The organism is Streptomyces sp. NPDC048255, assembly GCF_040652415.1.
Classification (GTDB): domain Bacteria; phylum Actinomycetota; class Actinomycetes; order Streptomycetales; family Streptomycetaceae; genus Streptomyces.
Map to the genome: position 1 here is coordinate 57,305 of NZ_JBEZMA010000010.1, position 40,694 is coordinate 97,998.

The following is a 40,694-nucleotide window of genomic DNA, read 5'->3' on the forward strand; positions in this document are numbered from 1 at the left end:
GCCCGCCGCGCAGCTCGACGCGCACACCGAGCTCCGCGATGTCCTCGCGCGCCAGCCGCTCGCGCAAATGCTCCATGCGGTACTCCACGATCTCGCCGTACTTCATGGTGTGTCCTGCGCTTTCGTCGGATCGGGGCTCCGGTCCCCGATCACGTGGAGCCGCTCGAGGAGGTGCAGGAACGCGTCCGCGAGGGGGGATTCCCGGTGGTCCCGGTCCAGTCGCTCCCAGTCGATCTGCTCCCGCAGCATGCGCGCCATCGGCAGCAGGTCGCCGAAGTCGCAGTAGTGCTCGCAGAGCGCGGCGAGTCGGCTGTCCATGAGGTCGGTCGGCGCGAGGACCGGCATCCATACGGAGTCCACCGCCTTCACGTGCGCGCGTTCCAGGAGCTCGGTGCTGACCGGCCGCCGGGCCAGCTCGAAGATCAGGTCGATCTCCTCCCCGCCCGAACGGCCCTTGACCAGCCAGTCCTCCGGGGCGCGGCGCATCTGGATGCCGCCCTCCTCCAGGGCTTGGACGACCACGTCGGCGTCCTCGGCCCGTACGCAGAAGTCGGTGTCGTGCTGGAACCGGGCCGGCAGCCCGTGCGCGAAGGCGGCCACGCTCCCGGCGAGGGCGAAGGGCCGCCCGGACCGTTTGAGCAGGGCGGCCACCTGTTTGGTGGTCTCCAGGATCGCCTGGGTGTGGTCCCGTGGCAGTACTCCGGGGGGCGGCTCCGGCGGGCTCAGCCCTTCCGGTATCGGGACGGGTTCGGGACGGCGGTTCACGGCGCACCTCGGCGGGTTCACTCGGCGGCTTCGCCCGGTGGTTCCCACGCCCCGGGCCCGTTGCGGGCGAACGGGCTGTGGGCGAGGTGGGCCAGCAGGTCCGCGGGGTCGTGGTGGACGGCGGCGGCGCCCGCGTCCTCCAGATCGCCCCGCGGGATGCCGCCGCACAGCAGGCCGACGCAGGTGACGCCGGCGCGGGTGGCGGCCTTCATGTCCCACACGGTGTCGCCGACGAACACCGCGCGCTCCGGCGGTACTCCAACCAGTTCGAGGGCGTGGAGGACGGGGTCGGGTGCGGGTTTGCCCTCCTCCACGTCGTCGGAGGTCGCGGTGTCCGTGATGGCCTCGTCGGCGTCGATGGCCCGGCGCAGGGCCTTGAGTTCGTTGTCCTTCGCGGAGGTGACGAGCAGGACCTTCCAGCCCGTGCCCGCCAGCTCCCGCAGCAGGTCGGCGGCCGAGTCCAGGGCGGGTAGCCGGTCGAACCAGGTGGCGTAGAGGGTGTCGTGGGCGGCGCTCAGCCGGTCGTCCTCGGAGTGGTCGCGGTCCTCGCCCAGAAGGTGGTCCAGGAGGTCGCCGCCCGGCAGGCCGACGGCGCGGTGGATGGCGTGCATGGGCACCTGGTGGCCGGCCTGCCGCAGGGCTTCCCACCAGGCCGTCACGTGCAGGTGGTTGGTGTCGGTCAGGGTGCCGTCGACGTCGAAGAGCGCTGCTCGGGGCTCGGCCTGCGGCGTGGGGCTGGTCATGGCGGTGTCCTCACAACTGCCGCAGCGCGGGCAGCAGTTCGCTCTCGGCCCAGTGCAGGAAGGGCTCCTGCCGGTCGCCTCCGACCTGGATCAGGGCGACCTCGGTGAAACCGGCTTCCGCGTAGGGACGCACGGCGTCGACGAACACCTCCACGTCGTCTCCGCAGGGGACGGCCTCGGCCACGTCCTCGGGGCGGGTGTGCTGTGCGGCCTGGGTGAAGCCGGCCGGGCCGGGAAGCTCGGCGTTGACCCCCCAGCCCCCTAGGGCCCAGCGGAACTGGTCGTGCGCCCGGGTGACGGCGGCGTCGCGGTCGGGGTCGTAGCAGACGGGGAGCTGGCCGACCCGCGGCTTGCCCGCGCCGCCGTACTCGTCGAACTGCCTCAGCAGCTCCGGCTTCGCCTCGGTGGCGATCACCAGGTCGGCGTGGAGCCCGGCGACCTGGCAGGACCGGGGTCCGGACACGGCCACGCCGATCGGGGGCGGATGCTCGGGCAGGTCCCAGAGCTTGGCGTCCTCCACGTCGAAGTGGGTGCCGTGGTGGCTGACGTAGCCGCCGGCGAAGAGGCTACGGATGATCCCTACGGCTTCCTCCAGCATCTCCAGGCGGACGTGGGCGGTGGGCCAGCCCGCCCCGACGACGTGTTCGTTGAGGTTCTCCCCCGATCCCAGTCCGAGCCGGAACCTGCCCCCGGAAAGGATCTGCATCGTGGCCGCCTTCTGGGCGACCACCGCGGGGTGGTAGCGCAGCGTCGGGCAGGTCACGAAGGTCATCAGCGGGATCTCGCGGGTGGCCTGCGCGGCCGCGCCCAGCACGCTCCACGCGTAGGGGGCGTGCCCCTGTGCGTCGAGCCAGGGGAAGAAGTGGTCCGAGATGACGGAGAAGTCGAATCCCGCCCGCTCCGCGCCCACCAGGTGGTCCACCAGCTCACGCGGGCCGGCCTGCTCGGTCATCATTGTGTATCCGATGCGCACCATACGCCGCGCCTTGCCGCCCGCAGGGGGTCCGAAACCTCCCGTAGCGAACCATCCGCAGAGCTCCGGACCGATCCGTACGCATCTCGCGCAGGCCGTCAGTCGCGGTGGCGGGCCCGGCCGGCGCCGGATCCGGCGAGCGGGGCGGTGTCCAGGCCGGCGCCGTGCCGGAGCCCGTCCAGGAAGGCCGCGACGGCGTCGGTGGCCGTGCGGGCGGGTTCCCAGCCGAGTTCGGCGCGGGCCCGGCCCGCGTCGAGCAGCGGCAGCCGCAGCACCGCGTCCAGCAGGCCGGGGGCGGCCGGCACCAGGTGCATCCGCCAGCCGGCGGCCAGCACCGCCCGCGCCGTCCTCGTCGGCACCTGCACCGTACGGGCGCGCAGCAGCCCCGCCACGGCGGCCGTGTCCAGCACCGGGTCGGCCACGAGGTTGAACGGGCCCCGGACCGGCCGCAGAACGGCGGCCAGGTACGCCCGGGCCGCGTCGTCGGTGTGCAATGCCTGGAACCGCAGCCCGGTGACCTCGGGCACGACGGGGATCAGGCCGGGCCGGATCAGCCACCACGGCAGCAGCGGGCCCGCGAAGATCCGCCGCTGCTCGGAGGCCGACGTCGCCTTGAACAGGAAGGCGGGGCGCATGCGGACGACCCGCATCTGCGGATGGGTGAGCTCGTAGCCGTCCAGGTAGCGCTCTAGGTAGGCCTTCTCCCGGGTGTACGCGGCGCCCGGCCATCCGTGGGTGGGCCAGGACTCGTCGACCGGGCGGTCCGAGGCAGGGCCGGGTGAATAGGCCCCCACGGAGGAGGCGTGCACCAGGACGCCTACGCCTGCCTGCGCGCACGCCTCGAACACGCGGATGCTGCCGAGGACGTTGGTGCCCCAGGTCTCGACCGGGTCGTGGGTGGGCTGGAACCTCCAGGCCAGGTGCACCACGGCGTCCGCGCCCTCGAAGAGCGCGCCGAGGTCCGCGCCCTGCGGGCCTACGTCCGCGGCGGCCCACCGCACTCCGGCCTGCCAGGCGCCGGCCGGCCCCGGGAGGCGGCGCGCGACGCCGAGTACGTCGCTGACGGACGGGTCGTCCGCCAGGGCGCGCACGACGCTCGTCCCGGCATTGCCCGTCGCTCCGGTCACTACGACACGCATGACGCTGACGCCGCCTCTCGGTACGGGCCCCGGCGGGAGCGGCCCCGGATGTGTGCGTACCGGCCCTGGATGTGTGCGTACCGGCGTTCACGCCTGGGAGTGGAACCGCGAGGCATGGTGACTCCTTGGCTGGTGGGCGGTCTCGATGACGAATCCGCTGCGGGGCCGGGTCGGGATCCGGCTCAGCGGGATGGAGAGGTCCTGCTGCGGTACGGCGAAACGCAGCTCGGCGAGGGCGGGCGCGAGGACGCTGAGCAGGGAGACCGTGATGTCCTCACCCGGGCAGCGATGGCCGGTCCGGGCATCGCCGCCGCCCTGGGGAATCAGTTCGTCGCCGGGTTCGCGGCCGAGGAAGCGCCCCGGGTCGAAGTGGTACGGCGCCTGCCACAGGTCCGGGTCGTGGTGATGGCCGTAGACGTCGAGCAGGAGGAGGGTCCCGGCCGGCACCCCGGAGCCGGCGAAGGTGAGGTCGCGGGCGGCCGCGGCTCCGAGGAGGGGCACGAACGGGTAGAAGCGTCTGACCTCGTGGACGAACGCGCGCGCCTGCGCGGGGCCCCCGGTGAGCAGTTCTTCGCCCCGTACGGGATGGCGGTGCAGGGCGTGTGCGGCGAAGACGGCGAACCAGGCGATGGCGACGGTCGGCCGGATGATGTTGAGGAGTTCGACGGCCGCGGTGCGCGGATCGAGCAGGGCTCCGTCGGGGCCGCGGTGCGCGGCGACCGCCTCCAGGGGGGATCCGGCCAGTGCGGCGTGCCGGGACGGGGCGAAGGGGCCGTCGGGGTGGGGGCCGTGCCCGCGTACGTCTTCCACGGCGCGGGCGAGGGCGTCCTCCTGGCGTTCCCGGGCGTGACGGGCCCGCCGGTGCCGGGGGCCCGCGGCGGCGAAGCCGTCGACCATGGCCACGCAGTCCTCGGCGATCTCCGGGGCGGCGTCGTCCGGGACGGGCAGACCCACCCAGTCGCAGACCGCCCGGGCGAGCACGGCGGCCACCTCGTCGAAGAGCACCACCCTGCGGTCCTCCCAGGTGGGCACGGCGTCCTGCCAGCACCGCTCGACGCGGTCGGTCAGGCCGCTGATGCCGTCCGGCGTCATGAGCAGGGAGGTGAACATCCGCTTGCGCACCCGGTGCGGTATGCCGTCCAGGGTGTGCACCGCTCCCCTGCCGAAGAGGGTGTCGAGTACGGGCACCGGGACGGCCCCGTGGCGCTGGACGCGGTCCTCGTCGTAGAAGAGGGCGACGGCTTCGCGGCCGTGCAGCAGGGCGGCGGGGCGGCCCATCAGGCGGGTGCGGACCAGGTCCGCACCGTCGTGGTGCCTGCGCAGCGCCGGGGCCCAGGCGTAACCGTGGGCCAGCAGGGAGAAAGTGCTGTCGGTCAGTGGAACGGACATGGGCTGCGCCTACCCGTCCGCCTCGGGCCCATGCCGGTTCCTGCGCGCCACGGGCCCGTGCGGTCTCCTGCGTGCCGCAGGAGGCGGCGGCGGTGGTCAGGAGGGAGAGCGGCGCCGGGTCTGTTCCTCGCGGCCCACACCCGGGCGCTGGCGCTTGGCGGAGTGCCCTCCGCCGTCATCTGCCCCGGTGTCCCCGAGCCGGCCCTTGACGGCCTCGTCGGCCGCCCGCCGGGCCTCTTGGTCACCGCTCTCGCCGACCGCCTGCGACGGCGGGGTGGGTGCGCGGCGCCGCGGCGCCCGCTTTTCCTCGCTCATGTCGAACTCCTCGCTGCTCCGGGACGGCCGCACGCGCGGCCCGGGCTACGTGTGCGGCTGGCTGGCTACATGTGCGGCTGGTTGTAGTAGCGGGCGAACTGCTCCAAGTAGCTGGGCTCACCCTTGTGCTCGGCCTCGACGAACTCGGGGGCGTCCTTGATCTGGTCCTTGCTCCGGTTCACGTACACCTTCTTCTCGGCCGTGTCGATCCGCTCGATGGTGCCCGCGGGCAGCAGCACGTGCTTGCCGAAGATCCAGACGCCGGTGTCGACGACGAGGTAGGACGCGCCGACTTCCTCGGAGTGCTTGTCGATCTTCCCGATGCCGCCGTCGGTGGCTTCGACCTTGTACCCGATCAGGTCGAGGCCCTCCTGGTGGCCCGCGTTCTGGCCGTAGCCCCAGATGCCTTCCTCACTCATGGCTGATGCCTTCCCTGAGGGGCCCCTCCCGGGGGGCCGGGCCCGGGTACCCCCTGCGTGGCGGCTGCCCGGCCCCTGGCGGCCGAAACCCGGCCGGAAGCGCCCGCCCCCGGCCAGGGCCTACGCGCAGGAGGGGCACAGCCCCCGGTAGGTCACCTCGACCCCGGACACCGTGAAGCCGAACCGCTCCTCCGCCGGGAGACCGGCCAGCGGGTCGCCGGTCGCGTGGACGTCGCGGATCAGGCCGCAGCCGGAGCACACCAGGTGCTGGTGCGGGCGGTGGGCGTTGGGGTCGTAGCGCTTGGCGCGGCCGTCGGTGGAGACCTCGGCGACCTCGCCCAGGGAGACCAGCTCGCCCAGGGCGTTGTAGACGGTCGCCCGCGAGATCTCGGGCAGCCGCTGCGCCGCGCGGGCGTGCACCTCGTCGGCCGTGAGGTGCACGTGGTCACCGTCGAGGACCTCCGCGACCACCCGCCGCTGGGACGTCAGACGCCAGCCCCGCCCTCGCAGTCGCTCCAGCAGGTCACTCATATCGGCTCACCTTTTCAGGCTCGGCGGGATACCGAAACCCCCTGGCGGCCGTCCGTTGGCAGACGTCCTGTATCCGACGGGATATCGGCTTGGTGTCCTTCTTGACTTGGATTCTGTCCATCGTAGGATCAGATGAGTTGATAGCCAAGGGACAGGAAGACTCCAAAGCGGCAGGAGACCGGCCCGGAGCCGACGTACGGCACCCCGAGCCGACGTGCCCACCCCGCACCCCGCCGCCCCCGTGCCCGATCGTTCTCCCCCGCATGCAGTTCTGAGCACCGTGATCCGCCTGGTCCGGAAGGATTCCCATGTCTGAGAACCATGACGCCATCGTCACCGAAGCGAAGACCGACAGCAGCAACGGCTGTCCGGTCGCGCACGAGCGCGCCCCGCACCCGACCCAGGGCGGCGGGAACCGCCAGTGGTGGCCGGAACGGCTCAACCTGAAGATCCTCGCCAAGAACCCCGCCGTGTCCAACCCGCTCGGCGAGGACTTCGACTACGCCGCGGCGTTCGAGACCCTCGACCTCCCCGCGGTGAAGCAGGACATCGCCGAGGTCCTGACGACCTCGCAGGACTGGTGGCCCGCCGACTTCGGCCACTACGGCCCGTTCATGATCCGGATGGCCTGGCACAGCGCCGGCACCTACCGGATCAGCGACGGCCGCGGCGGCGCCGGAGCCGGCCAGCAGCGCTTCGCCCCGCTCAACAGCTGGCCGGACAACGGCAACCTCGACAAGGCCCGCCGCCTGCTGTGGCCGGTGAAGAAGAAGTACGGCCAGAGCCTCTCCTGGGCCGACCTCATGATCCTCACCGGGAACGTCGCCCTGGAGCAGATGGGCTTCGAGACCTTCGGTTTCGGCGGCGGCCGCGCGGACGTCTGGGAGCCCGACGAGGACGTGTACTGGGGCCCCGAGACCACCTGGCTCGACGACGAGCGCTACACCGGCGACCGTGAGCTGGAGAGCCCCCTCGGCGCGGTCCAGATGGGCCTCATCTACGTCAACCCGGAAGGCCCGAACGGCAACCCGGACCCGATCGCCGCGGCCCGCGACATACGCGAGACCTTCCGCCGGATGGCGATGAACGACGAGGAGACGGTCGCCCTGATCGCGGGCGGCCACACCTTCGGCAAGACGCACGGCGCGGGCCCCGCGGAGAACGTCGGCGACGACCCCGAGGCCGCGTCCATCGAGCAGCAGGGCCTCGGCTGGAAGAACTCCTACGGCACCGGCAAGGGCGCCGACGCGATCACCAGTGGTCTCGAGGGCATCTGGACGAACACCCCGATCACCTGGGACAACAGCTTCTTCGAGATCCTGTTCGGCTACGAGTGGGAACTGTTCAAGAGCCCGGCCGGAGCGCACCAGTGGCGGCCGAAGGAGGGCGCCGGGGCCGGTACGGTGCCCGACGCCCACGACGCGTCGAAGAGCCACGCCCCGACCATGCTGACGACCGACCTCTCGCTGCGCTTCGACCCCGCCTACGAGCAGATCTCGCGGCGCTTCCTGGAGAACCCCGCCGAGTTCGCGGACGCCTTCGCCCGGGCCTGGTTCAAGCTGACCCACCGCGACATGGGCCCGGTCGTGCGCTACCTCGGCCCCGAGGTGCCGTCCGAGACCCTGCTGTGGCAGGACCCGCTCCCGGCGGTGACGCACGAGCTCGTCGGCGCCGAGGACGTCGCCGCCCTCAAGCAGCAGGTCCTCGCCTCGGACCTGACGGTCTCCCAGCTGGTGTCCACGGCGTGGGCGGCGGCCTCGTCCTTCCGCGGCAGCGACAAGCGCGGCGGGGCCAACGGTGCGCGCATCCGGCTCCAGCCGCAGAGCGGCTGGGAGGTCAACGAGCCCGACCAGGTGGCCACGGTGCTGCGCACCCTGACGGGGATCCAGGAGTCCTTCAACGCCGCCCAGAGCGGCGGCAAGCGGATCTCGCTCGCCGACCTGATCGTGCTGGCCGGTGCCGCCGCCGTCGAGCAGGCCGCCAGGGACGCCGGCTCCGACGTCCAGGTGCCCTTCACCCCGGGCCGTGCGGACGCCTCGCAGGAGCAGACGGACGTGGAGTCGTTCGCCGCGCTCGAACCGGTCGCCGACGGGTTCCGCAACTACCTCGGCAAGGGCAGCCGGCTGCCGGCCGAGTACCTGCTGATCGACCGGGCGAACCTGCTGAACCTGAGCGCCCCCGAGATGACGGCCCTCGTCGGTGGCCTGCGCGTGCTGGGCGCGAACCACCAGCAGTCGCGGCACGGCGTCCTCACCAGCACCCCCGGGACGCTGACCAACGACTTCTTCGTCAACCTGCTCGACCTTGGCACGACGTGGCAGGCGACGTCCGGGGACCAGAACCACTTCGAGGGGCGCGACGCCGCCACCGGCGAGGTCAAGTGGACCGGCACCCGTGCCGACCTGGTCTTCGGTTCGAACTCCGAGCTGCGCGCGCTCGCGGAGGTCTACGCGAGCGATGACGCCAAGGAGAAGTTCGTGAAGGACTTCGTCGCGGCGTGGGACAAGGTCATGAACCTGGACCGGTTCGACCTCGTCTGATCCTCCCGTCCGGGCCGGCCGGTACCGGTCGGCCCGGACGGCGTACCCGGCCGCAACACCCCTCGCCTTGCCCCTCACAGCCCCCGCGAGCTGATGAAATGCCTTCCACGGCAGGTCGGCTGCGGCCTGCCGCCGGCAGCTCGCCGACGGCGGCGGGCGGGCGAGGGAGGCACGTGTCGGAACAGGACAGGCTGGAGGCGCGGCTGCGCTCCATGGAGGAGGCGCTCGAACGGATCGGAACCTCCTCCGACGAGCGGGAGACCTGCCGGGAGCTGGCCGGATTCCTCTTCCGTACGCTGTGCGACGCCGCGGCGGTACACCTGTCCGGCCGCGGCGCACGAACCGAACGCGTGGCGGTGGCCGGCCCGGCGGCCCTGCTGGACGAGCCCGCCGCCGAGGGCGCGCCGGTGGTCCGGGCCCGGGACCAGGGCCGTCCCCTGGAGACGTGGTCCGGACAGGTCGCGGGCGCCCGCACCTACCTCGTCGCGGTGCCCCTGGCCGGCCCGGGCGGGGTCTACGGCAAGATCGTCGCCGTCCGCACCCGCGGGGACTTCAGCGACCACGAGATGGCCACCCTGCATTTCGCGGCGCGGCTGGCCGGTATCCACATCGGTCACGCGCGGCGTCTCGCGGCGACCGAGAAGACCGCGCTCGACCTGCAACGTGCGCTGGTGGCGGAACCCGGCCGGCCGCACCCGAACCTGGAGGTCGCCAGCCGCTACCTGCCCGTCGGACCGCGCGCCCTGGTCGGCGGCGACTGGTTCGAGACGGTGCGCCTGCACTTCGGCCGCACCCTGCTGGCGGTCGGGGACGTGATGGGCCACGGCCTGGAGGCCGCCGTCGACATGAACGCGTACCGCTCCGTCCTGCGCGAGGTGGCCTCCACCGATCTCGCCCCGCACCGGGTGCTGCGCCAGCTGGACGCCATGTCCGCGTCCGACGAGGGCCGCAGGCCCGCGACCTGTCTGCTCGTGCGGGTCGATCCGGCCCGCGGCACGGCCGTCTACGCCAGTGCCGGGCACCTGCCGCCCGCCGTCTTCACCCGGGACGGCTCGGGCGGGCTCCTCGACGTCCCCGTCGGTCCGCCGCTGGGCACGGGCGCGGGAGGCTACGAGGCCCTCGCCCGGCCGCTCACCGCGGACCAGACGCTGCTGCTCTACACCGACGGGCTCGTGGAACGCCGCAGCGAGGACATCGACACCTCGCTGGCCAGGCTCGCCGCCCTGCGGGTGGGGGCCCGGGCGAGCCTCGAGGCGGTGGTGGACGCGGTCTGCGACGGACTCGACGCACAGCACGCCGAGGACGACGTGGCCGTCCTCGCCGCCCGGCTGCGCCCCCGGCCGCCCCACCCCGCCGGGGGCGACGCGACGGACGCCGCGCACTTCGCGACGCCGGGCGCCCCGGGACGGCCGGTTCAGCCGCCGGTCGCCGAGAAGTGCTGGTAATCGGGGTTGGACCAGCGGCCGCCCCAGTACCAGCCCACTTCCCCGAAGGCCCGGGTGACGACGTCGCCGCCGCGGATCATGCCGGGCACGGGACGGTCGCGCCGCAGGTGGGAGCGGCCGGCGGGAGGCCGGACGGTGCCCCGGCGGTCCACGTACGGGTTCTCCACGGGGCCGATGTCCACGGCGTCCCCGTAGGCGTGCCGGGAGCGGCGGCCGGGGTCGCCGGTGACCTGCCGGCAGTTGAAGGCGGAGGTGTTGTCGTCGGCCATCGACCGCGCGTCGTCACCGCCGTACGCCGCCACCGGCCGCATGCGCCGAATGGGGAACTTCGCTTCGAAGATCCTGCCGAAGACCTGGAGGAGGGGCTGGACGGCCCGCTCGTGGACGACGAGCTCGCCCCGGTGGACCCTGCCGTCGAAGCCCCAGTGGTTCATCCGGATCAGCCGCAGCTGTTCGGGGCCGACCGGACAGCCAGGCCGGTACGTGGCGCCCAGCGCGGCCGGAGACACCGGCTCCACCTCGGCGGCCAGCCGGACGCGCGAGGCCTGCAGAAGGGCTGCGGACGGGCGTGGCGGCGATGGCTGGGCGCCGCTCGTACAGGCGGGCGTGGCAGTGCACAGCACGACGACCGCGGCGACGGCACTGAGGGCAGGGCGCACCGCATCACCGTAAGCGGGCCCGCCCCTGGACGCATGGCGGAGCGGAATCGGGTAAGACGCCCGGTACGGACGCCTGAGGAGGACCCATGCCTCGTCTGTCGGTGGAAGGCTCCGAGATCGTCGTCCGGCTCTCCTTGCGGGAGCGGATGGCCGTACGCCGGAGCGGGTTCCGCGTGCCCGTGTCGGCCTTGCGGCAGGTCGGCGTGGAGTCCAGCTGGTGGCGGGTGCTGCGCGGGGCGCCCGGCCGGGGCAGCTGGCACCCGGGGCGCTGCGTCGGGTTCCGGCGGCTGCCGGAGGGCGGCGCGGACTTCGTCGCCGTGAGGGCCGACCATCCGGCGCTCCTCCTGGAACTGGACCCGGACGCGGCGCTGCGCCGGATCGCGGTGTCCGTGGCGGACGTCGAGGGGACCCGGCGCGCGCTGCTGGCGGTGATGCCTGGGGCGAAGGCGCCGGACGCCGGGCCCGGGGAGCCCCCGGACGAGGTCCCGCCGGCTGTACCCCGGCCCGCGCTCCAGCACGAGGGCGGCGTGGCGGACGATCACGGACGGCCGCCGGGCAGCCCGTCACGGACCGGGACGGGGTCGGCGGAGCCCCCGGCCGACCCGGAGCGGGTCCGCGCGGCCGGCGAGCGCGCGAAGCGGGCAGGGCGCGAGGGTACGGCCCCCACCTGAGCCCTGACGGCTGACCCGCACCCCGGCACGGGCGCGGGTCAGCGGCTGGATGACCCACTCATCTGGGGCCCGGGGGGCGGGTGGTACCGGGACGGCAGATGACGGTCGGGTTGAACGTCTCGAACGCGCCCGTGGGGTTGGCCTTCCAGAGCCACAGGTGGAGTGCGTAGTGCACCGGCTGGCCGGGGAAGTTTCCGCGCTGCGGGCCCTTGAAGGGCCTGCCGAAGAGGCTGGGGCGGTCGTCGTCCGTCGCGGTGTTCTGGTCGCGGTCGTAGACCAGCCACTGCACGCCGACGAGTCGTTTGCCGCCGCGCCCGTCGTCCTCGTAGTACAGCGCGGCGGGCACCGCCGGGTCGACGGAGTTGTCGTGGGTGTGGTTGAAGTGCGGGTAGCCCAGCGCGCCCTTGCCGCCCACCCGGTCGACGACGCAGTACTTGTCCGGCACGTAGCCGGCCTTCACCGCGTTGGAGTGCAGCGTGTACGGGGCGGTCGCCCGGTAGGTGACGGCCCGGTCGGCGTGGGCCAGGCCGGGCGCGTCCGGGCCGGCCGCCGAGGCGGCCGACGCGTGGGTGACGGCCAGGGCCGCCGCCAGGACGAGGGAGGCGGCGGCCGTGGCGACCGGGGGGAGGCTTCGGGCCATGGGAACTCCTGGTCAGACGGTGGCCAGTTGGGGGATGAGGCGCAGCGCGTTGTCGTGGTAGATCCCCTGGAGCTGCTCCGGGGTGAAGGCCGGGTCCGCGTCGAGGGCGGGGAGCGCGAAGTCCGTGACGGTGTCGGCCGGGGCGGCGGGCCAGTCCGTGCCGAAGAGGAGGCGGTCGGCGGGGACCTGGGTCAGCAGGGTCGCTGCCGGAGCCATGGGGCCCGCCGTGTCGTAGTAGAAGCGCTGGAGGTGGTCGCGGACGGCACCGGGGTCGACGGGCGGGTCGCAGAACCGTCCGAGGGCCTGCATCCGGGTCGCGATGGACGGGAGGAAGCCGCCGGCGTGCGGCAGGATCACCGAGATGTCGGGGAAGCGGTCCAGCGTCCGCCTGCTGATCATGTTGGCCGCGGCCCGGGTGGTGTCCAGGAGGAAGTCGCACATGAAGTTGGGGATGCCCGGGACCGTCATGGCGCCGGGCGGGCAGCCGGGGAGGTTGTGCGGATGGGTGTCCACGACGGCGTGGTGGTCGTTCAGTTCGTGGAACACCCGGTCGTAGGCGGGGTCCCCGAGGTAGACGCCGCCGTAGTTGGCGGTCACGTTCACGCCGACGGCGCCGAGCTGTCCGAGGCCTCGGCGCACGGCCCACGAGGAGGCGTCGGGGTCGTCGAGGAAGAGGGGGACGTAGAAGGCGAAGCGCCCGGGATGCGAGTTCGCGACCTCGATCATCGACTGGAGCGTGATGTTGATGGCCTCGCGCAGCTGCGCCGACGAGGGGTAGCGGGCGGGCAGCATGGGCTTCAGTACGGCTGTCGCCACTCCCGCACGGTCCATGAAGCCGATCGCGGCGTCGGTGTCGAGCTGCGCCCACGGCGGCAGTTGTTCCCGCTTGACCAGCCCGTGGTGCTCCGCCCATTCGCGCCACTGCGGCGCGCAGTAGTGATGATGCATGTCGATCTTCGCCTGGTGCCCGTGCGTCTCGACCGGGCCCAGGGCGGCGACGTCGTGCGCGGCGGAGGTCGGCCGCTCTTCCACCTCCGTTCCGAGGAGACTCAGTCCGGAGGTACTCGAAGATTCGGGCATCGCCCGTCCACCACCTGTCGTTTCGGTTTGCGTGCGAGGGGGGCTGCGTTCGAGGGGGCTGCTGGGGAGAGGGCTACGTCCGGGGGGTCACGGAGGCCAGCGCCGGGGCCGCGCCGGGCGCCGGCCGCTGGTTCCCGGCCGGCCGTGACGGGTCCAGGACGAGCGGGAGCCGCTCCAGCCCCCGGAAGGCGGCCACCGGCCCCTTGAGCCACGCCGCCTCGCTCGCCCGCGGGTCCGCCAGCCGCATGTCCGGGAAGTCCCGCAGCAGGCAGGAGAGCGCGACTTCGAGTTCGAGCCGCGCCAGCGGCGCGCCCAGGCAGTAGTGCGTTCCGTGGCCGAAGCCCAGGTGTGTCCCCTGGAGTCCCTCGCGCGTCACGTCGAGGACGTCCGGGGAGTCGAACTTCGCGGGGTCCCGGTTCGCGGAGGCGATGGCGATCTGGACGAGGGAGCCCTTGGGAATCACCGTGCCCCGGAGTTCGACGTCCTCGACCGCGTACCGGAAGGTGGAGGTCTCCACCGAGCCCTCGAAGCGGACGATCTCCTCCATGGCGCCGGGGATCAGCGCCGGGTCCGCGCGCAGCCGCTCCAGCTGGTCGGGCCGCAGCAGCAGGTGGAGGACCGAGTTGCCGATCTGGAAGGCCGTGGTCTTGTGGCCGGCGAAGAAGATGACCCACAGCGAGGAGATCAGGTCCGCGTCGTCCAGGGCCTCCTCCGCCCGGATCAGGTCGCTGAGGAAGCTGTCGGAGGGGTGGGCGCGGGTGTGGGCGATCAGCTGTCCCAGCCGGTTCTGCAGCCACTCCTCGGCGGCGTGCAGCTCCGCGCTCTTGGAGGGGTCGAACCGGGAGCGCGTCACCACGGCGAAGTGCCCCAGGATCTCCGGCCGGTCGCCCGGCGGGATGCCCATCAGGTCGCACAGGACGGCGATCGGGAGCGGGAACGCGAAGGCCGGCATCAGGTCGACCTCGTTGGCCTCGGCGCATTCCCTGAGCAGGTTCTCGGCGATCTCGGTGATGCGGGGTCTCATCTCCTCGACGCGCCGCGGGGAGAAGGCGCCGCGGAGGGAGCGGCGCAGCCGGGTGTGCCGGGGCGGGTCCGAGAAGAGCACGTTGTCGTCGAGGGCGTCGAAGAAGCTGCCGTACACCGCGTGGTAGGTGTCGAGCGCCCCGCGCATGTTCTTGCTGAACCGCGGGTCCGACAGTGCGTCGCGGGCGTCTTCGTAGCGGGTGATGAGGTAGGTGCCGATGCCGTGCGGAGGCGTCAGGGGACATACGGGGGCCTGCTCGCGCAGCGCCGCGTAGGCGGGGTGGGGGCAGCTCCGGAACTCGGGCGCACCTCTGGACACGGCCGAGACGATGTCCCGCAGCCCGCCGGCGTCGTTCGGTGCCGCGTTCTCCTGCGCCATGCTCCACACCCTTCGTCAGACTCCCGCTTCCGCGCAGACACCGGTTCCCTGCGGAGGCGGACGGCGAAACGGTCGTTGGCTCGTTCGAGTGAGCGCGCCGGCGGGAGGAGAGGATCTTCACGGGCGGAGGGCGCTACTGGTCAGCGCCGGGGTGCGACCGCACGATGCGTCTGCCCGGGCCGATGCCCGGGCGACAACTGAATGGCCGTGTGGCGTGGGGGAAGCCGATGGGAATCCGGCGCTGACCTGCAACCGTGTGGGGCGTCCGCGCCCCGAGTCGGGAAGCCCAGCACCCGCCGACGCCGGTCGGCGCCAGTTCGAGCTGAACGCGGGCGACCAGGTGGCCTTCACCTGGACCTCCTTCTAGCGGACCGTCCGGCCCGACACCGCGTCAGGCGCCCGACATCGCGGTCAGTCGGTGGCGCCCGCCTCGGTGCGGACCGTGTGGGCCGCTTCCACCAGGTGTTCCAGGGAGGTCCGGGTCTCGGTCCAGCCGCGGGTCTTCAGGCCGCAGTCGGGGTTGACCCACAGCCGCTCGGCCGGGATGGCCTCCAGCCCCTTGCGCAGCAGCGCGGCCGCCTCGGCGGCGGAGGGGACGCGCGGGGAGTGGATGTCCCACACGCCGGGGCCGACCTCGCGGGGGTAGCGGGCGGCGGCCAGCTCGTCGGCGACCCGCATGTGGGAGCGGGCGGCCTCCAGGCTGATGACATCGGCGTCGAGGTCGTCGATGGCCTGGAGGATGTCTCCGAACTCGGCGTAGCACATGTGGGTGTGGATCTGGGTGTCCGGGCGGACTCCGCTGGTGGTGAGGCGGAAGGACTCGGTGGCCCAGGCGAGGTAGTCGGCGTGGCCGTCGGCCCGCAGCGGCAGGGTTTCGCGCAGCGCGGGTTCGTCTACCTGGATGACGGAGGTCCCGGCCGCTTCGAGGTCGACGACCTCGTCGCGCAGGGCGAGCCCGACCTGCCGGGCGGTCTCCCCGAGGGGCTGGTCGTCGCGTACGAAGGACCAGGCGAGCATGGTGACCGGGCCGGTCAGCATGCCCTTGACCGGCTTGGCGGTCTGCTCCTGGGCGTACGCCGTCCAGCGCACGGTCATCGGCTCGGGGCGGGAGATGTCCCCGGCGAGGACCGGCGGGCGGACGTAGCGGGTGCCGTAGGACTGGACCCAGCCGTGCTGGGTGGCGAGGTAGCCGGTGAGCTGTTCGGCGAAGTACTGGACCATGTCGTTGCGTTCGGGCTCGCCGTGCACGAGGACGTCGACACCGGTCTGCTCCTGGAAGGCGATGACCTCGCGGATCTCGGTCTTGATGCGCTCCTCGTACCCGGCGGTGTCGATGCGGCCTGCGCGTAGGTCTGCACGGGCCACCCGCAGTTCGTCCGTCTGCGGGAAGGAGCCGATGGTGGTGGTGGGCAGCAGCGGCAGGCGCAGGTGGGCGCGCTGGGCGGCGGAACGCTCGGTGTAGGGCCGGGAGCGGCGGCCGTCGGCCTCGGTGATCGCGGCGGTGCGGGCCCGTACGGCCGGGTCGTGGGTGATCGGGGAGGTGGCGCGGGAGGCGAGGTCCGCCTGGTTGGCGGCGAGTTCGGCGGCGATCGCCCCGGTGCCCTGGGCCAGGCCGCGGGCCAGGGTGGTGATCTCGGTGGTCTTCTGGCGGGCGAAGGCGAGCCAGCGGCGGATCTGCGGGTCGATGTCCCGTTCGGCGGTGGCGTCCAGCGGGACGTGCAGGAGGGAGCAGGAGGCGGCGACGTCGACGCGGTCGGCGAGGCCGAGGAGGGTGCCGAGGGTGGTCAGGGACTTCTGGTGGTCGTTGATCCAGATGTTGCGGCCGTTGACCACGCCCGCGACCAGGCGCTTGCCCGGCAGTCCGCCGACCGCCGCGAGGTCGCGGAGGTTGGCGGCCGCGGCGTCGGTGAAGTCGAGGGCGAGGCCTTCCACGGGTGCCTTCGCCAGGACGGGCAAGGCCTCGCCGAGCCGGTCGAAGTAGGAGGCGACCAGCAGCCTGGGCCGGTCGGTGAGGCCGCCGAGGTCGCGGTAGGCCCGGGCGGCGGCGCCCAGTTCGGCCGGGGTGCGGTCCTGTACGAGGGCGGGCTCGTCGAGCTGGACCCAGTCGGCGCCGGCGGCGCGCAGCTCGGCGAGCACCTGTGCGTAGACGGGCAGCAGCCGGTCGAGCAGGGTCAGCGGGACGAAGTCCTCGGCGACGCCGGGGGCGGGCTTGGCGAGCAGCAGGTAGGTGACCGGTCCGACCAGGACGGGGCGGGGTGTGTGGCCGAGGGCGAGGGCTTCCTTCAGTTCGGCGACCTGCCGGGCGGAGTCGGCCGTGAAGGCGGTGTCGGGGCCCAGTTCGGGGACGAGGTAGTGGTAGTTCGTGTCGAACCACTTGGTCATCTCCAGCGGCGCGACGTCCTGGGTGCCGCGTGCCATCGCGAAGTAGCCGTCCAGGGCGTCCGTTTCGACGGCGGCGCGGTGCCGGGCGGGAATCGCGCCGACCATGACGGTGGTGTCCAGGACGTGGTCGTAGTACGAGAAGTCCCCGGTGGGCAGTTCGTGGAGGCCGGCGTCGGCGAGCTGCTTCCAGTTGGCGCGGCGCAGGTCGCGGGCGGTGTCCTGGAGGGCTTCGGCGGTGACGCGGCCCTTCCAGTAGCCCTCGACGGCCTTCTTCAGTTCGCGGTTCTGTCCCTGGCGGGGGTAGCCGTACACAGTGGCCTGTACTGCCGCGGCTGCGGACTCGGTGGTCACGGAACTCTCCTTCGCGAGCGTGTCTCCATGGACCCGGTGACGGGCCGAGGGTGCGAAGGGGTGCCGGAACGGGCCGACCTCCGGGGTCGCGCGGTAAGGACTGCGCGACGGAGATCCGCCCGAGGTGCACGCCGACCCGCCCACGAGGTCACCGGGAAACCGCGCGCGTTCGTTCGCGCGCGGGCAACGGGCAGGTCTTCGGACTCGCGGGCGCGCCTGCCGGTCTCCCGGCGGGCTCCTACTGGCCGTCGCTTCCCAGGACCGGTTCCGGTCCCAGTGCGTATGACGGCGGTCGTTCCCGCTCACCGCTGCGGGGCAGTCCCGGATTCCCACCGGGTTCCCTCTTGCGACGCTTCCCGCCTGGCGGACGGGGGCGAACCAGCTGCGTGGGCCACACTAGGTCGGCCCGCCGGGGAATGAACACCGCGGTCCACATATCGGACGGTGAAATGAGACGCGGCGTGGGTGCGGCGACACCACTCGCCGCACCCACGCCGTGCCGCGTCTCCGGCGCACCCTCCGCCCGGAGACGTGCCGGGCCCCTCAGCCCCGGCCGTACGTGTGGAACCCGCGGCCGCTCTTGCGGCCCAGCAGCCCTGCCTGCACCATCCGCTGGAGCAGCGGGGGCGGGGCGTACAGAGGTTCCTTGAACTCCTCGTACAGCGATTCGGCGATCGCCGCGACGGTGTCCAGGCCGATCAGGTCGGCGAGTTTGAGCGGACCCATCGGGTGGGCGCAGCCCAGTTCCATCCCGGCGTCGACGTCGGCCGGGCCGGCGAATCCCGATTCGGCCATGCGGATGGCCGAGAGGAGGTAGGGCACCAGCAGCGCGTTGACGACGAAGCCGGCCCGGTCCTGGGAGCGGACCGTGGTCTTGCCCAGGGCGTCACGGGCGAAGGCTTCGACGGCGGCGAGCGTGTCCGCGGAGGTGTGCAGGGAGGAGACGACCTCCACCAGCGGCAGGACGGGGACCGGGTTGAAGAAGTGCAGGCCCACCACCCGGTCGGCGCGGCCGGTGGCCATGGCGAGCCGCATGACCGGGATGGCGGAGGTGTTGGTGGCGAGGATCGCCTCCGGATCCTCCACGGTCTTGTCGAGGCGGGTGAAGACCTCGGTCTTCGCCTCGGGGTCCTCGGTGACGGCCTCGATGACCAGCTGCCGGTCGGCGAGGTCCTCCAGGTCGCCGGTGAAGACGAGCCGCGTCAGCGCGTCCTCGGCGGAGAGCCGGTCGAGCTTGCCCCGCTGGACGGCGCGTTCCAGGGAGACCGCGACCCGCTCCCGGGCGGCCCGGGCGGCGGTGGCGTCCGCCTCGGCGACGACCGTGTCGAGTCCGGCGCGGGCGCAGACCTCTGCGATGCCCGCGCCCATCTGGCCGCCGCCGACGACCCCGACGCGCTGGATGCGGGCCGGCCGCGCGGGGGCGCTCACGCGTTCACCCGCACGGCGGCGCGGCGGACGAGGTGGCGCGTGTAGGCCTCGGGGGTGAAGAAGGCGGGCAGTTGGGCGGCCAGCGCGGTGTCCGTGAAGACCTCCCGGGCCTCGGTGACCAGGGCGCCCGGGTCCCCGGCCGCCAGGGCGGCGCATTCGGCGTCGAGGAGTGCGGTGACGGTGGGCCGGTCCACGTGGCCGTGGCGCAGCCACTGCCAGATCTGCACGCGGGCGATCTCGGCGGTGGCGGCGTCCTCCATCAGGCCGTACAGGGCCACGGCGCCGCTGCCGCGCAGCCAGGCGTCGAAGTAGCGCAGGGCCACGGCGATGTCGGAGCGGACGCCGTCCTGCGACGGGGGCGCGCCGATCCGGCGTACGGACAGCAGCTCGGCGGCGGTGACCTCGACGTCCTCGCGGGCCCGGTCGCGCTGGTCGGGCCGCTCTCCCAGCACCTGGTCGAAGACCGCGCGGCAGACGGGGACCAGGCCGGGGTGGGCGACCCAGGAGCCGTCGAAGCCGTCCTCGGCCTCCCGCTCCTTGTCGAGGCGGACCTCGGCGAGGGCCGCGGCGTCGGCTTCCGCGTCCCGGCCGGGGACGTGCGCGGCCATGCCGCCGATGGCGTGGGCGCCGCGCTTGTGGCAGGTGCGCACGAGGAGTTCGGTGTACGCCCGCATGAACGGGGCGGTCATGGTGACCTCGGCCCGGTCGGGCAGCTGGAAGTCCCTGCGGTGGCCGAAGGTCTTGATGAGGCTGAAGAGGTAGTCCCAGCGGCCCGCGTTGAGTCCCGCACTGTGCTCGCGCAGTTCGTGGAGGATCTCCTCCATCTCGAAGGCGGCCGTGATCGTCTCGATGAGGACGGTGGCCCGGACGGTGCCGCGGGGGATGCCGAGGAGTTCCTGCGCGAGCAGGAAGACGTCGTTCCACAGGCGTGCTTCGTACCGGTTCTCCAGCTTGGGGAGGTAGAAGTACGGGCCGTACCCGGCGTCGATCTGCCGCTGCGCGCAGTGGAAGAAGTACAGGCCGAAGTCGACGAGGGACGCGGACACGGGCCGCCCCTCGATCTCCAGGTGCTCCTCGGTGAGGTGCCAGCCGCGCGGGCGGACCATGATGGTCGCGATCCGCTCGCCGAGGCGGTACTCCTTGCCCCCGGGGGTGGTGAAGTCGATGCGGCGCTCGATGGCGTCGAGCAGGTTGAGCTGGCCGCCGATGACGTTGTCCCAGGTCGGGGCGGTGGCGTCCTCGAAGTCGGCCATCCAGACCTGGGCTCCGGAGTTCAGGGCGTTGACGGCCATCCGCCGCTCCGGCGGGCCGGTGATCTCCACCCTGCGGTCGGTGAGGCCGGGCGCGGGTGGGGCGACCCGCCAGTGCGGGTCCTCGCGCAGGGCGCGGGTGGCGAGCGGGAAGTCGAGCGGGGTGCCGCCCGCGAGGTGGCCCGAGCGGCGGCGGCGCTCCTTGAGGACCTCCAGGCGGCGGCCGGCGAACGCGGCGTCGAGACGGCCTATGAACTCCAGGGCCGCGGGGGTCAGGATCTCCTCGTGGCGCTCACCCGGTGCACCGAGAACCCGGACGCTGCTGGTCAGGGGCGAGAGGGACATGCGGTTCTCCTCAGCGGGGGCGGTGGGTGCCCGAGGGGGATGTCCCCCGGGCACCCGTCGGGAAGGGGCCGGCCGGGCCGGCGGGCGGGCTCAGTGGAACTGCTCTTCCTCTGTGGAGCCGGCGAGCGCGGTGGTGGAGGAGGCCGGGTTGACGGCGGTGGAGACCAGGTCGAAGTAGCCGGTGCCGACCTCGCGCTGGTGCTTTACGGCCGTGAAGCCCTGGGCCTGGGCGGCGAACTCCCGCTCCTGGAGGTCCACGTACGCGGTCATGCCGTGCTCGGCGTAGCCGCGGGCCAGGTCGAACATGCCGTGGTTGAGGGAGTGGAAGCCGGCCAGGGTGATGAACTGGAAGCGGTAGCCCAGCGCGCCCAGCTCCCGCTGGAACTTGGCGATCTGGTCGTCGTCCAGCGCCGCCTTCCAGTTGAAGGAGGGCGAGCAGTTGTAGGCGAGCATCTGGTCCGGGTACCGGGCGTGGATCGCCTCGGCGAACTCGCGGGCCTGCGCGAGGTCCGGGGTGCCGGTCTCGACCCAGATCAGGTCGGCGTACGGGGCGTAGGCGAGGCCGCGGGCGATGACCGGGGCCATGCCGTTCTGCACGCGGTAGAAGCCCTCCGCGGTGCGCTCGCCCGTCACGAACTGCGCGTCGCGCTCGTCCACGTCGCTGGTGATGAGGTTCGCGGCGAGGGCGTCGGTGCGGGCGATGATCAGGGTCGGGGTGTCGGTGATGTCGGCCGCCAGGCGGGCCGCGTTGAGGGTGCGGATGTGCTGCGAGGTGGGGACGAGGACCTTGCCGCCGAGGTGGCCGCACTTCTTCTCGGAGGCCAGCTGGTCCTCGTAGTGGATGCCCGCCGCACCGGCCGCGATCATGGCCTTGGTCAGTTCGAAGGCGTTCAGCGGGCCGCCGAAGCCGGCCTCGGCGTCGGCGACGATCGGGGCCAGCCAGTCCGTCGTGTCCGAACCGCCCTCGGCGGTGGCGATCTGGTCGGCGCGCAGCAGGGCGTTGTTGATCCGGCGGACCACCTGCGGCACCGAGTTGACCGGGTAGAGGCTCTGGTCGGGGTAGGTGTGCCCGGCCTGGTTGGCGTCGGCCGCCACCTGCCAGCCGGACAGGTAGATCGCCTGGAGTCCGGCCCGCACCTGCTGGACCGCCTGACCGCCGGTCAGCGCGCCGAGTGCGTGGATGTAGTCCTGCTCGTGCAGCTGCCGCCACAGCCGCTCGGCGCCGCGCCGGGCGAGGGTGTGCTCCTCGCGGACGCTGCCCGAGAGCCGGACCACGTCCTGGGCGCTGTAGGTGCGCTCGATGCCCGCCCACCGGGGGTCTTCGGCCCATCGCCGCTCCAGCTGCTCCGCCGCCGCCGTCGTGTTCGCCTCTGCCATGACCGTCACCGTTTCCATCTGTCGCTTGTCTTGCCAATGAACCGGGCAGGCGCCCTGCCGATTGGCACTCTGTGCCTGTTCCTGGGGTACGACCGCCGGACCCGCCTGCGGGCCGAAGCTGAGCAATGCTGCCGAGCCGCCGGGTGGAACTGCTGGATCACCGTCATCAGGGCGTGAATCAGGCCCGGAAGTCCACCTCGGCTGCCGGGTCCGGCGGGCCGCAGGACCGACTCTGACACTGGCACCGAGTGCCATCAAGGAGGTACATCTGCCAAGCTTTGCGAATCTTCCGGGGCCGTTTTGCCAAGGTTGCGAAGCCCTGCCCGGGCGCCTGCCCGCGTACTCTGACGTGGCACGGCGACGGGAGAGGGGACTGCGGTGAGCAAGACGTACGCGGGCGCGCGGCTGCGGCGGCTGCGCGAGGAGCGGCGGATGACCCAGGCCGATCTGGCCCGGGTGCTCGCCATCTCCCCGAGCTACCTCAACCAGATGGAGCACGACTCGCGCCCCCTCACCGTGCCGGTGCTCCTGCGCCTCACCGAGGCCTTCGGGGTCGATCCCGGCTTCTTCTCTGAGCGCGACACCAGCCGGATGGTCGCCGACCTGCGCGAGGCACTCGCCAAGGAGGTCGCCGAAGCCCGCGTCTCCTCCTCCGACCTGGCCGAACTGGCCACCCGGATGCCCGCGGTGGCCGCGGTCCTGCTGGACCTGGGCCGGCGCGGCCAGCTCCTGGCCGAGCGACTCGCCGACGCCGCCGACGGCCGGGACGGGATGGCCGAGGCCCCGCGCTCACCCCACGAGGAGATCCGCGAGTTCTTCTACCGGCGGCAGAACTACCTCCACGAGACCGATCTCGCCGCCGAGGGCCTGGCCCGCGAGATCGGCATCCGCCCGGGGGACGTCGTCCACGCGCTGACCCGCCGGCTCGCCGACCGCCACGGGATCAGGATCGCCGCGGACTGCGACCGGCTGCACCACTACGACGCCGGTGCGCGCGTCCTGCACCTGTCGAGCCGGCTCCGGCCGGGCCAGCAGGCCTTCCGGATGGCCACCCAGCTGGGCCTGATCGAGTACGGGGACGCCCTGGACCGGCTGGCCGCCGAGGACTTCCCCGCCGGCTCACCCGTCCACGCCCTCGCGCGGATCGGCATCGCCAACTACTTCGCCGCGGCCCTGATCCTCCCGTACGCGGCCTTCCACACCGCCGCGGAGGAGTTCCGCTACGACATCGAGAGGCTCACCGACCACTTCGGTCTCGGCTACGAGACCGTCTGCCACCGCCTCAGCACCCTGCAACGCCCCAGGCTGCGCGGGGTGCCCTTCTCCTTCGTCCGGGTGGACCGGGCGGGGAACATGTCCAAGCGGCAGTCGGCGACAGGGTTCCACTTCTCCCGCGCGGGCGGCACCTGCCCGCTGTGGAACGTGTACGAGGCCTTCGCGGCGCCGGGCCGCATCCACGTGCAGGTGGCCGCCATGCCGGACGGGCAGCGCTACTTGTGGACCGCGCGGGCCGTCACCCGCCACCGCGGGGGCTGGGGCGAGCCCGGGAAGACCTTCGCCATCGGGCTCGGCTGCGAGATCCGCCACGCGTCGCGGCTCGTGTACGCCGACGGGCTCGACCTCGACAACGCCGCGGCTGCCACCCCCATCGGGATGGGCTGCCGGCTCTGCGAGCGCCTCGACTGCCCGCAGCGGGCCGTGCCGCCGCTGGGCCGGGCGCTGACCGTTGACGAGAACAGCAGCACCTTCGTCCCGTACCCGGTCACGGAATTCCCGGCCCCGGTCCGCGACTGACGGCGGCGCGGGTGCCCGTACGAGGGTCCCCCGCGCCCGCAGGGCATCAAGCGCCCCAGCGCAGGGCGATGGTGTCGCCCACCTTGATGACCTTGTCGCGGGCGGCTCCGGCGAAGACGGAGCCGTCGACGCCGACCTTCCAGGTGTTGGCGCCGCTGTTGGCCTTGCCGTTGACGGCGGTGACGGTGCCGGTGCCCGAGGCGGGGGTCACGCCGGTGACGCAGCCGGCCGGGGTGGCCGCCCGGTCCGCTTCGCCCCGGACCGCGCGCCGGCGGCGGGCACCGCGGGCGACGGCCCCTCGTAGCCGCCCTGGGCGGGTGCCAGACATCGCGTCAGGGCAGAGGTGCGCCTAATTTGTCCAGGTATGACGGGAAATTCTGAGGCTTACGGACTTCCGGGGCGGCGACGGCTCGTCCGGGCCGCGCTGACGGGGGTGGTCGCCGTATGTGCCGGGTCGGTCTCCAGCCGCCCGGTCCTCCCGGCCGCCACCTCCTCCGGGCCGAACAGCGCCCGCCCCGGCACGCCGGAATCTGCGTGGCGGGAGCTGAGCACGGGGAACCGCCGCTGGCGGACGCTGCACGAGCGACATCCCGACGAGACGCAGGCCGTACGGCGGACCGTGGTCTCCGGGCAGCACCCCTTCGCCGTGATCCTGGGCTGCGTGGATTCCCGGGTTCCGCCCGAGCTGGTCTTCGACCAAGGGCTGGGCGACCTGCTGACGGTCCGTTCGGCGGGCTCGGTCCTGGACGAGGCGGTGCTGGCCAGCGTCACGTACGGGGTCCTGGAGCTGGGCATCCCGCTGGTCGTGGTGCTGGGCCACCAGTCGTGCGGGGCGGTGACGGCCGCCGTCCAGGCAGACGCGGCGGGCGGGAAGCTGCCCGGCCACATGCAGTACTTGGCCGAGCAGATCGGCCCCGCGATCGACCACCGGCTGGCGGGTGCGGCCCGTGTGGACGCGGCCATCACCGCGAACGTGCTCCTCGTCCGGGCGCGGCTGGCCGCGGAGCCCGAACTCGCCTCCAGGATCGCGGCCGGCACGCTCACAGCGGTCGGCACCCGGTACCAGCTGACCGACCAGCGGGTACGCCGGCTCCACTGACCGGGCCGCGGGACCCCCGCAGGCCTCTCCGGGACGGCACGGCTTCAGCCCCAAGGGCGGCCAGCTCGCCTGCCATCCGAGGGCCGCCCTCACCTTCTGCCGGGCGGAGCACGGCCGCCAGGTCAGGATCCGCGGGACCGTGCCGCCCGGCTCCGCCGAGGACAACGCCGCCGATTTCCTCACCCGGTCCCCCACCACCCGCGCCGAGTCGCTCCTCGCCCGCCAGAGCCGCCGGCGCCGACGCCAGCCGCGACATCGAGTCCAGCTGCACCAAAGGTCTGGCACATGCGGTTCTGTTCACGGCATTCTTACGAATATGCGGTCTGAAAGCGGCGCTGTGGCTCGAATATAAGGAGTGGCCGATGACAGTCGTCATCCTGGAGCACGCACCGGGAGAGGGGCCCCACGCCGTCGGGGGCGCCCTGGCAGCGGCCCGGCTGGACACGCGGGTGTACCGGGCGTGGGCGGGCGACCTGCCCGAGGACCTCGCCGGTGTCGACGCGGTGGTGGTCGTGGGCGGCCCCCCCCGGCGGGCCACCGCGACGAAGGCGCCGAGCTGGCCCTGCTGCGCGACGCCCTGGTCGCGGAGGTGCCCGTACTCGGGGTCCGTCTCGGCGCGCGACTGCTCGCCGGGGCGGCCGGCGACACCGCCGGACTCGCGGCCGCCGCCCCGGCCCGCACCCTTGCCCCAGCCCTTGGCCCGCGCCCGTCCCCGTCCCCACCCCTGACTCCGGACGACCGGCACCCCGTACGCGAGTTCCGGATCGGCAGCAGCGCCTGGGGCCTGCAGTTCCCCCTCGAAGCCGATTTCGAGGCCGTGGACGAGGACGCGCGCGCGGCGCTCGCCGCCGTCGAGCCCTGGCGGGACCGGACGCTGGCAGGGCCCCTCCAGAGCTGGTGGAACCCTCCAAGCCCGGCTGGACATCGTTGTGCCGGCCAAGATCACCGCGTTCATCCGCCCGGCCGCAGACTGACGGGACGGGGTGGCCGAGGCAGCCGCCGCGTCCTTGTCCGTGACGACACCTGGGGCATCACACTGTGAGCGAACGCGTCATTGCACCCAAGAGCCGGGGCTTCCTGTTCCTCGACTCCCACCCTGGCGGCTGTCGACAGCTGGTGGACGAGATGTGGCATGCCGTCCCCGCCCCGGCCCCCGCCGGGGGCGAAGGGCCGGTCGCCCTGGTCATTGGCTCGTCCGCCGGGTACGGCCTGGCCGCTACGATCGCGGGCCTGGCCCGTGTCGGTATCCGTGGCATCGGCGTCTGCTTCGAGAAGGCGCCGGCGCGGCGCACCGGCACGGCCGGCTGGTACCGCACCGCCGCCACCGCCCGGCTCGCCCGACAGCACGGCCGGGACATGGTCTTCCTCAACGGGGACGCGTTCAGCGACACGGTGAAGGAGGAGGTCGCCGACCTCCTCCTTGAGCGCTTCGGGGGGCGACTCGACTACCTGATCTACTCAGTGGCCGCGCCTCGCCGCACCGACCCGGACACCGGCAACGTGTACTCCTCGGTCCTCAAGCCGATCGGCTCGCCGTACACCACCAAGACCCTCGTCTTCGATGAGCACGGCGCCCCGGAGGTGAAGGAGGTCACCACCGCGCCGGCCGAGGGCGACGACACCGAGCAGACCGTGGCGGTGATGGGCGGCACGGACTGGGAACGGTGGATCACGTTCCTGGCGGACCGGTCCCTGCTCGCCGACGGCTTCACCACTGCCGCCCTGTCCTACATCGGCTCGCTGCTCACCGCCGCGATCTACCGGCAGGGCACCATCGGCGCCGCGAAGTCCCATCTGGAAACCACCGCACGCGCGTTGGACGAGCGCCTCGGCAAGACCGTGGGCGGCCGGGCCGTGACCTCGGTCAACGCCGCTGCCGTCACCCAGTCCTCCACCGCCATCCCCGGCATCGCCCTCTACGTCGGGCTGCTGCGCGGTGTCCTCGGCGGCGCCATGGTGCCCCCGATCGGTCAACTGGTGGAGCTGTGGGACCAGTTGACCGGCGCCCGCCCCCTCGACCTCGACGACGAGGGCCGGGTCCGCCTCGACACCTGGGAACTCGACCCCGCCGTGCAGAACGCCGTCGCCGAACGCTGGAGCACCGCCACCAGCGACACCATCACCGACCTCGCCGACCTCGCCTGGTTCAGCGACGAAGTCCGTCGCCTCTACGGCTTCTCTGCCCCCGGCGTCGACTACGCCGCCGCCGTCGAAACCGATGTTCCCTGGCCCACTCCCACCATCTGACCCACGCGATGAACGCCGCCGCCGGCACCTCGTGCGGACGGTCCGGCCGTGCGGTCGTTCGCGTTGCCGCGTCACGTGGACCACGGGGACGGAAGGCGGGGGTCGGGGGCGTAGGCGCAGTAGGTGCCCGTGCGGATCGTGCGGTCGAGGTGGTCGCCGAGCGGTGGGGAGGTGTCGCGGAGGCGGGCGACGGCCTTGCGCACGGCCTGGGTGACGGCGGCGCGGGCTCGTTCGGAGGCCGCGCCGGCGTGTCGGTCGCGCCCGCCGAGCCCGACGGCCCGGGCGAGTTCGTTGATCAGGAAATCGCGTTCGAGCTCGGTCTGTTCCTGTCTGCCGACGTCGTGGCCGGCACGAGCCTCGTCGATGTCCTCCTCGATCTCGGCGAGCCGCCGGCGGTACATCCGCTTGGCGCGCTCGTCCGGACGACGACCCCGCAGGGGGCGACCGCCGTAGAGGCGGGGCGGGCAGGGGAGCGTGCGAAAGCCCGGCTTCGCCCGCGGTCTCCGAGGGGCAGTGCCAGGATGGGGAGAGCTGCCCGATTTCCGCTTCCGGGAGGACGAGTTGACCGCGCCAGAAGCCAGGGGTCCCAAGGTCCCGCCGTCGTACCCGCCGAAGACCCCGCCTCCGCAGAAGAAGCCCGCGGAAGCCCCCCGGCCGCAACTGTCCGTGCAGCCGACGACCCACCCGGACTCGAATCCGCACCCGAACCCCCGCCTGACCCGGTCGCGGATGCGGGCCGCAGCACGGGCCGCGGGGCAGGCGGCAGCATGCGGGGTGCCCGCGGGGGCGGGGAGCAGGCGCGTACATCAGGGTCTCCTGAGCCGGCGTGGGGTCCAGCCCCGCGGGTGCGGGGAGTAGGAGCACGAACGGCCCGTTCCGGACCGTGGCCGTCGGTACGGCGCCGGCGACGCCGGGAGAGGCCGCCAGGCCAACGCGCGTTCCGTCTGGGTGAGCGCGTCCGGGACTGCGGGGTACGCAGCGGCCGCCATGCGGACCGTACTCGGGCCGAGTGGCCTGCGACCGCGGCGTACGCCGTCGCGGCCCGGCTCAGGCCGCCGGGACGCGCAGCCGGACGGACTTGCCCGACTCCCCTGCCACCACGGAGAGTTCGCCTCCGTACTCGGCCGCCAGCAGGTGGACGAGCAGCAAGCCGCGGCCGCCTTCGGAGTCCAGGTCGGCCTCGATCTGCGGGGAGGGCAGGCGAGGCAGGCCGGCGCTCTGGTCGGCGACCTCCAGGCGGAGCCATCCCCCGCCCCAGGTCACGCCGACCCGCATCCGCCCGGCGGCCGCGTGCCGCACGACGTTGCCCACCAGTTCGCTGACGGCCAGCAGCAGCACGTCAGCCACCGCGCGGGACACCCGCCATTCGTCGAGGGCCGCCCGCACGCGCGCCCTGACCTGCGGAACGGTCGCCGCGACGGGATCCGTGACCCAGTGGACGAAACTGCCGGCCGGGGAAGGACGCCGGGGCGGCGACGACGGCTGGGGCGGGACGCGGCGCTCGGGCGGGGCGGAGTCCAGGGGTGGGACCGGGCATCCGGGCGGGACCGGGCACCCGGGGTGCTGGGGCTGGGCGAGGGGCGCGGATCTGCCGGTGGGGGTGGGCATGGCGTGCTCCCGGAGGGGGAAGGCGGCGCACCCACTGGAACGGCTCGTGTAACTGGCGGGGAAGTCGGACTGGCCATGGGCTTGTGGTCAGCGGAAACGCGTCGCTAGAGTTCTGATTACACGTGTAACACGTTAAGTCTCCCCAGCGTTCCGCGCAAGCATTTCGGACAAACGTCGCGAAGCCTGCGCCCCACGCCGGGACCCGCCGGCCGCCATGGCCGCCGCACCCATCGGAAGGGCCCCAATGACGCAATCTCCCCCAGCCGAGTTCGACATCGCCGACATGACCTGGCCGCCCCCGCCGTACCAGTCCCCCGTACAGCCGGTGACGGGCACGGACGGCGTACGGCGCTTCGACGGGGTCACGTACGCGACCACGCCCGGCTTCCGCCCGCGGCTGCTCGACGTCCAACTCCCCGCGGGCGAGGGGCCGTTCCCCGCGGTCGTCTGGATCCACGGCGGCGGCTGGCTGGACGGCGACCGCCGCTACCCGCCGCCGACCGTGCCCGCCCCCCTGCTGCACGGGGCGGTCCTCGGCGCCGGACTGGCGCTCGTCTCCATCGACTACCGGCACAGCCTCGAAGCCCCGTTCCCCGCCCAGCTGCACGACGTGAAGGCGGCCATCCGCTACGTCCGCGCCTTCGCGGGGGTACTCGGCATAGACCCCGACCGGATCGGCGTCTGGGGCGAATCGGCGGGCGGCCACCTGGCGGCCCTCGCGGGGCTCGTCGGTCCCGGCAGCGTGGACGGCCCGGCCCTGGAGGGCGCGCACGGCGTCGGCTCCGGCGACACCGGGGTGCTGGCCGTCGTCGACTGGTACGGCGTCTCCGACCTGGAAGCCCTCGCCGATCACCCCATGCCGCCGATGCCGGGCGGAGTCGAGTTCCCCGACCCCTACGAGGCCCTGCTGGGCGGCACCGAGGCCGAGCGCCCGGCCCTCGCCCGCGCCGCGAGCCCGGTGACGTACGCCGAGGGCTCGAATCCGCCGCCGTTCCTCCTGGTCCACGGCACCCGGGACGGGCTGGTCCCGTACAGCCAGAGCGAGGCCCTGGCGCGGGCGCTCGTGAGCGCCGGGGGTGAGGTCACCCTGCGGCCGGTGGAGGGCGCCGACCACATCTTCCTCGGCTCGCCGGACATCGAGCGGATCGTCGCCGAGAGCGTCGCCTTCCTGGCCGGCCACCTCGGCGCGGGGGCCCGGGCCTGACCCCGGACCTTCGGCCCTGAGCCCTCGCGCGCCCCGGACCGGCACCACGTCACGCAGTAGCTCCACCCCGGCGGGGGGGGGGGGCGCCCCCGCCCCCCCCCCCCCCCCCCCCCCCCCCCCCCCCCCCCCCCCCCCCCCCCCCCCCCCCCCGCCCGCCTGTCGCCCCCCCCGGGGGGGGGGGGGCCCGGCCCGCCCCCCCGCCCACCCAGGGCCCCTCGCCACATCCCCTCACCCCACCCCACCACGTCGACGGCCGCGGTCACGCCCGCCGTCGCGAGAGGCAGTCATGTCCCCGCACCCCGTGACCACCCCCTCCGACAGACCCGGCGCCTCCGGGGCGAACCGCGGCCGCGGCGCGCTCGCGCCGGGTCTCCTGTTCCTCGGGGGCGCCGCGCTCCTGACCCTCCTCGTCCGCCCGGACGTCGTGAATCCGCCGTTCCAGGGCATGGACGACCGCTGGCTGCACTGGATGGGCGGTCCGCACGAAGGGCTGTACGCGGCCGTCGCCGCCGCCCTGGACTGGTTCGGCGGCCCGCTCGGCGCCGTCGTCCCGCTCGCCCTGCTGGTCCTGCTGCTCGTCCGGAGGCGCTGGGTCTCCGCCGCCTTCCTGCTCGGCGTCTACCTCGGCGCCAACATGCTCGTCGTCCAGGGGCTCAAGCAGCTGGTGGACCGGCCCCGCCCGGCCGACCCGCTGGTCCGCGTCGACCACGGTTCCTTCCCTTCCGGTCACGTGGCCTCGGCGGCCCTGCTGGTGGTCGTCGTCGGGGCGCTGCTGGTCCCGGCCGCGCGGCGGCGGGCGTGGTGGCTGGGCGGTGCGGTGTTCACGCTGGCCATGATGTGGAGCCGTACCTGGCTGCACGCGCACTGGCTGAGCGATACCGTGGCCGGCGCGGCCGCGGGCACAGGGGCCGGGCTGCTGGCGTGGTGGCTCTGCGGACCTGCACTCGCCCGGGAGCGCGAGCGTGTCCACGACCGCCGGGGGGCGGCCGTGGACTCCCCGGATCCCGTCCCGCCGGCCGACCGGCCCCAGCACGCGAGGCGCTGACCGGCGGCGGACGGCGGCCCGGCGCCGACAAGTGCGCGTGGCTGAGGAGGCCGGCGGGCCACAGGGTCCCGCCGACCTCACAGGTCCGGCCTAACTGTCAGCGGTGCGTGAACGCTTACGCCGCAGCGGTGCTGTCACCCACAGCGTCAGCCCGACAAGGGAAAGGATCAGCGTCCCTCCGACGACCATAGGGACGGCCCCTGCGAGAGCAAACATCAGCAGGAGCTCTGCCCACGTCGGTTCGTCGCCCATCGTGCTCCCACCCTGTGCCATGAACCTCACGACGCCGGCGGGGATCGATCAGTTCCAGAATCTCGCGCGGGAAACACGGGCGATGCCCGGTTCACGCTCCGCCGTCCTCGCCCTGCCGACCGATTCGGCGTGCAACCCCGGTGGGCGTGCACCGGGACATCCAATCGAAACCGCCTGGCCGGACAACACACCTAGGAGGTCTGGCGGTGGATGAGGACGGCCTCGACCGGCGGCAGCGCCGGCGCCGTCCCGGTCTCGATCAACTCGTGCAGGGAGTCCGCGATCCGCGCGGGCGAGGGCAGGTCCAGGCGGATCGTCGTGAGCGCGGGCTGCTGGAGGGCCGAGAGGATCAGGTCGTCGGAGCCGACCATGGCGACCTCGTCCGGTACGGCGATGCCCTCGGCCCGGAAGGCGTGCAGCAGCAGGGCCGCGTACTCGTCGTTGTAGGCGAACACGGCGTCGAGGTCGAGGCTCGGCCAGCGCCGGGCGAGGGCGGTCGCGGATTCCCGCGTGTAGGCCAGCTCGACCGGGGTGACGGTCGCCATGTGCCGGGCCGCGACGGATTCGGCGCCCGCCAGGCGCGGCTGCGCGAGCGTGCCGAGCCCGCGCTCCTGCGGCATGACGACGCCGATCCTGGTACGGCCGCGCGCGATGAGGTGCTCGGCCGCGGTGGCGCCGATGTGGGTGTGGTCGAAGCCGACGGTGTACACGCCCTCGAGGGGCTGCGCCGCGAAGGCCAGCAGCGCGCGCACCCCGGCGCGGCGCAGCAGGTCGGCCGCCTGGGTCGTGAACCGGTCGCCGTCCAGGGCGACGACGGCCGCCGGGCGCAGTTCGGCCCAGGCCCGGGCCGCGTCCACGGGGTCGCCGAAGCGGCCGGCGTGGAGCACGGCCGTGTAGCCGTGCCGGTCGAGCTCGCCGTGCAGGTCGTCGACCCAGTCGCTGACGAGGCGCCCTATCGCGGAGACGGAGGCGGGCATCAGGACCAGGTTGCTGCGGCCGGCCCGCAGGGACCGGGCCGCGGCGTGCGGTACGTAGCCGAGCTGGCGGGCCGCGTCGAGCACGCGGGCACGGGTGCCGGCACTGACGCGGTGGCCCTGGGTGTCGTTGAGGACGAAGGAGACGGTGGCACGCGAGACTCCCGCCAGGCGGGCCACATCGGCACTGGTGGTGGTCGCGGGGACGTGGGTGTCTTTGGCCATGGCGTCCCTCGACGCTCCTTCTGCTCGGTTCGCACCTTCCCTTCCGAGGTTACACGAGTTAGATCACATACGGCCGGCCGGGCCTGCCCCCGCCCGCCTGCGCGGGCCCCGGCCGCCGCCCCGGCGTACCCACGCGGCACCTGGAGGCGTACCCACGGGGTACCTGCGGGCGTACCTACGGGGTATGTGCGCGGGTCCCGGTGGACGCACCCGCAGGCGTACCCGCCGAAACCGGGCCCGGGAGCCCGTCCCCGTACAGGACCCGGGAGGCGCCCGCGAGGTCGCCGACGGCCGTCACGACGGAGTCGAACCGCATCGTGCTGCGCCCCTGCGTGTCGTACCGGTCCCAGCGCGGCAGGCCCGCGTGGTTCGGGTCGCCCGTGCGCACGAAGGCGATCCACGCCCGGTGCATGGCGGTCGCGAGCCCGTCGCGGACGGCGGGAGTCAGTCCCGCCAGGAAGGGGGCGTGCGCCCACTGGTCGAAGTTGGCGAAGACGAAGGGGAGTTCGAGGCAGTGCGCGGCCCCGAGCCGGCCCTCGTACGCGGGCGTGGGCAGGTCGAACTGGTAGGCCCACACCGGATGGCCGGACTCCGCCCGCGCTTCGGCCAGCCGCAGGCCGGGTATGCGGAAGAGCTCGTCCGTGATGAGGTCCATGAGGACGTCGGCCGGGCGGGAGCCCGGCCGGGCCCGCTCGTACTCCGCGTACGCCTCGGGGGCCCGGTCGGCGCCGAACGTGTCCGCGATCCGGGCGGTGACCTGCTCGCGGGTCGCGGCGGCGTACCCCTCGTCGAGGGCGAAGCCGAAATTGGCCTCCTCCCGCGTCCAGCCGATCATCACGTCGACACCCTTCGCCGCGCCCTGCGTCAGGGTCCCGGCCGGATGGCGCTTCACGGTGACCCCGTCGATCACGGGCAGGAACGGCGTCGGCCAGTACCCCCAGCGCGCCGTCCGGGCGAAGAGCCCGAGGCCCGCACCGATCAGCTCCGGCCAGTCCAGCGCGCGGAGTTCCGCCGCCGTCTTGACTCCCGCGAGCTCCAGATAGGCTGCGACGCGCTCGCCGTAGACCTCCGGGGTGGGCAGGTCCAGCCCGAAGGGCGGACTCTGCAGGATCACCCGCTTGATCAGGCCCTGGGTCTCCGGATGGCCGGCGAGTGCAGCGGTGGACACCGCGCCGCCGGACTGGCCCGCGACGGTGACGAGGTCGGGGTCGCCGCCGAAGAGGGCGATGTTCTCCCGTACCCAGTGCAGGGCGCGGAGCTGATCGGTGAGCCAGGGATTGGCGCCCGCTTCGGCCTCGGCGCCGCCCCCCTCACCGATCGCGCCGCCATCGCTGCCGCTGTCGCTGTCGCCGTCGTCGTCATCGAAGGACAGGTAACCCAGCGCTCCGATGCGGTAGTTGACGCTCACGAAGACGAGGTCTCCGTCCTGGGCGAAGGTGGCCCCGGAGTACCCGGGCAAGGACCCGGAGCCGGAGACGAAGCCGCCTCCGTGGATCCAGACGAGCACCGGCCTACGGGCGTCGTCGGCCGCGGGGGTCCAGATGTTGAGGGTCAGGCAGTCCTCGTCGAAGGGGGGCGAACCATGGCCGCCGAGCACCGGATCACCCTCCTCCCGGTACGGCTGCGGCGCGCTCGGGCCGTCGGCGGTGGCGTTCCGGGTCCCCGTCCAGCCGGGGTGCGGCCGCGCGGGCCGCCAGCGCAGGTCACCGACGGGCGGGGCGGCGTAGGGGACGGCCCGGAAGACGGTGACCCCGCCTTCGGTCCCACCGCGGAGGCGCCCTGCGGGAAGGTCCACCACCACGTGGTCCCGCTCTGGGGAGTGAGCCATGAGCCGATCCTTCCTGACCGCGCACCGGATGCGCGACGACACCACCGAGATTATGCTGCTTCTTTTGCGACCGTCAATGATTCTCATCATTCCGGGATGCGTGCGGCATCACCCGCCCGAGAGTCCCGTCACAGCCAGAGATTGCCCGAGGCCATCCGTTCCGCCTCCGTATCCAGCATCGGCGCGAAGACGCGCCACAGCACCAGACAGGTCCCCACGCCGAGCAGCACACCGGCGAACGTGTCGCTGAGCCACTGGGCGTGCAGCCAGGTCCGGCTCCCCATCATGGACAGGACGTACGCACCCGCGACCGGCGACCACCAGCGCCGCGCCCGGGCCGGGAACACCACCACGGCAACGACGAACACCAAGGCCACCGCACTGAACACCTGGCCGGAGGGGTACGAGCCGTCGTTGACCAGGACCCACGGGAACGGCGGGCGAGGCCGGTCGGCCAGCTGCTTGAGGGGCAGCACCACGAGCACGTTGGCGACGACGCAGGCGGAGAAGACGAACAGCCCCGAGCGCCAGCGGCCGTAGACACAGAGGCAGCCGATCAGGGCCAGCGGGAGCACCAGACCGAAGGGGCCACCGAGGCGGTCGAGAAGGATGGCGAAGCCGCCCGTGAAGCCTCCGCCCCCGTCCTGCGCGGCCGATCCGTTGACGGAGGCCGCCCAGCGGTCGTCGAGCCCCTGGAAGAAGGGGCGGTCGTCGATGCGCAGCAAGAGGGCGGTCGCCAGGGACACCAGCAGGAGGGCGATCCCGGAGGCGAGTGCGTAACGAGGAGGGAGAGCCGGCAGGTGATGCCGGGGCGGCGACACCGGCCGGGGCGGGGGCGCGAAGGGGGGCGAGTGCTGCATGGCGGGCCTTTCACGGTCAGCTGCCCGGGCGGGGTGAGCCGCCGGGGCAGTCGCGGGAGCGGCGGGGCGTGGCGGGGGGAGTACGGCCACGCCGGAAGGGTGCGGTGCATGCATGAGGGCGGACTTGGAGGCATGGGCACGCGCATGGGGCGGACTCGACCGCATGGGCAGGCGCATGCATACGTACGCACACAGATGCGCACCCGCTCGCATCCGCACATGGGTGCATGCAGCGCCGACGGCGAGCGCCTCCGAGGGTGACGTCAGGACGAACGTCGCAGCCGTACGCCCGCGAGGCGCGGCCAGAAGGCGCCCCGTCCGGGGGACGGGGAGGGCGGAGGGGAGGGCGGCCGAACCAGGCCACAGGCCCCGGGTCCACGTACGGCCACGAGATCGTCGCGGCGCGGCACGGAGTATTGCGGACGGGCGACCGCCGCCACAAGAGCAAGAGGCTTTTCGGCACAAACGACCTGCCCGGCGGCCTGGACGCACCAGTTACACGTGACGATGCTGCGGATCTCCAGACGGTCACGATCTGCACAACCTCGCCCCGCAAGGCTAGGCGGCGGCCGGAAATCGGTGCTACACAGTGTCCAGCGCCGTAGGTGACACGTGTAACAACATCACGTAAACGCGTTCATCGGCCTGTGGCTCCGGCAACACCTCAGCCCCGCCGCCCGCTGCCCGCCGCCCCACCGCCGCCCGCGCGGCGCCCCTCCCCCACGCTCGACCGCTGCTCGCCACCTCCCCGCACCGTCCCCCGAGGAGTCGTCATGGCCACGAACGAGATCGCCGGCCCGCCCACCACCACCGCAGCCGCGGAACCACCCCGCCAGCGCGGGCTGTTGCCCCTGCTACTGGTCGCCAATTCCGCGATGATGGCGGTCTACATGGGAGTGGGTTCCGTACTCCTGCCCACCCAGATCGCCGCGATCGCCCCCGATGACAAGGTCGCGGTCCTGGGCCTGATCGGCGGCATCAGCGCCATCTTCGCGACCGCCTTCAACCCCATCGCCGGCGCGCTCTCCGACCGCAGCGGACGCCGTAGTCCCTGGGTGCTCGGCGGCGCCCTCGCCTCCCTCGCGGGTCTCGCATTCCTCGGGAACGTGACCACCGCCCTGCTCGTGGGCATCGGCTGGTGCCTGGTCCAGGCGACGATGAACGTCTACCAGGCCGCCGTCACCGCCATCGTGCCCGACCGGGTGCCCGCAGTCCGCCGCGGCACCGCGTCCGCGCTGGTGGGCCTGGGGCTGCCGATCGGCGGCACGGTCGGCGTCCTCGTCGCCTCCCAGACCGCCGGGCACCTGCGCACCGGCTACCTCGTCTTCGGCGCGATCATCGCCGTGGCCGCCCTGCTGCTCACGACCTTCTGCCGGGACATCCCGCGCACCGAGTCCGAGTCCCCCGCGCCGGCCGCGCCGAAGGGCGCCCAGTGGGCCGCCTTCCTCTCCGCCCTGGCCAGCCACGACTTCCGGTGGGCCTTCATCGGCCGGGCCCTGATGGTCCTCGGGTACTTCTCCGTCGTCGGCTACCAGCTGTACATCCTCGGCGACCACATCGCCCTGCCCGCCGGACTGACGCCGCCCGCCGCGATGGCCGTGCTGACCCCGGTGTCGATGGTCGCGATGGCCGTGTCCACCGTGGTCGGCGGTCTGCTGTCCGACCGGTGGAACCGCCGCAAGGTGTTCGTCGGCGTGTCCGCCGCCCTGGCCGGCCTCGTCATGGTGGTGCCGGTCATCAGCCCGACCTGGACCGGCATGCTCGTCTTCAGCGCGCTCAACGGCCTCGCGTTCGGCTGCTTCATGGCCGTCGACACCGCCCTCGTCACCCTGGTCCTGCCGCGCGCCGAGGACGCCGCCCGCGACATGGGCGTCCTCAACATCGCGAACGCGGGGCCGCAGATCATCGCCCCCTTCGTCGCGTCGGCCGTCGTCACCGCCCTGGGCGGTTACACCCCGCTGTTCCTCGTCGGCGGGGCCCTGTCCCTGATCGGCGCCCTCGCGATCCTCCCGATCCGCAGCGTGCGCTGACTCCCCGCGCCCGCCTGCGTGTTCGGGCCGGTCCGTACTCCGGCGGGCGCGCGCCGAGGGTCGCCGCCCGCCTGTCTCCACCCCGCCCCACCCCCACCCTCACTCCCTGCACCTCCCTCTCCGAAGGAGCACTCTGTGAGACGCAAGCGAGTTCTGCCGCTGGCCGCCCTGGTGCTGTGCGCACCGGCCCTGGCGGGTACGGTTCCCGCCACCGCCGCACCGCAGGCCGCGCCCCCCGGCCCGCTGCGGATCCTGCTCACCAACGACGACGGCTACGACGCGCCCGGCATCCGCAAGGCTTACGAGCGCCTGACCGCCGCCGGGCACGACGTCACCATCGTCGCGCCGCTCACGAACCAGAGCGGCAGCGGCACGAAGATGATGAACGCCCCCACCATCACGGTGAAGCACCCCGAGCCGAAGGTGTGGGCCGTGGACGGCACTCCCGGCGACTCCGTGGCCTTCGGACTCGCCGAGGTCTTCGCGGACCGGGCCCCCGACCTGGTGGTCTCCGGTACGAACTTCGGCCCGAACGTCGCCGGGCTCGCCACCCACTCGGGCACGGTCGGCGGCGCCGTCGCCGCAGTGGAGTCCGGGGTGCCGGCCATCGCGCTGAGCACCGGCGGTCTGTCCGCGCCCGACCCCGTCACGACCGTCAACGCGATGGTTCCCACGATGGACTTCGCCGTGAAGCTGATCGACCGGCTGCGCTCCCGGGCGCGGTCCGGGCCGCTGCTGCCCGAGGGCGTGGGCCTGAACGTCAACCATCCCGTCGTCGGCGCGGACGGCAAGGGCACGGCCTCCGGTGTGGCCACCACCTTCCAGGACCCGCAGAACTTCCTGGAACCGGATTTCACCGACTCCGGGGACGGCACCTGGAAGGTGACCGTCAAGGTGGCCCTGGGGCCCGCCGCCAAGGGCGGTGACATCGAAGCCGTGAGCGCCGGCAAGATCGCCGTCAGCCCGATGAACGCGGACTGGAACCCCGGCCCGGCCGACCGCGCCGCGGCCTCCGCCCTGCTCTCCGGGCTCCGCCCGTAACCCACCCTTCGGCCGGGGGCGGGGCGGTGTGTGCGCCGTCCCGCCCCCGGCTCGTTCACCACTCCAGGAGGACGGACGTAATGAAGAGACCCTGGGAACGGCCGGCCCGGCTCGTCCGGCCGGCCCGGCCGGCTTCGGCAAGACCCCTGCTCGGCACGGCCCTCGCGCTGGCGGCCCTGTTCGCTTCGGCGGTTCCGGCGAACGCGCTGGCCGGGGTCGGCGGGTCGGGCGGGTCGCCCCGTCCGGTGGTCACCGTCGCGCAGGGCGGCCTCCGCGGGCAGGTCCGGGACGGGGCGCAGGAGTTCCTCGGCATCCCCTACGCCGCTCCCCCGGTCGGGGAGGCACGGCTGCGCGCGCCACAGGCGCCGATCCGGTGGCCCGGGGTGCGGGAGGCGGTCCAACAGGCTCCCGCGTGCCTGCAGTTCTCGCCGTTCGGGCTGCGGGATCCGGCGGCCGTCAGCGAGGACTGCCTCTACCTGGACGTGTACCGGCCCCGCGACGCCCGTCCCGGAGCCCGGCTTCCGGTGATCGTCTGGATGCACGGGGGCGCGTACAGCCAGGGGACGGGAACGCAGTTCGGCGGGCGGACCATGGCCGATCTCACGCAGAGCGTGGTGGTCAGCATCAACTACCGGCTGGGGCAGCTCGGTTACCTGGGGCTGCCCGAGCTGGCCGCCGAGAACGGGCGCCGCTCCGGCTCGTTCGGGCTGATGGACCAGATCGCGGCGTTGCAGTGGACGCGGCAGAACATCGGTGCGTTCGGCGGGAACCCGGGCAGTGTCACGGTCTCCGGTCAGTCCGCGGGCAGTGGTTCCGTCTGCGCGCTGCTGGCCGCGCCGTCGGCCGCCGGGCTGTTCCACCGGGCCGTACTGCAGAGCGGGCCGTGCACGCTGCTGGGCACGCCCGACGGCACGCGGGCGGAGGCGGAGGCGCGGACCTTCGCCGCGCGGGCGGGGTGCGCCGATCCGGCCGGGGTCGCCGCGTGCCTGCGCGCCAACTCCGGAGCCGCCCTGGTAGAGGCGGCCCGTACGGTGTCCACCTCGGGTCCGGCGTCGGGTGACGGGCTGCTGCCGGTCGAACCGGCGCGGGCCATCGGGAGCGGCGCCTGGAACAAGGTGCCGGTCCTGATCGGGAGCACCCGTTCCGAGGCCCGGCTCTTCGTCGCGCTGACGCAGCCGCACCTGACGGCGGAGCAGTACACGGCGCAGGTCCTCGCGGGGTACGGGGCCGCGGGGCCGGAGGTCCTCGCGCGGTATCCGGTGGCGGACCACGGCTCGCCCTACCTGGCGCTCTCGGCCGTCATGACCGACTCCACGTTCGCCTGTCACACGGCGTGGACGGCGCGTCTGTTCGCCGCCCAAGTGCCGACCTATGCCTACGAGTTCGACGACCCTCAGTCGCCCACCCTCGCGGGAGCGCAGGTCCCGGGGCTGGACCAGTCCAATGCCCACAGCGCGGAGCTGGCGTACCTGCACGACTTCACCATGGGCGACCGTCCGCTGACTCCCGTTCAGGTCCGGCTGGCGACCTCGATGAAGCGCTACTGGGGCGCGTTCGCACGTTTCGGCAACCCGGTCGTACCGGGCCAGCCGGCGTGGCCGGCGGCCGGGGCGGGGGCGGGCGCGGGTGTGGGCGCCGCGAGCGTCCTGACCCTGGACCCGGCGGGTACGCGGACGAGCACCTCGTTCGAGGCGGAGCACCAGTGCGCGTTCTGGCGGACCCAGCCGCCCCGCCCGGTCTGACCGGCGGCGCAGCCAGGGCTCAGGGAGCGGCCGCGGGAACGGGTCCTGCGGCGGCTCCCCCTGCACCGCGGCCGGTGGCCCGTGGCCCGTGGCCCGTCAGCGATCGACACTCCGGTGCGGGCGAGGGACGATGGAAGCGACGGGCGCGGTCTCGGCGCGCCCGGGCGCCAGGCGCCGCCTTCCGACACAGGCCGGTGGCCCCGGGCCTCACGCGGGCCCGGCTGCCTCTCCCTCGACTCCCTTTCGGGAGGAAGATCATGTACCGACCCACACGGCACACCGTGCTCACCCCGCTCCTCGCGGGAGCGTTCGTCGTCGGCCCGGCCTCCTTCGCGTGGGCCCAGTCGGCCCCGGCCGCCGCCCCCACCGCCACCTGCTCCATCTCCGGCGTCTTCCCGGCGACCGGGAAGGTGCACCTCTCCGGCGGCGGGTTCACGCCGGGACCGGCCTTCCTTTCGTCGCCGACCGCCGCGGGAGGCTCGTTCGAGGTCGCCCAGAACGGCGGGTTCCAGTTCCTGAACGTCGAGAACGCCCAGTACACCGTGACCCAGGACGGTCAGCACACCCGGTGCAGCGGCTTCATGGGAGGCGGAGACGAGCCCGGAGGCAGAGGCGGAGATGCGGTCCCCAACACAGGCGGAGACGAACCCGGAGGCCGCGGCGGAGACGGCGGAGACGCAGTCCCCAACACAGGCGGAGACGGAGGCAGCGGCGGGGACGGAGGCGGAGACGGAATCCTCGGCGGAAACGGAGGCCGCGGCGGAGACGGAGGCAGCGGTGGAGGCGGAGGCCTAGTGGGAGGCAGCGGCGGAGACGGAGGCAGCGGTGGAGGCGGAGGCCTAGTGGGAGGCAGCGGCGGAGACGGAGGCAGCGGTGGAGGCGGAGGCCTAGTGGGAGGCAG

Annotated in this window: 34 protein-coding genes, 2 pseudogenes and 2 riboswitches (1 of these 38 cut by a window edge); of the genes and pseudogenes, 13 read left to right on the top strand and 23 right to left on the bottom strand. The window is 73.3% G+C overall.

Going from position 1 to position 40,694, the window contains the following annotated elements; all coding sequences use genetic code 11:
* The 9 genes from AB0D94_RS11415 to AB0D94_RS11455 all read right to left on the bottom strand — a co-directional run.
* A protein-coding gene (locus AB0D94_RS11415; RefSeq protein WP_362049257.1) for a hypothetical protein crosses the window boundary here: on the bottom strand, positions 1-106 show its beginning. 149 nt of this gene lie to the left of the window's left edge; only the first 106 of its 255 coding nucleotides appear in the window; its start codon is at positions 104-106; the stop codon falls past the left edge of the window.
* Positions 103-765 carry a nucleotidyltransferase family protein gene (locus AB0D94_RS11420; protein WP_362049260.1) on the bottom strand — a complete coding sequence of 221 codons (663 nt, stop codon included), beginning with the start codon at positions 763-765 and terminating at the stop codon, positions 103-105. The genes AB0D94_RS11415 and AB0D94_RS11420 overlap by 4 nt, the downstream gene beginning before the upstream one ends.
* Positions 766-782: 17 nt before the next feature.
* Complete coding sequence (locus tag AB0D94_RS11425; protein ID WP_362049263.1) at positions 783-1,508, bottom strand: HAD family hydrolase; 726 nt, start codon at positions 1,506-1,508, stop codon at positions 783-785.
* Positions 1,509-1,518: 10 nt separating this feature from the next.
* Positions 1,519-2,484: an LLM class F420-dependent oxidoreductase gene (locus tag AB0D94_RS11430; RefSeq protein ID WP_362049266.1), complete on the bottom strand. Its 966-nt coding sequence runs from the start codon at positions 2,482-2,484 to the stop codon at positions 1,519-1,521.
* A gap of 95 nt (positions 2,485-2,579) precedes the next feature.
* Positions 2,580-3,620, bottom strand: coding sequence for an NAD-dependent epimerase/dehydratase family protein (locus AB0D94_RS11435; protein ID WP_362049269.1), 1,041 nt, complete (start codon positions 3,618-3,620; stop codon positions 2,580-2,582).
* Positions 3,621-3,707: 87 nt separating this feature from the next.
* Positions 3,708-5,009 (bottom strand): cytochrome P450, encoded by a 1,302-nt coding sequence (locus tag AB0D94_RS11440; protein WP_362049272.1) that lies wholly within the window; start codon positions 5,007-5,009, stop codon positions 3,708-3,710.
* A 96-nt stretch (positions 5,010-5,105) separates the two neighbouring features.
* The gene (locus AB0D94_RS11445) at positions 5,106-5,324 is read right to left on the bottom strand and encodes a hypothetical protein (protein WP_362049275.1); all 219 of its coding nucleotides are present in this window, start codon (positions 5,322-5,324) and stop codon (positions 5,106-5,108) included.
* Positions 5,325-5,389: 65 nt separating this feature from the next.
* The gene (locus tag AB0D94_RS11450) at positions 5,390-5,743 is read right to left on the bottom strand and encodes a PRC-barrel domain-containing protein (protein ID WP_362049278.1); all 354 of its coding nucleotides are present in this window, start codon (positions 5,741-5,743) and stop codon (positions 5,390-5,392) included.
* A gap of 120 nt (positions 5,744-5,863) precedes the next feature.
* Positions 5,864-6,274: a transcriptional repressor gene (locus tag AB0D94_RS11455; protein WP_362049281.1), complete on the bottom strand. Its 411-nt coding sequence runs from the start codon at positions 6,272-6,274 to the stop codon at positions 5,864-5,866.
* Between the two features lie 308 nt (positions 6,275-6,582).
* Between AB0D94_RS11455 and katG the strand changes: the two genes are divergently transcribed.
* Together katG and AB0D94_RS11465 are read left to right on the top strand one after the other, a co-directional pair.
* A complete protein-coding gene (katG, locus tag AB0D94_RS11460; RefSeq protein WP_362049284.1) occupies positions 6,583-8,814 on the top strand; it encodes a catalase/peroxidase HPI in 2,232 nt (743 codons plus the stop codon).
* A gap of 173 nt (positions 8,815-8,987) precedes the next feature.
* Entirely contained in the window at positions 8,988-10,259 is a 1,272-nt protein-coding gene (locus AB0D94_RS11465; protein WP_362049287.1) for a GAF domain-containing SpoIIE family protein phosphatase, read from the top strand.
* On the opposite strand, the gene AB0D94_RS11470 is transcribed toward AB0D94_RS11465, so the two are convergent.
* On the bottom strand, positions 10,229-10,918 hold the full coding sequence (locus tag AB0D94_RS11470; RefSeq protein WP_362049290.1) for a M15 family metallopeptidase: 690 nt from the start codon (positions 10,916-10,918) through the stop codon (positions 10,229-10,231). The genes AB0D94_RS11465 and AB0D94_RS11470 overlap by 31 nt on opposite strands.
* Positions 10,919-11,004: 86 nt before the next feature.
* On the opposite strand from AB0D94_RS11470, the gene AB0D94_RS11475 reads away from it, so the two are divergent.
* Complete coding sequence (locus AB0D94_RS11475; RefSeq protein WP_362049293.1) at positions 11,005-11,589, top strand: hypothetical protein; 585 nt, start codon at positions 11,005-11,007, stop codon at positions 11,587-11,589.
* 58 nt (positions 11,590-11,647) lie between these two features.
* On the opposite strand, the gene AB0D94_RS11480 is transcribed toward AB0D94_RS11475, so the two are convergent.
* The 7 genes from AB0D94_RS11480 to aceA all read right to left on the bottom strand — a co-directional run bounded on the left by AB0D94_RS11480 (position 11,648) and on the right by aceA (position 21,844).
* Positions 11,648-12,229: a hypothetical protein gene (locus AB0D94_RS11480; protein ID WP_362049296.1), complete on the bottom strand. Its 582-nt coding sequence runs from the start codon at positions 12,227-12,229 to the stop codon at positions 11,648-11,650.
* 12 nt (positions 12,230-12,241) lie between these two features.
* Positions 12,242-13,261: an amidohydrolase family protein gene (locus AB0D94_RS11485; protein ID WP_362049299.1), complete on the bottom strand. Its 1,020-nt coding sequence runs from the start codon at positions 13,259-13,261 to the stop codon at positions 12,242-12,244.
* Between the two features lie 121 nt (positions 13,262-13,382).
* Complete coding sequence (locus tag AB0D94_RS11490; protein ID WP_362049302.1) at positions 13,383-14,711, bottom strand: cytochrome P450; 1,329 nt, start codon at positions 14,709-14,711, stop codon at positions 13,383-13,385.
* A 217-nt stretch (positions 14,712-14,928) separates the two neighbouring features.
* A riboswitch (cobalamin riboswitch) is annotated at positions 14,929-14,999 on the top strand.
* A gap of 123 nt (positions 15,000-15,122) precedes the next feature.
* Entirely contained in the window at positions 15,123-17,444 is a 2,322-nt protein-coding gene (gene metE / locus AB0D94_RS11495) for a 5-methyltetrahydropteroyltriglutamate--homocysteine S-methyltransferase (protein ID WP_362049305.1), read from the bottom strand.
* A gap of 192 nt (positions 17,445-17,636) precedes the next feature.
* Positions 17,637-17,790, bottom strand: a riboswitch (cobalamin riboswitch).
* Between the two features lie 197 nt (positions 17,791-17,987).
* On the bottom strand, positions 17,988-18,872 hold the full coding sequence (locus AB0D94_RS11500) for a 3-hydroxybutyryl-CoA dehydrogenase (protein WP_362049308.1): 885 nt from the start codon (positions 18,870-18,872) through the stop codon (positions 17,988-17,990).
* Positions 18,869-20,467, bottom strand: a complete 1,599-nt coding sequence (gene aceB / locus AB0D94_RS11505; protein ID WP_362049311.1) for a malate synthase A — start codon at positions 20,465-20,467, stop codon at positions 18,869-18,871. The genes AB0D94_RS11500 and aceB overlap by 4 nt, the downstream gene beginning before the upstream one ends.
* A gap of 90 nt (positions 20,468-20,557) precedes the next feature.
* Complete coding sequence (aceA, locus tag AB0D94_RS11510) at positions 20,558-21,844, bottom strand: isocitrate lyase (protein ID WP_362049314.1); 1,287 nt, start codon at positions 21,842-21,844, stop codon at positions 20,558-20,560.
* A gap of 378 nt (positions 21,845-22,222) precedes the next feature.
* Between aceA and AB0D94_RS11515 the strand changes: the two genes are divergently transcribed.
* A complete protein-coding gene (locus AB0D94_RS11515; RefSeq protein ID WP_362049317.1) occupies positions 22,223-23,638 on the top strand; it encodes a short-chain fatty acyl-CoA regulator family protein in 1,416 nt (471 codons plus the stop codon).
* Between the two features lie 46 nt (positions 23,639-23,684).
* Here AB0D94_RS11515 and AB0D94_RS11520 read toward each other — a convergent pair.
* A pseudogene (locus AB0D94_RS11520) lies at positions 23,685-23,879 on the bottom strand (hypothetical protein); the annotation flags it as partial.
* 123 nt (positions 23,880-24,002) lie between these two features.
* Between AB0D94_RS11520 and AB0D94_RS11525 the strand changes: the two are divergent.
* From AB0D94_RS11525 to fabV, 4 genes and pseudogenes are all read left to right on the top strand, one after another.
* Positions 24,003-24,737 (top strand): carbonic anhydrase, encoded by a 735-nt coding sequence (locus tag AB0D94_RS11525; RefSeq protein ID WP_362049320.1) that lies wholly within the window; start codon positions 24,003-24,005, stop codon positions 24,735-24,737.
* Between the two features lie 55 nt (positions 24,738-24,792).
* Positions 24,793-25,089 (top strand): annotated as a pseudogene (locus AB0D94_RS11530) (hypothetical protein); the annotation flags it as partial.
* Between the two features lie 10 nt (positions 25,090-25,099).
* The gene (locus AB0D94_RS11535; protein ID WP_362049323.1) at positions 25,100-25,465 is read left to right on the top strand and encodes a hypothetical protein; all 366 of its coding nucleotides are present in this window, start codon (positions 25,100-25,102) and stop codon (positions 25,463-25,465) included.
* Positions 25,466-25,775: 310 nt separating this feature from the next.
* Entirely contained in the window at positions 25,776-26,984 is a 1,209-nt protein-coding gene (fabV, locus tag AB0D94_RS11540) for an enoyl-[acyl-carrier-protein] reductase FabV (protein WP_362049325.1), read from the top strand.
* A gap of 71 nt (positions 26,985-27,055) precedes the next feature.
* Here fabV and AB0D94_RS11545 read toward each other — a convergent pair whose 3' ends face one another.
* The gene (locus tag AB0D94_RS11545) at positions 27,056-27,385 is read right to left on the bottom strand and encodes a hypothetical protein (RefSeq protein WP_362049328.1); all 330 of its coding nucleotides are present in this window, start codon (positions 27,383-27,385) and stop codon (positions 27,056-27,058) included.
* Between the two features lie 646 nt (positions 27,386-28,031).
* On the bottom strand, positions 28,032-28,592 hold the full coding sequence (locus AB0D94_RS11550; protein ID WP_362049331.1) for an ATP-binding protein: 561 nt from the start codon (positions 28,590-28,592) through the stop codon (positions 28,032-28,034).
* A gap of 244 nt (positions 28,593-28,836) precedes the next feature.
* Here AB0D94_RS11550 and AB0D94_RS11555 point away from each other — a divergent pair, with 244 nt between their 5' ends.
* Together AB0D94_RS11555 and AB0D94_RS11560 are read left to right on the top strand one after the other, a co-directional pair.
* Positions 28,837-29,796, top strand: a complete 960-nt coding sequence (locus AB0D94_RS11555; RefSeq protein WP_362049334.1) for an alpha/beta hydrolase — start codon at positions 28,837-28,839, stop codon at positions 29,794-29,796.
* 286 nt (positions 29,797-30,082) lie between these two features.
* Positions 30,083-30,841, top strand: coding sequence for a phosphatase PAP2 family protein (locus tag AB0D94_RS11560; RefSeq protein WP_362049337.1), 759 nt, complete (start codon positions 30,083-30,085; stop codon positions 30,839-30,841).
* Between the two features lie 443 nt (positions 30,842-31,284).
* On the opposite strand, the gene AB0D94_RS11565 is transcribed toward AB0D94_RS11560, so the two are convergent.
* From AB0D94_RS11565 to AB0D94_RS11575, 3 genes are all read right to left on the bottom strand, one after another.
* Complete coding sequence (locus AB0D94_RS11565; protein ID WP_362049340.1) at positions 31,285-32,292, bottom strand: LacI family DNA-binding transcriptional regulator; 1,008 nt, start codon at positions 32,290-32,292, stop codon at positions 31,285-31,287.
* A 175-nt stretch (positions 32,293-32,467) separates the two neighbouring features.
* Positions 32,468-34,120, bottom strand: a complete 1,653-nt coding sequence (locus AB0D94_RS11570) for a carboxylesterase family protein (protein WP_362049343.1) — start codon at positions 34,118-34,120, stop codon at positions 32,468-32,470.
* A 128-nt stretch (positions 34,121-34,248) separates the two neighbouring features.
* Positions 34,249-34,980, bottom strand: coding sequence for a phosphatase PAP2 family protein (locus AB0D94_RS11575; protein ID WP_362049346.1), 732 nt, complete (start codon positions 34,978-34,980; stop codon positions 34,249-34,251).
* A gap of 773 nt (positions 34,981-35,753) precedes the next feature.
* Here AB0D94_RS11575 and AB0D94_RS11580 point away from each other — a divergent pair.
* The 3 genes from AB0D94_RS11580 to AB0D94_RS11590 all read left to right on the top strand — a co-directional run bounded on the left by AB0D94_RS11580 (position 35,754) and on the right by AB0D94_RS11590 (position 39,793).
* The gene (locus AB0D94_RS11580) at positions 35,754-37,010 is read left to right on the top strand and encodes an MFS transporter (protein ID WP_362049349.1); all 1,257 of its coding nucleotides are present in this window, start codon (positions 35,754-35,756) and stop codon (positions 37,008-37,010) included.
* Between the two features lie 135 nt (positions 37,011-37,145).
* On the top strand, positions 37,146-38,051 hold the full coding sequence (gene surE / locus AB0D94_RS11585; protein WP_362049352.1) for a 5'/3'-nucleotidase SurE: 906 nt from the start codon (positions 37,146-37,148) through the stop codon (positions 38,049-38,051).
* Positions 38,052-38,131: 80 nt separating this feature from the next.
* Entirely contained in the window at positions 38,132-39,793 is a 1,662-nt protein-coding gene (locus AB0D94_RS11590) for a carboxylesterase family protein (protein WP_362049355.1), read from the top strand.
* Positions 39,794-40,694: the final 901 nt, after the last annotated feature.

Coding starts and splice junctions, on each gene's coding strand:
- AB0D94_RS11425 (WP_362049263.1), bottom strand. CDS start 1,508: ATGACCAGCCCCACGCCGCAGGCCGAGCCCCGAGCAGCGCTCTTCGAC.
- AB0D94_RS11430 (WP_362049266.1), bottom strand. CDS start 2,484: ATGGTGCGCATCGGATACACAATGATGACCGAGCAGGCCGGCCCGCGT.
- AB0D94_RS11435 (WP_362049269.1), bottom strand. CDS start 3,620: ATGCGTGTCGTAGTGACCGGAGCGACGGGCAATGCCGGGACGAGCGTC.
- AB0D94_RS11440 (WP_362049272.1), bottom strand. CDS start 5,009: ATGTCCGTTCCACTGACCGACAGCACTTTCTCCCTGCTGGCCCACGGT.
- AB0D94_RS11445 (WP_362049275.1), bottom strand. CDS start 5,324: ATGAGCGAGGAAAAGCGGGCGCCGCGGCGCCGCGCACCCACCCCGCCG.
- AB0D94_RS11450 (WP_362049278.1), bottom strand. CDS start 5,743: ATGAGTGAGGAAGGCATCTGGGGCTACGGCCAGAACGCGGGCCACCAG.
- AB0D94_RS11455 (WP_362049281.1), bottom strand. CDS start 6,274: ATGAGTGACCTGCTGGAGCGACTGCGAGGGCGGGGCTGGCGTCTGACG.
- katG (WP_362049284.1), top strand. CDS start 6,583: ATGTCTGAGAACCATGACGCCATCGTCACCGAAGCGAAGACCGACAGC.
- AB0D94_RS11475 (WP_362049293.1), top strand. CDS start 11,005: ATGCCTCGTCTGTCGGTGGAAGGCTCCGAGATCGTCGTCCGGCTCTCC.
- AB0D94_RS11480 (WP_362049296.1), bottom strand. CDS start 12,229: ATGGCCCGAAGCCTCCCCCCGGTCGCCACGGCCGCCGCCTCCCTCGTC.
- AB0D94_RS11490 (WP_362049302.1), bottom strand. CDS start 14,711: ATGGCGCAGGAGAACGCGGCACCGAACGACGCCGGCGGGCTGCGGGAC.
- aceB (WP_362049311.1), bottom strand. CDS start 20,467: ATGTCCCTCTCGCCCCTGACCAGCAGCGTCCGGGTTCTCGGTGCACCG.
- aceA (WP_362049314.1), bottom strand. CDS start 21,844: ATGGCAGAGGCGAACACGACGGCGGCGGCGGAGCAGCTGGAGCGGCGA.
- AB0D94_RS11525 (WP_362049320.1), top strand. CDS start 24,003: ATGACGGGAAATTCTGAGGCTTACGGACTTCCGGGGCGGCGACGGCTC.
- AB0D94_RS11535 (WP_362049323.1), top strand. CDS start 25,100: ATGACAGTCGTCATCCTGGAGCACGCACCGGGAGAGGGGCCCCACGCC.
- AB0D94_RS11545 (WP_362049328.1), bottom strand. CDS start 27,385: ATGTACCGCCGGCGGCTCGCCGAGATCGAGGAGGACATCGACGAGGCT.
- AB0D94_RS11550 (WP_362049331.1), bottom strand. CDS start 28,592: ATGCCCACCCCCACCGGCAGATCCGCGCCCCTCGCCCAGCCCCAGCAC.
- AB0D94_RS11555 (WP_362049334.1), top strand. CDS start 28,837: ATGACGCAATCTCCCCCAGCCGAGTTCGACATCGCCGACATGACCTGG.
- AB0D94_RS11560 (WP_362049337.1), top strand. CDS start 30,083: ATGTCCCCGCACCCCGTGACCACCCCCTCCGACAGACCCGGCGCCTCC.
- AB0D94_RS11565 (WP_362049340.1), bottom strand. CDS start 32,292: ATGGCCAAAGACACCCACGTCCCCGCGACCACCACCAGTGCCGATGTG.
- AB0D94_RS11570 (WP_362049343.1), bottom strand. CDS start 34,120: ATGGCTCACTCCCCAGAGCGGGACCACGTGGTGGTGGACCTTCCCGCA.
- AB0D94_RS11575 (WP_362049346.1), bottom strand. CDS start 34,980: ATGCAGCACTCGCCCCCCTTCGCGCCCCCGCCCCGGCCGGTGTCGCCG.
- AB0D94_RS11580 (WP_362049349.1), top strand. CDS start 35,754: ATGGCCACGAACGAGATCGCCGGCCCGCCCACCACCACCGCAGCCGCG.
- AB0D94_RS11590 (WP_362049355.1), top strand. CDS start 38,132: ATGAAGAGACCCTGGGAACGGCCGGCCCGGCTCGTCCGGCCGGCCCGG.